The organism is Sphingopyxis flava, from assembly GCF_900168005.1.
GTDB lineage: Bacteria > Pseudomonadota > Alphaproteobacteria > Sphingomonadales > Sphingomonadaceae > Sphingopyxis > Sphingopyxis flava.
Genome location: NZ_FUYP01000017.1, coordinates 1 through 56,258, shown reverse-complemented (window position 1 = coordinate 56,258; position 56,258 = coordinate 1). Strand labels below are relative to the sequence as shown.

54 protein-coding genes and 2 tRNA genes (1 of these 56 running past the window's edge) are annotated in these 56,258 nt (G+C 63.2%); 26 read left to right on the top strand and 30 right to left on the bottom strand.

What is annotated here, in order from left to right; all coding sequences use genetic code 11:
- The 7 genes from B5X69_RS13990 to B5X69_RS13955 all read right to left on the bottom strand — a co-directional run.
- Positions 1–477, bottom strand: the 5' end (the start) of a protein-coding gene (locus B5X69_RS13990; protein WP_079639330.1) for a CHAT domain-containing protein. Its footprint begins 2,958 nt before the window's first position; the window shows 477 of its 3,435 coding nt (coding positions 1–477); it begins with the start codon at positions 475–477; the stop codon falls past the left edge of the window.
- A gap of 470 nt (positions 478–947) precedes the next feature.
- Entirely contained in the window at positions 948–2,333 is a 1,386-nt protein-coding gene (locus B5X69_RS13980) for a PepSY-associated TM helix domain-containing protein (protein WP_079639328.1), read from the bottom strand.
- Complete coding sequence (locus B5X69_RS13975) at positions 2,330–4,597, bottom strand: TonB-dependent receptor (RefSeq protein WP_079639327.1); 2,268 nt, start codon at positions 4,595–4,597, stop codon at positions 2,330–2,332. The genes B5X69_RS13980 and B5X69_RS13975 overlap by 4 nt, the downstream gene beginning before the upstream one ends.
- Before the next feature lie 174 nt (positions 4,598–4,771).
- A complete protein-coding gene (locus tag B5X69_RS13970; RefSeq protein WP_245798748.1) occupies positions 4,772–5,617 on the bottom strand; it encodes a multicopper oxidase domain-containing protein in 846 nt (281 codons plus the stop codon).
- A gap of 104 nt (positions 5,618–5,721) precedes the next feature.
- Positions 5,722–6,111, bottom strand: a complete 390-nt coding sequence (locus B5X69_RS13965) for a c-type cytochrome (protein ID WP_079639325.1) — start codon at positions 6,109–6,111, stop codon at positions 5,722–5,724.
- Positions 6,111–6,812 carry a c-type cytochrome gene (locus B5X69_RS13960; protein WP_079639324.1) on the bottom strand — a complete coding sequence of 234 codons (702 nt, stop codon included), beginning with the start codon at positions 6,810–6,812 and terminating at the stop codon, positions 6,111–6,113. Before B5X69_RS13960 ends, B5X69_RS13965 begins: the two co-directional genes overlap by 1 nt.
- A gap of 11 nt (positions 6,813–6,823) precedes the next feature.
- Entirely contained in the window at positions 6,824–7,921 is a 1,098-nt protein-coding gene (locus B5X69_RS13955; protein ID WP_245798747.1) for a multicopper oxidase domain-containing protein, read from the bottom strand.
- Positions 7,922–8,237: 316 nt separating this feature from the next.
- On the opposite strand from B5X69_RS13955, the gene B5X69_RS13950 reads away from it, so the two are divergent.
- On the top strand, positions 8,238–8,690 hold the full coding sequence (locus B5X69_RS13950; RefSeq protein ID WP_079639322.1) for an RrF2 family transcriptional regulator: 453 nt from the start codon (positions 8,238–8,240) through the stop codon (positions 8,688–8,690).
- 168 nt (positions 8,691–8,858) lie between these two features.
- Here the strand turns inward: B5X69_RS13950 and B5X69_RS13945 are convergent, their stop codons facing one another.
- The gene (locus B5X69_RS13945; protein ID WP_079639321.1) at positions 8,859–10,451 is read right to left on the bottom strand and encodes a peptide chain release factor 3; all 1,593 of its coding nucleotides are present in this window, start codon (positions 10,449–10,451) and stop codon (positions 8,859–8,861) included.
- A gap of 77 nt (positions 10,452–10,528) precedes the next feature.
- Between B5X69_RS13945 and B5X69_RS13940 the strand changes: the two genes are divergently transcribed.
- Positions 10,529–11,170, top strand: a complete 642-nt coding sequence (locus B5X69_RS13940) for a hypothetical protein (RefSeq protein WP_139375798.1) — start codon at positions 10,529–10,531, stop codon at positions 11,168–11,170.
- 121 nt (positions 11,171–11,291) lie between these two features.
- Positions 11,292–12,095 carry an enoyl-CoA hydratase-related protein gene (locus B5X69_RS13935; RefSeq protein ID WP_079639319.1) on the top strand — a complete coding sequence of 268 codons (804 nt, stop codon included), beginning with the start codon at positions 11,292–11,294 and terminating at the stop codon, positions 12,093–12,095.
- An 89-nt stretch (positions 12,096–12,184) separates the two neighbouring features.
- Here B5X69_RS13935 and B5X69_RS13930 read toward each other — a convergent pair whose 3' ends face one another.
- From B5X69_RS13930 to B5X69_RS13920, 3 genes are all read right to left on the bottom strand, one after another.
- The gene (locus B5X69_RS13930) at positions 12,185–12,787 is read right to left on the bottom strand and encodes an HD domain-containing protein (protein ID WP_079639318.1); all 603 of its coding nucleotides are present in this window, start codon (positions 12,785–12,787) and stop codon (positions 12,185–12,187) included.
- Between the two features lie 70 nt (positions 12,788–12,857).
- The gene (locus B5X69_RS13925) at positions 12,858–13,571 is read right to left on the bottom strand and encodes a COG3904 family protein (RefSeq protein ID WP_079639317.1); all 714 of its coding nucleotides are present in this window, start codon (positions 13,569–13,571) and stop codon (positions 12,858–12,860) included.
- Positions 13,568–14,131, bottom strand: a complete 564-nt coding sequence (locus B5X69_RS13920; protein ID WP_079639316.1) for a hypothetical protein — start codon at positions 14,129–14,131, stop codon at positions 13,568–13,570. The genes B5X69_RS13925 and B5X69_RS13920 overlap by 4 nt, the downstream gene beginning before the upstream one ends.
- Before the next feature lie 133 nt (positions 14,132–14,264).
- Here B5X69_RS13920 and B5X69_RS13915 point away from each other — a divergent pair, with 133 nt between their 5' ends.
- On the top strand, positions 14,265–14,711 hold the full coding sequence (locus B5X69_RS13915; protein ID WP_053553768.1) for an RrF2 family transcriptional regulator: 447 nt from the start codon (positions 14,265–14,267) through the stop codon (positions 14,709–14,711).
- 34 nt (positions 14,712–14,745) lie between these two features.
- Here B5X69_RS13915 and B5X69_RS13910 read toward each other — a convergent pair whose 3' ends face one another.
- The 3 genes from B5X69_RS13910 to B5X69_RS13900 form a co-directional block, all read right to left on the bottom strand.
- A complete protein-coding gene (locus B5X69_RS13910) occupies positions 14,746–15,363 on the bottom strand; it encodes an SDR family NAD(P)-dependent oxidoreductase (RefSeq protein ID WP_079639315.1) in 618 nt (205 codons plus the stop codon).
- Between the two features lie 161 nt (positions 15,364–15,524).
- Positions 15,525–15,600 (bottom strand) — tRNA-Ala (locus B5X69_RS13905).
- A 120-nt stretch (positions 15,601–15,720) separates the two neighbouring features.
- Positions 15,721–16,044, bottom strand: a complete 324-nt coding sequence (locus tag B5X69_RS13900) for a TIGR02300 family protein (protein ID WP_053553765.1) — start codon at positions 16,042–16,044, stop codon at positions 15,721–15,723.
- 125 nt (positions 16,045–16,169) lie between these two features.
- Between B5X69_RS13900 and aroA the strand changes: the two genes are divergently transcribed.
- Entirely contained in the window at positions 16,170–17,498 is a 1,329-nt protein-coding gene (aroA, locus tag B5X69_RS13895; RefSeq protein WP_079639314.1) for a 3-phosphoshikimate 1-carboxyvinyltransferase, read from the top strand.
- A complete protein-coding gene (locus tag B5X69_RS13890) occupies positions 17,495–18,124 on the top strand; it encodes a (d)CMP kinase (protein WP_079639313.1) in 630 nt (209 codons plus the stop codon). Before aroA ends, B5X69_RS13890 begins: the two co-directional genes overlap by 4 nt.
- Here the strand turns inward: B5X69_RS13890 and B5X69_RS13885 are convergent.
- A complete protein-coding gene (locus tag B5X69_RS13885) occupies positions 18,108–19,394 on the bottom strand; it encodes an adenylate/guanylate cyclase domain-containing protein (RefSeq protein ID WP_079639312.1) in 1,287 nt (428 codons plus the stop codon). The genes B5X69_RS13890 and B5X69_RS13885 overlap by 17 nt on opposite strands.
- 326 nt (positions 19,395–19,720) lie before the next feature.
- Between B5X69_RS13885 and rpsA the strand changes: the two genes are divergently transcribed.
- Together rpsA and B5X69_RS13875 are read left to right on the top strand one after the other, a co-directional pair.
- Positions 19,721–21,430, top strand: coding sequence for a 30S ribosomal protein S1 (rpsA, locus tag B5X69_RS13880; RefSeq protein WP_079639311.1), 1,710 nt, complete (start codon positions 19,721–19,723; stop codon positions 21,428–21,430).
- Between the two features lie 199 nt (positions 21,431–21,629).
- Positions 21,630–21,908, top strand: coding sequence for an integration host factor subunit beta (locus B5X69_RS13875; protein WP_053553759.1), 279 nt, complete (start codon positions 21,630–21,632; stop codon positions 21,906–21,908).
- A gap of 115 nt (positions 21,909–22,023) precedes the next feature.
- Here the strand turns inward: B5X69_RS13875 and B5X69_RS13870 are convergent, their stop codons facing one another.
- Together B5X69_RS13870 and B5X69_RS13865 are read right to left on the bottom strand one after the other, a co-directional pair.
- The gene (locus B5X69_RS13870) at positions 22,024–22,791 is read right to left on the bottom strand and encodes an ABC transporter permease (RefSeq protein WP_079639310.1); all 768 of its coding nucleotides are present in this window, start codon (positions 22,789–22,791) and stop codon (positions 22,024–22,026) included.
- Positions 22,788–23,729, bottom strand: coding sequence for an ABC transporter ATP-binding protein (locus B5X69_RS13865; protein ID WP_079639309.1), 942 nt, complete (start codon positions 23,727–23,729; stop codon positions 22,788–22,790). The genes B5X69_RS13870 and B5X69_RS13865 overlap by 4 nt, the downstream gene beginning before the upstream one ends.
- A gap of 91 nt (positions 23,730–23,820) precedes the next feature.
- Between B5X69_RS13865 and B5X69_RS13860 the strand changes: the two genes are divergently transcribed.
- From B5X69_RS13860 to B5X69_RS13850, 3 genes are all read left to right on the top strand, one after another.
- Positions 23,821–23,907: transfer RNA gene (locus tag B5X69_RS13860), tRNA-Leu, on the top strand.
- Between the two features lie 32 nt (positions 23,908–23,939).
- Positions 23,940–25,433 carry an ABC transporter substrate-binding protein gene (locus B5X69_RS13855; RefSeq protein WP_079639308.1) on the top strand — a complete coding sequence of 498 codons (1,494 nt, stop codon included), beginning with the start codon at positions 23,940–23,942 and terminating at the stop codon, positions 25,431–25,433.
- A 42-nt stretch (positions 25,434–25,475) separates the two neighbouring features.
- Positions 25,476–25,898, top strand: coding sequence for a DUF4112 domain-containing protein (locus B5X69_RS13850; RefSeq protein ID WP_079639307.1), 423 nt, complete (start codon positions 25,476–25,478; stop codon positions 25,896–25,898).
- A gap of 81 nt (positions 25,899–25,979) precedes the next feature.
- On the opposite strand, the gene B5X69_RS13845 is transcribed toward B5X69_RS13850, so the two are convergent.
- The gene (locus tag B5X69_RS13845; protein ID WP_139375797.1) at positions 25,980–27,350 is read right to left on the bottom strand and encodes a sensor histidine kinase; all 1,371 of its coding nucleotides are present in this window, start codon (positions 27,348–27,350) and stop codon (positions 25,980–25,982) included.
- On the bottom strand, positions 27,347–28,024 hold the full coding sequence (locus B5X69_RS13840) for a response regulator transcription factor (RefSeq protein ID WP_079639341.1): 678 nt from the start codon (positions 28,022–28,024) through the stop codon (positions 27,347–27,349). Before B5X69_RS13840 ends, B5X69_RS13845 begins: the two co-directional genes overlap by 4 nt.
- Before the next feature lie 125 nt (positions 28,025–28,149).
- On the opposite strand from B5X69_RS13840, the gene B5X69_RS13835 reads away from it, so the two are divergent.
- From B5X69_RS13835 to B5X69_RS13825, 3 genes are all read left to right on the top strand, one after another.
- Positions 28,150–28,881: an HAD family hydrolase gene (locus B5X69_RS13835; protein ID WP_079639305.1), complete on the top strand. Its 732-nt coding sequence runs from the start codon at positions 28,150–28,152 to the stop codon at positions 28,879–28,881.
- A 6-nt stretch (positions 28,882–28,887) separates the two neighbouring features.
- Positions 28,888–30,042 carry a hypothetical protein gene (locus tag B5X69_RS13830; protein ID WP_079639304.1) on the top strand — a complete coding sequence of 385 codons (1,155 nt, stop codon included), beginning with the start codon at positions 28,888–28,890 and terminating at the stop codon, positions 30,040–30,042.
- Between the two features lie 98 nt (positions 30,043–30,140).
- Positions 30,141–30,836, top strand: a complete 696-nt coding sequence (locus tag B5X69_RS13825) for an FkbM family methyltransferase (protein WP_217699125.1) — start codon at positions 30,141–30,143, stop codon at positions 30,834–30,836.
- On the opposite strand, the gene B5X69_RS13820 is transcribed toward B5X69_RS13825, so the two are convergent.
- From B5X69_RS13820 to B5X69_RS13805, 4 genes are all read right to left on the bottom strand, one after another.
- A complete protein-coding gene (locus B5X69_RS13820; RefSeq protein ID WP_079639302.1) occupies positions 30,833–31,786 on the bottom strand; it encodes a cation diffusion facilitator family transporter in 954 nt (317 codons plus the stop codon). The two genes, B5X69_RS13825 and B5X69_RS13820, sit on opposite strands and share 4 nt — an antisense overlap.
- Positions 31,783–32,439 carry a DUF6766 family protein gene (locus B5X69_RS13815; RefSeq protein ID WP_079639301.1) on the bottom strand — a complete coding sequence of 219 codons (657 nt, stop codon included), beginning with the start codon at positions 32,437–32,439 and terminating at the stop codon, positions 31,783–31,785. Before B5X69_RS13815 ends, B5X69_RS13820 begins: the two co-directional genes overlap by 4 nt.
- Positions 32,440–32,454: 15 nt before the next feature.
- Positions 32,455–32,733, bottom strand: coding sequence for a hypothetical protein (locus B5X69_RS13810; protein ID WP_079639300.1), 279 nt, complete (start codon positions 32,731–32,733; stop codon positions 32,455–32,457).
- Positions 32,734–32,798: 65 nt separating this feature from the next.
- Positions 32,799–33,050 (bottom strand): KTSC domain-containing protein, encoded by a 252-nt coding sequence (locus B5X69_RS13805; protein ID WP_139375796.1) that lies wholly within the window; start codon positions 33,048–33,050, stop codon positions 32,799–32,801.
- Positions 33,051–33,504: 454 nt separating this feature from the next.
- Here B5X69_RS13805 and B5X69_RS13800 point away from each other — a divergent pair, with 454 nt between their 5' ends.
- The 3 genes from B5X69_RS13800 (at position 33,505) to fahA (ending at position 38,150) form a co-directional block, all read left to right on the top strand.
- Entirely contained in the window at positions 33,505–35,736 is a 2,232-nt protein-coding gene (locus tag B5X69_RS13800) for a TonB-dependent receptor (RefSeq protein ID WP_079639299.1), read from the top strand.
- Between the two features lie 105 nt (positions 35,737–35,841).
- A complete protein-coding gene (locus tag B5X69_RS13795) occupies positions 35,842–36,858 on the top strand; it encodes an alpha/beta hydrolase (protein WP_245798746.1) in 1,017 nt (338 codons plus the stop codon).
- On the top strand, positions 36,858–38,150 hold the full coding sequence (fahA, locus tag B5X69_RS13790; protein ID WP_079639297.1) for a fumarylacetoacetase: 1,293 nt from the start codon (positions 36,858–36,860) through the stop codon (positions 38,148–38,150). Before B5X69_RS13795 ends, fahA begins: the two co-directional genes overlap by 1 nt.
- Before the next feature lie 32 nt (positions 38,151–38,182).
- Here fahA and B5X69_RS13785 read toward each other — a convergent pair whose 3' ends face one another.
- Positions 38,183–38,968 carry a helix-turn-helix domain-containing protein gene (locus B5X69_RS13785; RefSeq protein ID WP_079639296.1) on the bottom strand — a complete coding sequence of 262 codons (786 nt, stop codon included), beginning with the start codon at positions 38,966–38,968 and terminating at the stop codon, positions 38,183–38,185.
- Between the two features lie 145 nt (positions 38,969–39,113).
- Between B5X69_RS13785 and B5X69_RS13780 the strand changes: the two genes are divergently transcribed.
- The 7 genes from B5X69_RS13780 (at position 39,114) to B5X69_RS13750 (ending at position 45,816) form a co-directional block, all read left to right on the top strand.
- Positions 39,114–40,034, top strand: a complete 921-nt coding sequence (locus B5X69_RS13780; protein WP_079639295.1) for a beta-keto acid cleavage family enzyme — start codon at positions 39,114–39,116, stop codon at positions 40,032–40,034.
- Positions 40,035–40,056: 22 nt separating this feature from the next.
- Positions 40,057–41,427 carry an MFS transporter gene (locus B5X69_RS13775; RefSeq protein ID WP_176141617.1) on the top strand — a complete coding sequence of 457 codons (1,371 nt, stop codon included), beginning with the start codon at positions 40,057–40,059 and terminating at the stop codon, positions 41,425–41,427.
- Between the two features lie 109 nt (positions 41,428–41,536).
- The gene (locus B5X69_RS13770; RefSeq protein WP_079639293.1) at positions 41,537–43,465 is read left to right on the top strand and encodes a thiamine pyrophosphate-binding protein; all 1,929 of its coding nucleotides are present in this window, start codon (positions 41,537–41,539) and stop codon (positions 43,463–43,465) included.
- A 2-nt stretch (positions 43,466–43,467) separates the two neighbouring features.
- Positions 43,468–43,851 carry a c-type cytochrome gene (locus B5X69_RS13765; RefSeq protein ID WP_079639292.1) on the top strand — a complete coding sequence of 128 codons (384 nt, stop codon included), beginning with the start codon at positions 43,468–43,470 and terminating at the stop codon, positions 43,849–43,851.
- Positions 43,851–44,231: a c-type cytochrome gene (locus B5X69_RS13760; RefSeq protein WP_176141616.1), complete on the top strand. Its 381-nt coding sequence runs from the start codon at positions 43,851–43,853 to the stop codon at positions 44,229–44,231. Before B5X69_RS13765 ends, B5X69_RS13760 begins: the two co-directional genes overlap by 1 nt.
- A 26-nt stretch (positions 44,232–44,257) precedes the next feature.
- Entirely contained in the window at positions 44,258–44,806 is a 549-nt protein-coding gene (locus B5X69_RS13755) for a carboxymuconolactone decarboxylase family protein (protein WP_079639290.1), read from the top strand.
- Between the two features lie 23 nt (positions 44,807–44,829).
- Positions 44,830–45,816 (top strand): amidohydrolase family protein, encoded by a 987-nt coding sequence (locus tag B5X69_RS13750; protein ID WP_139375795.1) that lies wholly within the window; start codon positions 44,830–44,832, stop codon positions 45,814–45,816.
- Between the two features lies 1 nt (position 45,817).
- Here the strand turns inward: B5X69_RS13750 and B5X69_RS13745 are convergent, their stop codons facing one another.
- The 6 genes from B5X69_RS13745 to B5X69_RS13720 form a co-directional block, all read right to left on the bottom strand.
- Entirely contained in the window at positions 45,818–46,798 is a 981-nt protein-coding gene (locus B5X69_RS13745; protein ID WP_079639288.1) for an ABC transporter substrate-binding protein, read from the bottom strand.
- A 91-nt stretch (positions 46,799–46,889) separates the two neighbouring features.
- On the bottom strand, positions 46,890–49,904 hold the full coding sequence (locus B5X69_RS13740; RefSeq protein WP_245798745.1) for a TonB-dependent receptor plug domain-containing protein: 3,015 nt from the start codon (positions 49,902–49,904) through the stop codon (positions 46,890–46,892).
- A 187-nt stretch (positions 49,905–50,091) separates the two neighbouring features.
- Positions 50,092–50,973 (bottom strand): amidohydrolase family protein, encoded by an 882-nt coding sequence (locus B5X69_RS13735; RefSeq protein ID WP_079639286.1) that lies wholly within the window; start codon positions 50,971–50,973, stop codon positions 50,092–50,094.
- Between the two features lie 11 nt (positions 50,974–50,984).
- Positions 50,985–52,010, bottom strand: coding sequence for an amidohydrolase family protein (locus B5X69_RS13730; RefSeq protein ID WP_079639285.1), 1,026 nt, complete (start codon positions 52,008–52,010; stop codon positions 50,985–50,987).
- A 17-nt stretch (positions 52,011–52,027) separates the two neighbouring features.
- Complete coding sequence (locus tag B5X69_RS13725) at positions 52,028–52,891, bottom strand: NAD(P)-dependent oxidoreductase (protein WP_079639284.1); 864 nt, start codon at positions 52,889–52,891, stop codon at positions 52,028–52,030.
- Between the two features lie 62 nt (positions 52,892–52,953).
- A complete protein-coding gene (locus B5X69_RS13720; protein WP_079639283.1) occupies positions 52,954–54,150 on the bottom strand; it encodes a LysR family transcriptional regulator in 1,197 nt (398 codons plus the stop codon).
- Positions 54,151–54,244: 94 nt separating this feature from the next.
- Here B5X69_RS13720 and B5X69_RS13715 point away from each other — a divergent pair, with 94 nt between their 5' ends.
- Both B5X69_RS13715 and B5X69_RS13710 read left to right on the top strand, forming a co-directional pair.
- The gene (locus B5X69_RS13715; protein WP_079639339.1) at positions 54,245–54,919 is read left to right on the top strand and encodes a 4-carboxy-4-hydroxy-2-oxoadipate aldolase/oxaloacetate decarboxylase; all 675 of its coding nucleotides are present in this window, start codon (positions 54,245–54,247) and stop codon (positions 54,917–54,919) included.
- A complete protein-coding gene (locus tag B5X69_RS13710; RefSeq protein WP_079639282.1) occupies positions 54,912–55,967 on the top strand; it encodes a 4-oxalomesaconate tautomerase in 1,056 nt (351 codons plus the stop codon). The genes B5X69_RS13715 and B5X69_RS13710 overlap by 8 nt, the downstream gene beginning before the upstream one ends.
- The last annotated feature ends 291 nt before the right edge of the window (positions 55,968–56,258 follow it).

The window sequence follows — 56,258 nt, the reverse complement described above, 5'->3', positions numbered from 1 at the left end:
GACCTCGCCGCCGGGCCGCCGCTCGATGCGGCCGCAGCGCGCCGCCTCTTCGGTCATCGCGGCAACATAGTCGCGGTACCAGGGCAGCGCCTCTTCGCGAAACCCGTCGGCGATCAGCGACGTCGCAAAGCCATGCTTCGCATCGGCGGCGACGAGGCTGTCGGCGCCGTGGAGCCGGGTGAGAATGGCGATCGCCCGCTCGGCGGTGCGGTGCGCGTCGGGTCGGCGCTCTGCAAGGCGAAGATGGCCCGACTGTTCGATGAGTCCTTGCGCATATTCGTCGCTTTCGGTGCCATAATATTTGGCTATGAGCGCGAGCAATTGTTCGCCGGGCCGCGCGCGCTGGTCGACCGGGGCGGCCGCGACGGCCTGCTTCTTTGCGGCGATGTCCGGCGGCTCCTGCGCGATCAGCGTGCCGGGCAGCGAACAGAGGGTGAGCAGGAGCAGCACCAGCCGTCGCTTCCATGATCGGATCATCGCGCATTCCCCCTGACGCACCTGTTAGCGCCCTGGCGGGCAAGCGGCAATTGACCATGATCACGAGGGAAGACGTCAGGCGGGCGCGGTGCCTTGCATCGGCCGCCGCGTGGCAACGCGTCGTCAAGGCGCGGCGGGAAGAGCCCGCGTTTGGGCCTTACATCAAAAACTGGCCACGATGGGGAATGAACGCAGCGAAGGGGGTAAGCGGACTTGCCCCGACCGCCGACTGAGGGCTCGCGCTTCCGGCGACGATACCAATGCCAAGCGAAACGAAAGCCGCGAGCGCCGTTAGCCGGCGCGCCGCCACATCTTCATGCCTGCGGATCGAGAGTGCGCCCATGATGCGATCATCGCGCATCAAGCGCTGCGGGCAAATCGATCCGGTTCACTATGTGAAGCTCGTCGTCGATCGGCCGTTTCGTCAAACCTCTCGAATATTGCCCATATGGGCTGCAGCTCTTCAGAGCCTACCCTGCGGCGGCGTTGCGCGATGCCACTCCCAGCCATCGCGCGGCCCGCGGCAAATGCGGGAGTACCAGCCACTCGAACAAACAGAGCGCCATCAGCGAAATCGCCAGTAGCGGCAGCATGGCGGCAAGCACCAGCAAGACCGCGACGACCCCGCCGATGCGCGCGGGAACTTGCGCGGGCGGGGGCGCCCCCAGCACCCCCGCGGGCTTGCGCCGACGCCAGATGACGAAGCCGCTGACCGCGATCACGATGAGGCCGATCGCGGTCAGCACGCCGATGAGCTGGTTCATCCACCCAAACAGCTGCCCCTCGTGCCACGCGATGCCGTATCCCACGACGCGGTCGATCACATGATCGTCGGCAAAGCCGTCGCGGCTGGTTTCGCGGCCCGTCGCCAGATCATAGGTGATGCTCGTTCGCCGCGGCCTGTCCTGCGCGTCCGAGCGGACCGTCCACGCCATGACGCCCGCCGCTCCGGGCGGGCTCGGTGCGCCGGGCGGCGTGACGATCACGGGAAAGGCGAGATGCTCGGCCTCGGCTTTCGCGACGATCATATCCAGACCGGCCTGCGGGGCACCGGTCGCGGCCATCGACATGCTGCGCGCCATCGCGGCACCACCATGCGCGGCGTGCGCATCGCCGCTCGGCGCCGGGGCTTCGCCGCCCAGCGTCCAGTCCTGCGGTCCCTTGACCCAGCCCATTTCGGTGCGCGCCGCCTTGAAGGCGCTGCCCCAGACTCCTGTCCAGGGCAGCGCCGTGACGAGCAGCAGCAGCGCCAGGCCCGACACCCAGAATCCCGTGACCGCGTGCAGGTCGCGCCAGAGCAGCCGCCGTCCGCCGCCGAAGCGCGGCCACACCACTCCGGCAAGCCGGCGGCCGCGCGGCCACCAGAGGTAAAGCCCCGACAATAGGAGCACCAGCGCCCAGCTCGCTGCCAGTTCGACGATCCAGCTTCCGGGCTTGCCGAGCAATAATTGTCCGTGGATGCGCTTGACCCATTCCATCAGGCGCGCCTCGGGCGCGATGCTGCCGAGCACCGCGCCCTGGGGAGATACGAACACGTCGCGCTGCGCGCGGCCGTCGCGCGGGACGAGATGGATCATTGCCGCATCGCCATGGCGTTCGGGCAGGCGATAGCTGGCGAACCGGGCGCCCGGGAACGCCGTCAGCGCGGCCGCCACCTGCTCCTGAGCCGTGACAGCGCGCGCAGTCGGCAGGCCCTGGAAGGCGCGTTCCTCCCATCGTTCTACCTGCGGCTTGAACAGATAGGCTGTGCCGGTCATGGCCAGCAGCAGGACGAAGGGGATGACGATCAGCCCGGCATAAAAATGCCAGCGCCAGATCGCGGCGTAGAGCGGCTGCCGCGGATCGCGCGCGCTCATAGCGCGGTGTTCCACCTGAGACCGAGCACGATGGTCCGTCCCGGATAGGGGTGATAGACGAACGCCTTTTCATCGAGCAGGTTGTCAACACCAGCCGAGAGCTCGAAACTCCCGAACCGCTTGATCGCCTTGAGGTCGACGAAGGCGAAGGTCGAGACGCAATAGAAAGTGTCGCACCGAGATGTGCCGTTATTCTCGATATTGCGATCGGGCGTGCTTTGGTAGCGGAAATTCGCGGCAAACGTCCAGTCGGCGCGGGAGCTGTAACGGATGCTGGCGTTCGCCCGCCATTTGGGCACGCGCGGGAATTTGTTGCCGACCAGCGCGGGGTTGAGCGTGTTGCGTGTCACCTCCGCATCGATCCACGAAGCGTTCGCATCGAACGATAGCCCGTCGATCAGGATGTTGTCGGCCGACAGGATCGCTTCCGCCCCCCAGGTGCGGACCTTGCCGATGTTGGTCATCAGCGTGGCTTGCGTCAGATCGCTCGTCACCGCATCGGGAATCGCGATGATCTGCGAGAAGATCGTGTCCCTGACGTCCTGCCGGTAGCCAGAGAGCGTGACCTTGACCTTACCGATCCGGCGCGTCGCCGTCAGTTGCAGGTCGATCGCGCGTTCAGGTTCAAGGTCGGGGTTGAAACCGTTGAGGTCGAGATCCCCGACATTGGGGCCATAGGCGACCAACCCGGCCTGATAGAGTTCGCGCACTGTGGGAAAGCGCGTGGCGAGCGCGGCCGAGGCGACGAATTCGCTATTATCGTCGGGCTTGAAGCTCAGCGCCGCTTTGGGCGACCAGCCCTCGCGGCTCCGTTTGGCATAGCGAAGGGTCGCGCCGCCGTTCGTCAGAAAGCCGCCTGACGCGCGCCAGGCCTCATAACGCAGGCCGAGCGTCGCCGTCAGCTTAGGCGTCAGGGCGATGGCGTCCTCGACGAACGCGCCGAGCAGCCGGGTCTCGCCGCCCGACGCATCGCGCAGGCCGGTCACGCTGGCGCGCCGCCAGTCGGACGTGGCATGCGTACGGTTGTCGTCGGCATAGCCCGCATAGGACAGGCCCAGCGCCAGCGCATGCGCGCCGAAGCGGCGTTCCGCCGTGCCGTCAAAGCTGTTCCACCCGGCGTCATTGGTCGTCAGCCGCCCGCTATTCGGGCGTTCGCCCGTCACGATGTCGAAATTGCCGGAGCGGCGTTCCCGATTGCTCAACACGTCGAACCGGCTGAATGACAGGTCGAGACTCCAGCCCGCCGCCTCGCCCGACAGGCCGATGCCCGCCAGCAATTCGGTCGATCCGGCGATTCCCCTATTGACGCCGCCGATGCCGACGAAGGTTTCCGCGCCACTGGCGCCCCGCAGGAAGCTCCGGGGGTTCAGCATATCTTCCCGATTGACGAGCAGAGCCGCGAGGCCGCGCAATTCCCAGCCGCCGCCAAGATCATATTGCGCGCGCAGGCGGAATTGATCCTCGGTGGAATCGACCGTCGAATCCTGTGCGCCGATCCGCAGGAAGGAGAGCTCGCTGTCGACGATGGACTGATCGTCATAAAGCGAAGAGGCGCTGACCGTCCGCCATTCCTGCGGCTGCCCTTCATTCTCGAAATGGCGGTAGCCGATCGAAACGCCGCCGCGATCGCCCAGAACGAAATCGAACCCGGCGTCGACCGACCAGCCGAACAGGTCTTCGTCGGTACTGTAGTATTTGTAATTCTGGCCGAATATCTGCGCGCTCAGCTGTGCTGCCGTTTCGGTGATTTCGCGTGTCTTGACGAGCATGGTCCCGCCCATCGAATGGCCCGAATAGCGCGCCGACGTCGGCCCATAAATGATTTCCGCGCGCGCGATGTCGTCGGGGGCCAGCACCGCCCATTTTGGCGCGGTAAGGAAATCGGCGCCGAGAAAGTTGGAGATGGTGAAGCCGTCCACCGTCACCAGCGCGCGCGGCGTCTGGGTCGTGTGCATGTTGCGGAACGACAGCGTCGCGTTGGCATCGCCGATATAGCGTTTGCGGACGATCAGCGCGGGCGCGTAGCGCACCACGTCCTCGGCATTGATCGCGTTGATCGCCGCGATCTGCTTACCGCCGACGGCGACGCCGAGCGCAGCCGTCCTGAGGTCCTGTAACTCGCAATTTTCAAGTTGCGCCGTGACGATGATGACGGACGGTGAAGCGCGAAGGGCGTCATCGTCGGCGGTTTCGGCAGCGGCGGCTGGAAGCGACATGCAGAAGGCGCTGGCGACGAGGCCGACCGGAATCGGAAGTCGGGGCATGAACCTTGGTGGTCCTTCTACTCGCGTTCGTTGCTCAGCGCGCACCGCGAGCAGCCGCCGACTGAAATCGGCGCACGCGGCGATGTCGACTGGGGTGCTCCGGCTCTCCGGCGAGGATCAAGGATCGCCCGGAGAGCCGGAACGGGGGAAAGGACATCTCCTTCCGGAGCGAGGTCAGGGAACCAGGATAAGATCGCCTCGCCCCATGGCCGGGTCGGCATCGTTCGAGAACATGAGGACGGCCATCGCGCCCGTATGCGCATGGGACATCGAGTGATCGACGATCACGTTCGCCCCCTCAACCGGCGAAATCAGATCGAAGGTTGCGCCGTCGCCGGGGCCGACCACCATGCTCTGCATCCCGACCTTTTTATTCGCGGGATTACCGCTCGGATAGACCGCGTCCCAAATGCCCGCGATCGGATGGAGCGAGGAAAATTCATTGGGTCCGGCGTTGATGAAATAGACGCGAACCCGTTCACCTGGCTTTGCGACCAGCATCTTGGTCGCCGCCGGGTCGTGCACAGGGTCATATTTGAACGCGACGCCATTGAAGACCACGTTCGACCAGTCGGATTTCATGATCGAGTGCAGATTGTCCGGGTTGGCGTATACTTCGGACTGGACCAGAACATATTCGCGGTCGGCCTTGGGAAGCGCATTGGGGTCCTTGGGATCGACCAGAATAACCCCGAACATGCCGCGGGCGATATGTTGGTACATCGGGTCCGAGCCGCAATGATAATAGAAGGCGCCAGGATGCGTTGCGACGAACTGGAACGTCTTGGTCTCACCCGGCTTGATCGCCTCGAAATCCTGAACCACGTCGACGCGCGCGGCGTGCAGGTCAATCGAATGCGAATTCTTGCTTGTAGCATCGTTGGTCAGGACAATGGTGACGGTGTCGCCTTCCGTCACACGGAGCAGCGGGCCGGGCACCTGACCCTCGAATGTCCACGACGCCTGCATCGTTCCCTTGTTGTCGATGGGAAGCGACACTTCCTTGGCAGTCAGCGTCAACGTTACCTCTTTGGCGAAACTGGGCTGACTGGCCATGGCAATGAACGCTGAAGCGGCCAGCAATATCGATCTACGCATACATATAACCCCTGCTCTGAATGAACTTATTGTGCCGTGCCGCACTTGCAGACATAGATGAGATAGTCCGCCATATCTTCGATCTGTTCCTTGGAAAGAACGGCCGACCAAGCCGGCATCAGTGCGGATTTGTTCACCGATCCTCCGCCTTCCGATATTGCCTTGATCATCTGGTCACGTGGCAGCGAGGACATGCCAGCGGTATCGCTATGATCCCGCGGCTGAACCGAAAGGCCGACGGTATTCACCCCCTTGCCATTGCGCTGGACGCCGTGGCACTGGGCGCAATAGATATCGTAAAGGTGCGCCGACGCCGCGATCTTGGGGCTTTCGCTTCCCGCTGTCGCAGGCTGGTGAGTGGCGATGGCGCCGGTCAATGCAACCAGACCCAACGCGGCAATCCCGAAGCGGATCATCACTCTTTCTCCTTCCCAAGCGACATGAGATATCCGGTGATGCGCTGAAGATCGGGCTCGGACAGGGTCAGCGTCGGCATCCAGACATGGGGATCGAACTGCTGCGGGTCCTTCATATAGGTGATGACATAATCGGCCCGCAGACGCTGGCCCGCGTCATAAAGCTCCGGCCCGGAAAGCCCGCCTGTGCCCGCCGCGCTCTGATGGCAGGCGATGCATCCGCGCAGCTTCGAAAAGGCCAGCTTGCCCATCGCCGCATTGGCGGATTCAGGCTTGAACGCACCTTCTTTAACGAGTCCGCCGCTCTTCAACTGCATCAGCTCGTCAGCCAGTTTCGTCGCGGCTTCCGCATCCACAGCGGGATGCTTCTCGACAGCGGCCGTGTCGATCGTGTCCCGGGGCTCGCCGGGTTTGGCGTGTTTGAACCACAGCACGCCGCCCGGGCGGATGACGGTCGGCTTTTGCAGCCAGGTGACGAGCCATTCCTTGTTGAACTTGTCGCCCGCATACCAGAGGTCGGGGCCTTTCCGCGTCCACAAGCGGTCCACCGTAGCCTCGGCCGGCTTCGTCAAAGCGTGGCACGATGCGCATTGGCGGGTCAGTTCGGACCCGGCTGCCTGGGCATCCACAGCGGTCGGGCGGAAGGCAAGCGCCACGAGGACGGCCCCCGCACTCGCCGCAAAGATCAATGAAGCTTTCATCGTGCGACTCCTCAAGCGACCGGGGTGCCCTTGAAATTGGGGTTCGTATGGATGCCGTGGGGTTTGCGAAGGCTCTCCTCGTAATAGAAGTCCGGCACGAACTCCTTGTGCGCCCAGTGGTAATAGGATTGATCGCGCGGGATGCCGTCATATTCGATGAGCGTCATGACCCCGCCATGCGGCGTGTGGCCGTTCATTGTGTGGCTGTCGATATGGTCGTGGATCATCCAGCGGCCCGGATTGTCGCAGCGCAGGATGATGTCGTATCGCTCGCCGGGGCCGACAAGCACGGTATCGGCGTTGATCGGCGCGGGAAGCTGATGGCCGTCCTTGAAGACGATCTGGAACACATGTCCATGGATGTGGATCGAATGGAAGCCGCCCCCGGCGCCGAACATGCGCAGACGAATAACGTCGCCCTCCTTGACGCGGATGGGCTGCGTTTCGGGGAAGGATTTGCCGTTGATCGTGAAATAGTCGAACACGTCGCCCGGCATGCCGCCTTGGCCGAGCTTGTCGGCCCATGACGACGCCCACTCCGAAAACATCAGGATATAGTCGCCCGTGACTTCGCGCTCGATCGGTGCGGGTTTGATGGGATCGATAATGAACGGCCCCCACATGCCGCGCGTCGCAACATGCTCGTTCACATTGACGTGGCAATGATACCACATCGTCCCCGCTGGCTCGGCAACAAACTTGTAGGTGAAGCTATCGCCGGGCTGGATGCCAAGCTGGGTCATGTCGGGAACACCGTCCATTTCCCAGCTTCCTCGCTGCAAGAGGCCGTGCCAGTGGATCGTATGGGGAAGGGTCGTCAGATTGTTGAGAACGACCTCGACATGATCCCCCTCGCGGACGTGAAACAGCGGTGCGGGAACCTGGCCGGCATAGGCAAAAGTCTGGAACGTCTGCTGCCCGACCAGCGTGATTCGGGTTTCCTCGATGTTCATCTCGAACTTGTGCTGCGCCGCCTGTCCGCGCGGCTTTCCAGCAGCGGCAGTCCTCTCTTTTCCAGCGGCATCGGATGACACGGCAGTCAATGCCGGAACCGCAACGGCTGCCCCCAGCCCTTTGAAAACGGCATCGCGTCGCGTGATTTGTGTCATCATTCATCCTTATAAGATGTATTTAAGATACATATTTTATATGAACGCAAAACCGGCCTGTCCAGCATTAAGATCAGCTGCTCCAATTTTAATCGAATCTGGCGCTATTGCGCGGGCGGGCGTGGATCGGACCCCGTTCAAAATCGCCCCGGCCCCAATCGATCCCCACAGGGCTTTCGGGCAGATCCTTCGGCGAAGGACCGAGTCGGCGGACAGGATTTTCGTGCACGAGCTCCAGGGTCAGGCGCGTGGGCTGGACCGGTCGGGCGCGTTCCTCTATTGAGGTTGCCAGGATAATCGCGGTCAGGAGAACTATGTGCGGTTCACCCGCTATACGGATTATTCGCTTCGGGTTTTGATCCATCTCGCGCTTCACGATGAACGCTTGTGCAAGATCGGTGAAATTTCGCGCATCTACGGCGTGTCACATAATCACCTTATGAAGGTCGCAAACGCGCTGGCTCATGACGGCTTCATCGAGACGGTGCGGGGTCGTTCAGGCGGTATGCGTCTGGCGCGCCCGGCCGATCAAATCAGTGTCGGCGAAGTCGTGCGACGAACCGAAGAAGGTTTCGAATTAGCCGAATGCTCTGGTTGCTCCCTGTCGCCTGCCTGCGGTCTCACGGGCGTTCTGGCAAAGGGTATGCAGGCCATGATGAATGTCTTCGATACCTACAGCGTTGCGGATCTGCTGACCGACCGTGATGCGATGCGGCGCCTGATGGCCCGGCAACCCCTGTTGGGAATCGGTCTCGGTGAAGAAGGTTAATGAGAAATGCCGAGTGCCGAGCGTCTTTCTATCCCTAATGCATCCATTTGCTGATGGAAATGAGGGGCAAGTTTGCAACCTGGCCTGGGAATGGACAAGCCGGATGCATCAGATCGCTTCCATTATAAGATTATAACAAGTGTGTGCCCTGGAATGCGGGAAAGACGTTCATCCCGCATAGGCGAACCGACGCTCCTTGGTCGCCGTGAAGCGGATCGCGGGGTGCCGCTGGGTGACATAGCCGACCTCCCACGCATCCTTCGCCATGAACACGGGGGCGCCATCCCGATCGGCCGCGCTCGCGCCGCGGTGATCGGCCTGGAAGGCCTTGAGGGCTGCCGGATCGTCACTCGCGATCCAGCGTGCGGTGTCCCATGGCGATGCCTCGAGCCGCGCTTCGACCTTATATTCCGCCTCGAGGCGGCTGATCAGCACGTCGAGCTGCAGCTGGCCGACGACGCCGACGATCATGTTCGATCCGATTTCCGGGTAAAAGACCTGGATGATCCCCTCCTCGGCCATATCGTCAAGCGCCTTCCTGAGTTGCTTTGTCTTGGTGGGATCGACCAGCGCGACGCGGCGCAGGATTTCGGGGGCGAAATTGGGAAGGCCGGTAATGGTGATGTCGGTGCGCTCCGACAGTGTATCGCCGACGCGCAATGTGCCGTGGTTCGGAATGCCGATAATGTCGCCCGGGAAAGCCTCCTCTGCCATCTCGCGGTCCTGCGCGAGGAACAGCATCGGCCTGCTGATGGCGATCGCCTTGCCGGTCCCTCCCTGCATGAGGCGCATCCCGCGCTCGAACCTGCCCGAACACAGCCGCATGAAGGCGATGCGGTCGCGGTGCGCAGGGTTCATGTTCGCCTGCACCTTGAAGACGAAACCGGTGACCGTGTCGTCATCGGGACGCACAGGCGCAGGCTCCGCAGGCTGCGGCTGGGGGCCAGGTGCATGTTTCGCAAGCGCGGTGAGAAGGTCGACGACGCCAAACTCCTTGAGCGCCGACCCGAAATAGACTGGCGTCAAGTCGCCGTTCCGGTAGGCGTCGACGTCGAAGGGCGCATAGCAGGCCGAGGCAAGTTCGGTTTCTTCCTTAAGGTGCGCGAGCGCATCCCAACTGAGCTCGGCCGCAAGCGCGGGGTCTTCGAGCCCTGAGACACCGATGCGATCGCCTTCAAACATGCGCGAGGCATCGCCGCCTGGCTTCATGATCGCGGGATCGACAAGATCGTAGAGCCCTTCAAACTGACCGCCCATGCCCGCGGGCCAGTTCATCGGGCAGACATCAAGCGCCAGGCGATCGGCGACCTCGTCGAGCAGCTCGAATGGCGGCAGACCTTCGCGATCCACCTTGTTGACGAAGGTGATGATCGGGACCGAGCGCAGACGGCAGACCTCGAACAGTTTCAATGTCTGAGGTTCAATGCCTTTCGCTGCGTCGATGACCATCACCGCGCTGTCGACAGCGGTCAGCGTGCGATAGGTGTCTTCACTGAAGTCCTCGTGTCCCGGCGTATCGAGCAGGTTGAAGACCAGACCATCATGCTCGAAGGTCATCACCGACGAGGTGACCGAGATTCCGCGCTGCTGCTCGATCTTCATCCAATCCGACCGAGCCCGCCGCGCCGCGCCCCGCGCCTTCACCTCGCCCGCCATGTGGATCGCGCCGCCCGCGACGAGGAGCTTTTCGGTGAGCGTCGTCTTGCCCGCATCAGGGTGCGAGATGATGGCAAAGGTTCGGCGGTCGGGATGCTTGGACATGGCGCGGGCGCCTAGCAGGTGGGACGGCAGGTGGAAAGGGGCTGGCGCCGCTGCGCGAGCGGGCGCATGCTGCGGCCATGCGAATGCTTCTTCTCGCCTCCGCTCTCCTCGCCCTACCCGCCGCTGCGCAAGAGGCGCAGCTGATCGGCGCGTATCGGCTATCCGAGGGTCCCGATGCGGCGGGCGGGCTGCTCATTCAGGCGGACGGCCGATTTCAATATGGCCTCGCGGTCGGGGCTCTCGACGAACGGGCCGAGGGACGATGGGAGAGGCGCGGCGATCAGCTTTGCCTATTCACCGAGCCCAAACCCGTCCCGCCAGCGTTCGAGAAAGGCCCGCTCATTGAGGTGGATGAACAGGTGCCGACCTTGCTCGTGACCGGCCCCGATGACGACGGCGTGCCGGGAGTTGATTTCGTCATCGGTTTCGACGGCGGGGAGCCGGCGACTGGCTATACGCAATATTACGGTTGGACGATGCCGGGGGACGACAAGCGCCTTCCCCGCTGGGTCGAGGTGGGCGCGCCAATCTATGGTCTCGCCGTGCAGCGGTTCGACTTCTCCGAAAGCGACGGAGGCCGGCTGCGCATCGCCATCATCCCCAACGACATGGGCATCGTCGATTTCAAGGGCGCCTGCGTCGAACGGACCGAACAAGGCGCGGTCCTCCACCGCGCCGAGGGTGACATGCATTTCGTGCGTCTGGGCGATCCGGAATAGCGCGCGAGGCCATGGCCTGAAACGCCGTCTTGGCCGCCTTCCCCTCTTGCACTCCCTTTTCAAATGCGCCACACCTTTACGTGAACGTAAAGGTAAAGCACCCGCGAGAGGATTCTTCCCCATGACCGATGTCCCGAGTTTCGAAACGATCAAGTTCGAGGTCGCCGACCATGTCGCGACGATCACGCTCAACCGTCCGGAGCGCCTGAACTCCATGCCGCCCGCGATGGCCGACGATATTCGCGGCGCGCTTGATTATCTCCCGTTGCTCGGGGCACGCGCGCTCCTGATCACGGGCGAAGGCCGCGGCTTCTGCTCGGGGGCGGACCTCGCGGGGGACCGGAACTCGTCGGCCGTTGGCGGCGGCGCCAACAGCCGCAAGGCGCTGCGCAATCACTATAACCCCATGCTCCTCGCCCTCTCGAATCTCGACATTCCGGTGGTCGTCGCGGTCAATGGTCCTGCCGCGGGCGTCGGATGCAGCTTTGGCCTGTCAGGCGATTTCACGATCGCGGGCAAGAGCGCCTATTTCCTTCAGGCCTTCGTCAATATCGGCCTCGTCCCCGACGGAGGCTCCTCGTGGCTCCTGCCCCGTCTTGTTGGCCTCCCACGCGCCGCCCAGATGATGATGCTCGGCGAGAAGATCGGCGCCGAGCAGGCGGCCGAATGGGGCCTCATCTACAAATGCGTCGAGGACGCCGCCTTGATGGAGGAAGCAAGGGCGCTGGCGACGCGCCTTGCGAACGGGCCGACCGTTTCGCTCGGCGCGATGCGCCGCATATTGCGCGAAGGGCTCTCGCAAAGTTATGCCGCGACGCTCGATGCCGAGGCGATGGGCCAATATATCGCAGGCAACAGCGCCGACGCGGCCGAGGGCATTCTGGCATTCCAGGAAAAGCGCAAGACCGCCTTCCAAGGAAAGTAGGGGCGTTCGCCCCCGGCCAAAGCCGGGGGGCCCCGGGGTGCTGAGAAAAGGCCGCAGTTCCTGCTGGCGACCATGGGCCTGGAAGGAAGCTATTCGGCCGCACCCTCGACCATCACCTTTTTGTAGATGCTGTTCTTGGGATAGGAACAAAGGCGCATCACCATGGGCTCGAAAAATTCGAGCGGTAGCGTGTCATAGTCGGGGTCGAACGCCGGCTGATCATATTTCTCGCAGAATTCGGCGCAGGCAGCCGCATAGGGATGGTCGCGGAACCGGTCGCGCATGTCGCGGTCGAGGCCGATATAGTGGAAGAAATAATGGCCCTGGAAGATGCCGTGATGCTGGACGATCCAGTGGTTCTCTTCCGACAGAAAGGGCTTGAGGATCGCCGCTGCGACGTCGGGGTGATTGAAGGCGCCGAGCGTGTCGCCGATGTCGTGAAGAAGCGCCATCACGACATATTCCTCGTCGCGTCCGTCGCGGTGTGCGCGCGTCGCGGTTTGAAGGCAGTGCGCGAGCCGGTCGACCGGAAAACCGCCATAGTCGCCGGCAAGAAGTTTCAGGTGCTCGAGGATGCGCGCGCCGTTACGGGGCGCAAATTCCTTCTGCTCGGCCGCGATGATGTCCCAGTCTTCCTGCGTACCCTCGGTCATCGCGCGGAATGTCGCGCGCGGATGCGTCACGTCGTTCATTGGCGGCTCTCCCAATTCCAGTCGGGCAGTCTACGCCAAGCGTTGCACTTTGCAACCTTGCGCCGATCGATCAGCCGCCGGCCGGGTCGCTGCTGTCGACGCCGTATTTCAATGCCTCTTCGCGCGTCAGGCAACGCCGGGTCGACTGGTCGGGGCCGCTGCCCTTCACCGCCTTTTGCTGGTACATGACGTCGGTCAGAAGCTTGCGCGACACCCCCATCTTGATGAGGAAATCATTGTCCTCGCTTGCGAGCAACGCTGCATCCTGCTCGACATCGCCGATGAGCTCGGTGGTTGCATCGGTGCCCATTGCAACGCTCATGTCGATCGTGCTCCGGTCGCCCGTACGCGTGAACATATGGACGATAAACAATCCGCCCGGATCCACATAGCGCGGGATTCCACCCATGAAGACGAAATTGCACGCGCTGAAACAGGCCCAGCCCGAGGGAATGCGGGTCGTGATACCCATGTTCGAGCGGATAACCCGTCCCGCTGCGTTGCCCGCGCGCGCGTCGCCGCCCGGTGAGCTCAGCCAGATTTCGGTCACGTCGGGATTGGCCGCAAGAGCGGCTTTCAGCCGCTCGGGCAAACCAGGATCGACGCGCCCTTCGGCGAGCAGAATCTTGACGCCGCCGCGCTCCACAGGGGTGAGCACCATCGTCGGATTGGCGGACCAGTTGGGGTGCAGCGGACAGGTCGGATTGGCCGGATCCTTCGCCGGTGTCGCGCCGAGCGTCAACAGAGCCGCCAGGCCCAAGACAAGGCGCGCTGTCTGCTTCATGCCTGCGCCAGCGTATAGCGCGGCTGGCCAGGTTCGCGGCACATGCGCTTTGTCGCGCGCGTTTCCTCGCCATCGACGATGATGAAATCGGTGACATTGATGCACTGGCGTCCGCCCGCCTCGTCGTTGCGCGCGATGATCGTCGATGTTCCGCTCACATTCTCGCGCGTTTCGCTCGTCCAGCTAGCCGTCGATCCGACTTCCTCGCCGCGCACCGCTTCTTCGGTCGCCTTGGCCGCCTGGACCTGCTCGGCGGGGTCGAGCTTGCAGGCGATAGCGTTGGTGAGCGTGTCGCTGACTTCGGATATCGGGACATAGCTGTAGACGCCGGCCTTGCTCGCCGCGCTTCCGATCGCTTCGTTCAGGACGCCGCCGAGGATATTCCGCCCCGCCCGGCTGCCCTTCTTGCCCTTGGGACAGCCGCCATTGTCCTCGCTGCTGTCGGGGCTGGGTGTCGGCGTCGCGACCTTGCGCAGAATGCTGCCGAATTGCGCCTGCGCAGGCGTGACCGCCATCGCTGCGATCGCCGCCCAGGCGGGAATGAAATAATATCGTCTCATGCGCTGCTCCCGGACCTGTTGAGGCCTTGCTTATAGCGCGGAATCTAGTCGCCGCTGTGATTTCGATCAATGGCACAAAGATTGTCATGCCAGCCGGTTGAAATTATCGCCAAACTGGCTCAGACAACGGGCCATGCTCTCGCAGAAGACCCGCTACACCATCCGCGCCTTCCAGCACCTCGCCGACCATTGGGGCAAGGGTCAGGTGCAACTGGCCGACATTGCGGAAGCGCAGAATATCCCCCCCAAATTCCTGACCGTGATCCTGTCGGAAATGGCACGCGAGGGGCTATTGATATCGCAGCGGGGCCGCGACGGAGGCTATCAGCTCGCGCTGCCCCCGATCGATATCAGCTATGGCGACCTCGTTCGGCTGACGCGCGGATCGCTTGCGCTTGTGCCGTGCGCGAGCCGTAACGCGCACGAACATTGCAAGAATTGCCTGCCTGAAAAGGAATGCCGGATGCGCAGCCTGATGCTCAAGGTGCGCGACGATACGGCCGCGATCCTCGACAGGATCACGCTTGCCGACCCGATCCGTATGGAGCCCTTGTTCGAAACGGAAGACGCCGCGCAGTAGCGCGGCGTCCTGAATTGCTCACGATGGCCCTGGCTCAGGGGCTGACAGGCGCGTCATCATCGTTATCGGCGATGATGATGATTGCCGTGATACCGGCCAATAGACCAAGAAGGCCGATCAGCCAGCTCGAATTACCCTCAAGCTTGCTCTGACCGCTGCTCGCCGACACTGCGGAGACACCGCTATAGGCTTGCGCCGCCGAGGCCGTCACGGGCGCAGCGACCATCGATGTGGCGACGAGCGCGAGCGCCGCTTTCTTGAACAGGGTCATATGTTTCTCCGTCTGCTGGACCGTTGCGTCAGCCGAAGTAACGAACATGCGAGACACTCGATCCCCGCCGACAGCTCGCTTCACCGGCAAATCAGCACGGCACATGGCGAAGGCGGCGCGAAGATCCCGCGCGGAAAGACGGCGCGGATCGAGCCAGGCCCGATAGCCGTCGGCATTGTCCGTCATGTCGAACTGTTCACCGAACACCTTGCCCGGCCCCGCCGCGTCGATCGACGCGACCGCGGCCGCCACTTTCTCGGCATCGCGCGAAAAAAAGGCGACGTCGGCGCCCTCGGCAGCGAAAATCTTGAGCGCGGCAAGCCCCAAACCGTGCGCGCCGCCGTTCATGATCACTTTCTTGCCAGCCAGCCCGAGATCCATCGCATCCTCCTCCGTTCATCTTGAGGCGGAGAGCATCTGGCTCATTCGAGAGCGAACATCAGCAAAAATGGGAGCCACCATCTTTCCACATCCCCATGGGGTCGCAAAAGATGGCCGGCTTTCCAAGGAAAGCATTTCAATGTGATGGGAAGGTGGGAAAATGGTGGAGCCTACCGGGATCGAACCGGTGACCTCTACAATGCCATTGTAGCGCTCTCCCAGCTGAGCTAAGGCCCCATGCCATTTTTCAGGATCGCTCTGGGTCGTGCGATCGGGACGCCGCCTTTACCAGCGCGCGTCCTATATGCAAGGGGCCAAATGCATCAAGCGATGCTTTTTTGGCCCCCCGCCTTTCGGTCAGCTTTCGTCGTCCTCGTCGTCGCCGGTCGCAACGCCAAGATCGTCGTCGCCGCCAAGATCGACGTCGTTATCGGGTGAATCGCTGTCTTCGTCGACATCGACGTCCAGATCCAGATCGTCGTCAGACTCGGTTTCCTTGCTCACCTTGCCGGGCTTCTCAGCCTCTTCGAACGGCATCGGCTGCTTCGATTTGAGCACCGATTCCGGGATCCAGGCGTAGCCGCAATTGATGCAGGTAACGGGATCGTCGTTGGTCAGATCATAGAATCGGGTGGCGCATTTCGGGCAGCTGCGTTTCGTGCCCCATTCAGCTTTTATCATACAAGCCTCTTAAACAACTGAAAACAGTCAGATAATTTTGGAAGAAAATCACCACGTCGTGGCCGATCCATCAAATCGGCGTGCGCCTTGCCAGATTGTCGGGCTGCTGTCAAAAGCGCGGCGCCATGACCGATCCCCTCTCCAGCCCGCGCCGCTTTTGCGCGTCCCCGCCGCTCACCGGCCGGATCACCATACCCGGCGACAAGAGCATCTCGCACCGCGCCTTGATGCTGTCCGCGCTCGCCGTGGGCACGAGCCGCGTGACCGGACTGCTCGAAGGTCATGACGTCCTTGCCACCGCAGCGGCGATGCGCGCCATGGGCGCGCGGATCGAGCGGACAGGCGAAGGCGCCTGGGAGATCGCCGGCGTCGGTGTGGGCAGCCTGCTTCAGCCAGCGGGCGCGCTCGACATGGGGAACAGCGGCACCTCGACCCGTCTCCTCATGGGCCTTGTTGCGAGCCATCCGATCACCGTGACCTTTACGGGCGATGCCAGCCTCTCGGGGCGCCCCATGGGACGCGTCATCGACCCGCTTTCGCAAATGGGCGCCGACATAGTCGCCTCGCCCGGAGGCCGCCTGCCGCTGATGGTCCGCGGGCTCGCGCCCGCCATCCCCCTTGCCTATCGCCTGCCGATGGCCTCGGCGCAGGTGAAGAGCGCCGTACTGCTCGCCGCACTTAATACAGCCGGGATCACCGAGGTAATCGAGCCGGTCCCGACACGCGATCATAGCGAGCGCATGCTCCAGGCTTTCGGCGCCGAGCTCAGCGTTGACACGGACAGCGACGGCGCGCGGCATATCCGCATCCTTGGCGAGGCCGAGCTGAAGCCGCAGACGATTGTCGTGCCCGGCGACCCCTCGTCGGCCGCCTTCTTCCTCGTCGCAGCGCTCCTCGTTCCCGGTTCGGACGTCACCATCCTCAATGTGGGCCTCAATCCGACGCGCGCCGGCCTTATCGACATTCTCCGGCAGATGGGCGGTGACATCGCTCTGCTCGGCGCGCGCGAAGTCGGGGGAGAGCCGGTTGCAGACCTCCACGTGCGCCACAGCGCGCTCAGAGGGATCGAGGTCGACCCCGCAGTCGCACCGAGCATGATCGATGAGTTTCCGATCTTTTTTGTTGCCGCCGCGCTCGCGCAAGGACGCACGGTCACGACGGGCCTTGACGAACTGCGCGTCAAGGAAAGCGACCGGCTCGCGGTCATGGCCGCGGGGCTCGAGGCGATAGGCGCCCGCGCCGAAGAAAGCGCGGACGGCCTCGTTATCGACGGCAGCGGCGGCGAGCCCCTGCCCGGCGGCGCACTGATCGCAGGCCACCTCGACCACCGCATCTGCATGAGCTTCGCAATTGCGGGCCTCGTCAGCAAGGCGCCGGTCGAGATCGACGACATGGCACCTGTGGCGACGAGTTTTCCCAATTTCGAAGCTTTGCTCGCGGGTCTGCAGCCGTGATCATCGCTGTCGACGGCCCCACCGCTTCGGGCAAGGGCACGATCGCACGGGCGCTGGCGGCCCATTTCGGGCTGCCGGTGCTGGACACGGGCCTGCTCTATCGCGCGGTCGGCTATCAGACGCAGCTTAACCATGGCGACCCCGACAATGCCGCCGACGCGCTAGAGGCCTGCGATTTTCCCGCCAGCCTTCTCGATGACCCCGCGCTGCGCTACGAAAGCACCGGCAGCCTCGCCAGCCGGGTGTCGGTTCACGCGGAGGTGCGCCGCGCGCTGCTTCAGCGCCAGGTCGATTTTGCAAACCAGCCGGGCGGCGCGGTGCTCGACGGACGTGACATCGGCACGGTTATCGCGCCGCACGCCGACGCGAAGCTGTTCGTCACGGCAACGCCCGAAGAGCGCGCGCGTCGCCGCCACGCCGAAATGCTGGAGCGCGGGGTCGAGGTGAGCTACGAGGCCGTGCTCGCCGATGTCCACGCGCGCGACGCGCGCGATACGGGCCGCGCCGACGCGCCGCTCCTTCGCGCCGAGGACGCTTTGCTCCTCGACAACAGCGACATGGGGGTAGATGAAGCGATCGCAGCGGCAATCGCTTTCGTGAGCGAAAAGGTCAGGCGACCCAGTTGAACTCGGGCAGGCGCGCGCGCTCCGGCGCCGCGGGCGCATGATAGACACAGGTTTCACCCACCCCTTTCAGCATCTCGGTATGCGGCGGACCAAAATCGGCGCGATCCCGCGCGCGCAGCCACGTGCTTTCCGAAATCGCGATGCCATTGACCGGCGCCGTTCCTTCGAGCCGTGCTGCCATGTTTACGGTCTCGCCCCAATAGTCATAAGCCATTCGGGTCGCCCCGATCACCCCGCCGACGACGGGGCCGCTGTGGATGCCAGCGCGCAGACCCAAGTCGGTGCCCGCGACCGCCTGGAGGTCGCATACCCCTGCCAGCACGTCGCGCGCGAAGGCTATGGCGGCGTCTGCACTGTTGCCGCTCGTTACATTGCCGCCTGCGATGGCGAGATAGGCGTCGCCGATCGTCTTGACCTTTTCGACCCCGCGCTTTGCCGCGCAGGCATCGGCATGGTTGAAGAAGGCGTTGAGCACCTCGACGAGATGCCCGGGCGAGACGCGCTTTGCGAGCCTCGTGAAGCCCACCATATCGATGAAAATCACGCTCGCATCGGCATAGGCATCGGCAACCATTCGCCCGTCGCGGATCCGTTCGACGGCCGCGGGTGGCAGCATATTGTAGACCAGCTCCTCATTCTTCCGGCGCTCGGCCTCGAGGGCTTCGGAAAGTGCAAAGGCGCCCCGGCTCGAGCGATCAATCGCGAGGTTGATCGCGATCATGATCATGGCGCCGCTCCCATAGCTGAGCAGCGCGTACCACAGCCCGGCGCTATGGCTTTGCACTGGCAGGACTGTGGCCAGGAAGACCGTGAAGTCGAGCGCGAGCCACAGCAGGAAGAGCCGCGGCCGGCCCGCAAGGGCAACAGCCGCAAAGGCGCTAACCGAAAGGCGGTTGATGACGCCAACGGCATGCATGTCCTCGTGCATGTCGATGAGCTCGTCGAAAAGAACGAGGTTGATATGTCCAACAAGGAACATGATCCCGAGGAGCGCCGCAAAATCAATTGCTGGCTGCTCGATATAGGAGGGCCAGAAGGTCGAGCCGACATAAGCCCCCGCAAGAAGCAAGGTGCATCCCAAAAGCAAGGCGAGCGCCGCGGTATCAGAAAGGTTCAGGAACATCGGGTTCGCGATCGTGTAGGCGAGCGCGACGAGCATGAAGAGCACGCCGTAGATACGCACGAAGGGCAGCCGCAGTGTGCGCGCGGCAACCTGAAACCGTGCCTCGACCGTCTGATCGGCGAACCGGCCGCCTGATTCCCTTTGCATAAGATCCCCCTCGATGAGGCAGATCTATCGCCCAGGTCTTACGATGGCGTTTACCCGTCCTTTCGCCTTGCTTCTCGGGCCGTTCCCTCATATATGCGCCGCGTCCAACGGGCGATTTTGCCGGTTGCGGCGCAGCTTGGCCGCCGCTCCAAAGGAGCGTCGGGCGTGACAGGGCGCACCTGTCGCGCCCCTTTTGCTTTGCCTGCGCCCGCCGCGACGCCGTTCCCGCGGATGTCCCGACTTGCATCCGGCAGACGGGACGGATCGGCCAAAAGACCAGCGGAACCAACCGCTTGGCCGGAACAATGATGTAAGGACAAACCCATATGGCCTCTACGGCTTTTCCGACGCGCGACGATTTCGCCGCGATGCTCGATGAATCGCTGGGCGGCGCCGACGGCGGCTTTGAAGGCCGCGTTGTCAAAGGCACCGTGACCGGAATCGAAAATGACCTGGCAGTGATCGACATTGGCCTGAAGAGCGAAGGCCGCGTGCCGCTTCGCGAGTTCGCCATGCCGGGCCAGAAGGCCGATCTCAAGATCGGTGACGAAGTCGAAGTTTATGTCGACCGCGTCGAAAACGCCAATGGCGAAACCATGCTGTCCCGCGATCGCGCCCGCCGCGAAGCCGCCTGGGACCGCCTCGAAGAAGAATTCAACAAGGAAGCCCGTGTCGAAGGCGTTATCTTCGGCCGCGTCAAGGGCGGCTTCACCGTCGATCTCGGCGGCGCCGTCGCCTTCCTTCCGGGTTCGCAGGTCGATATCCGCCCGGTTCGCGACGTCGGCCCGCTCATGGACCTGCCGCAGCCCTTCCAGATCCTCAAGATGGATCGCCGGCGCGGCAACATCGTCGTGTCGCGCCGCGCCATCCTCGAGGAAACGCGCGCTGAACAGCGCTCGGGCCTCATCCAGAACCTGGAAGAAGGTCAGATCATCGAAGGCGCGGTCAAGAACATCACCGATTATGGTGCGTTCGTCGACCTCGGCGGCATCGATGGCCTGCTCCATGTCACCGACATGAGCTACAAGCGCGTCAACCATCCGAGCGAAGTCATCAACATCGGTGACACCGTCCGCGTCCAGATCATCCGCATCAACCGCGACACGCAGCGCATCAGCCTCGGCATGAAGCAGCTCGAGAGCGATCCCTGGGAAGGCGTTGCCGCCAAATATCCAGTCGGGGCGAAACTCAAGGGAACGGTCACGAACATCACCGATTACGGCGCGTTCGTCGAGCTCGAGCCCGGCATCGAGGGCCTCGTCCACGTCAGCGAAATGTCGTGGGTCAAGAAGAACGTCCATCCCGGCAAGATCGTTTCGACCAGCCAGGAAGTCGAGGTCATCGTCCTCGAAGTTGACAGCGAAAAGCGCCGCATTTCGCTTGGCCTCAAGCAGGCGCAGTCGAACCCCTGGGGCGCCTTTGCAGAAGCGCACCCGGTTGGCAGCGTCGTCGAGGGCGAAGTCAAGAACGCGACCGAGTTCGGCCTGTTCGTCGGCCTGCCCGGCGACGTCGACGGCATGGTCCACATGTCGGACATCGCCTGGGGCATCTCGGGCGAAGAAGCGCTGCACCTCCACCGCAAGGGCGAGCAGGTTCAGGTTGTCGTGCTCGACGTCGACGTCGAGAAGGAACGCATCAGCCTTGGCATCAAGCAGCTTGAAAAGGGTGCTCCCGCGATCGGCGCCGGTGCCGCAGCGGGCTCGCTGAAGAAGAACGACGTCGTCACCGTCACCGTCCTTGAAGTCCGTGACAACGGTCTCGAAGTGCAGGCAGGCGACGATGGCGCGACCGGTTTCATCAAGCGCGCCGACCTCGGCCGCGACCGCGACGAACAGCGCCCCGATCGCTATCAGGTCGGCCAGAAGTTCGATGCAATGGTTGCTGGCTTCGATCGTTCGAAAAAGCCGAACTTCTCGGTCAAGGCGATGCAGATCGCAGAAGAGAAGCAGGCCGTTGCGCAATATGGTTCCTCGGACTCGGGTGCCTCGCTCGGCGACATCCTTGGCGAGGCGCTGAAGGCGGGCAAGAAGGGCTAAACCTTCCCCCCTTTCGACAGACGGAAGACAAGGCCCGTCGAGTGTCCCTCGACGGGCCTTTTTCCTTGCCGGATATATTTTGAACGCGCCCCGTTTCATGGTAGGTTCTGCGCGCGTTGGGAGGGGTCTCACGCATCCGAACCGGCACCGACCGGACATCCCCGCCATGGCGGGACAGGCGTGATAATAGGGGAAGCACATGATCCGGTCTGAACTGGTTCAAAAGATCGCAAACGAAAACAGCGATTTGCGCCTCGAAGAGGTGGAAAAGATCGTCGATGTTTTCTTTGATTCCATCGTCGACCAGCTGGCCGCCGGCGGCCGGGTGGAACTGCGTGGTTTCGGGGCTTTTTCAACGCGAAGCCGCGACTCGCGCACCGGCCGAAATCCCCGCACGGGCGCGCCCGTCGCGGTCAAGGCCAAGAATGTGCCCTATTTCAAGCCCGGCAAGGAAATGCGCGAGCGGCTTAACGACTAAGCGGCCGGCTTTTCTCTTCCTTCATCGTGGCGCGCGGCGAAGCGCTCTCCCGCGCTTCGGGCGAGACGGCTTTGCAGCGCGCCGAACGCCCGCCGCGAGGACCGCCCCGCCTCTATCAATTCTTGAGCCGGTACCCCGTTCGGAACATCCAGAAAATCACGCCGAGGCAAAGGACGAGGAATAGCGCCACTGCGCCCATGCTCACCTCGATTGCGACATCGCCCTGTCCGAAGAAGGTCCAGCGAAATCCGCTGATCAGGTAGACGACGGGGTTGAAAAGCGTGACAGTCTGCCATGCTTTCGGCAGCATTTCGAGCGAGTAGAAAGCGCCGCCGAGGAAGGTCAGCGGATAGACAACGAGCATCGGGATCACCTGGAGCTGTTCGAAGCTTTGCGCCCAGATACCGATGATGAAACCGAAGAGGCAGAAGGTCACCGCCATCAGGATCATGAACGCCACCATCAGCAGGGGATGAGCGACTTCCACGTCGACGAACAGATGCGCGGTCGCAAAGATGATCGAGCCGACGATCACCGATTTGCTCGCAGCTGCGCCGACATAGGCAATCAGCAGTTCAAGCGGTGACATCGGCGCCGACAGCATCTCGTAGATCGTGCCCGTCCATTTGGGCATGTAAATGCCGAAGGACGCGTTGTTGATGCTCTCGGTAAACATCGTCAGCATCATCAGGCCCGGCACGATGAATGCGCCATAGGGAACCGTACTTACATCGCTCATCCGGCTGCCGATCGCAGAGCCGAAAACAACGAAGTAGAGAGCAGTGGTAATGACCGGCAGGATCAGGCTGGTCCAGAAAGTGCGGCCAAAGCGCGCCATCTCGAACTGATAGATTGCCTGGATCCCGCGATAATTCGAAATCATGCCGGCGGCTCCGCTTGGCTATTGTGCACCAGCCCGACGAAAATATCTTCAAGCGAGCTCTGCTTCGTGTTGAGATCCTTAAATCCGATACCCAGATCGCTCATCCGGCGCAGGAGCGAGGGCACCCCCGTCGCCTCGGCCTGGCTGTCAAATTCATAGACGAGCTCGTGCCCCTCGCCGGCAAGCTCGAGCCGCCATTCGCCAAGCTCAGCGGGGACGGCCTCCATTGGTTCGGCAAGATTAAGAGTCAGCGTCTTGCGCCCGAGCTTCTTGATCAGCGCGTGCTTCTCCTCGACGAGGATCAGCCTGCCTTTGCTGATCACCCCGACGCGGTCGGCCATCTCCTCGGCTTCTTCGATATAATGGGTCGTCAGGATAATCGTGACGCCGCGCTCGCGAAGGCTGCGTACCATCGTCCACATGTCGCGCCGTAGCTCGACGTCGACCCCGGCGGTCGGCTCGTCGAGGAAGAGGATTTCGGGCTCGTGGCTCAGCGCCTTTGCAATCATCACCCGGCGCTTCATCCCGCCCGACAACTCCATGATTTTCGCATCGCGCTTGTCCCACAGCGAGAGGTCGCGAAGCAGCCGCTCGATGAAATCCGGGTCCCGCGGCTTTCCGAACAGGCCGCGTGAGAAGCTGACCGTCGCCAGAACCGTTTCGAAAGCATCGGTGTGGAGTTCCTGCGGCACCAGACCGATCATCGCGCGCGCAGCACGATAGTCGCGAAGATGGTCGTGCCCGGCAACGCTCACCGCGCCCTCGCTCGGCATGACGATGCCGCACACGATACTGATCAGCGTTGTCTTGCCAGCGCCGTTGGGGCCGAGGAGCGCAAAAATCTCGCCCTTTGCGATGTCGAGACTGACGCCGCTCAGTGCCTTGTGACCGCTCTTGTAGGTTTTGCCGAGGTCGAAGATGGAGAGGACGGGTTGCATGCCCCTGCTCTACCCGACCCCTCTGGCGCGGGGAACCCCGCAAACAGCGCTTGACCTCCCCCCGTCCATCCGCTTGACGGACAATGGGTGCGCGGACGTGGCGGAACCGGTAGACGCAGCAGACTTAAAATCTGCTATCCATATGGGTGTGCGGGTTCGAGTCCCGCCGTCCGCACCAGCGGCAACAGTGGGCGCAGGAGTGGCAGACGCATGAAGGTCAGCAGCATAGGGGCGCGAGGTATCGCGGCCGCGCTGATCCTGCTCAGTCTCAGCAGCTGCGACCTGTTCAGCGAGCGCGGACCGGTCCGTATCGCCGCGATTGGTCCGTTAAACCCCGCCGCAAACCCCATGAACGGCGAATTGTCGCCGCCCAATGCCGCCCTCCTCGAGGCGACATCGCAGGGGCTCGTGAGCTATGACGGCGAAGGCCAGATCGACGTCGGCCTTGCCGAACGCTGGACGGTCACCGCCGACGGGCTGAGCTATATCTTCCGCATCCGCGAGGCCAAATGGTCAAACGGCGACAAGGTGACCGCCGAGGACGTTGCGTCGATCCTGCGCGGTTATCTGGGCCCGCGCAGCAAGCATGTCCTGCGCGACGATTTCCCCGAGATCGAGACAATCAAGGCGATGACCGACAGCGTGATCGAAATTCGCCTCTCGGTTCCCCAGCCCGACATACTCGAACTGCTTGCCCTGCCCTCGATGGCTATCGTGAATCGCGGCATGGGGTGGGGACCGATGCGGCCGAAAAAGCAGGGTAGCGCGATGCTGCTCACCCCTGTGCCCGATCCGCTTGCGGAGGATCCCGACGAGGCGGAGGCCGCGGCGGCCGACCCCGCGGCATCGATCGAACTCGTCGGGGTCACCGCCCCGCGGGCGCTCGCGCGTTTCAAGAACGGCTATGCCGACGGCGTGCTCGGTGGCCGCTTTTCATCGCTTCCCTATTTCGTTGCCTCGAACATCGGGCGGTCGCGCCTCGTTGTCGACCCGGTTCCGGGACTTTTCGGGCTCGTCTTCATGCGCGCCGAGGGTTTTCTTGCAACCGACGCCAATCGCGAAGCGCTGTCGCGCGCTGTCCGGCGCGGTCGGATGATCGATGCTTTCGGACTCGCCGAGTGGCAGCCGCAAGTGACCATTCGTCCCGCGCTCTATTCGCGCGACGGGGGCCCGGCGCCGCTCGTTCCGGCCTGGGCTGACTATGACGATGCCTCGCGCCTCGCGCAGGCCAAGCGTGTGGTTGACGCCTGGAAGGGCGGAGGCCGCACAATCGAGCCGCTCAGGATCGCGATCCCGGAATCGCCCGGCGGGCGTATTCTGTTTGCCTATATCGCGGCCGATTTCCAGCGCATCGGGGTCCCGACCCAGCGCGTCGATATCGATCGCGAAGCCGACCTCAAGCTGATCGACATGACCATGCCCAATGACGACGCGGTCTGGGGCCTGCGCCGCCTGTCGTGCCGGAAGGACACGCTGTGCAATGCCGAAGCGCAGCGCAAGATCGAGGACGCGGTTGCGGCGACGGACCCGGCAGAGCGCGCGCGCCTCATCGGCGAGGCAGAGGCGGTGCTCGCACGCTACACGCCGTTCATCCCGCTCGCGACCCCGCTGCGTTGGTCGGTCGCCTCGCAGCGGCTCACGGGACTTCGCGCAAACGGTCGCGCGCGCCACCCATTGAATCACCTGATCGCCGCTCCCAACTAGGTTTCGCGCACGCCTCTTGTGCGCGTCTGGAAAAGGACGCCAATGGCCCCCTCCACCCCCGACACCGATGCGATCTTCGATGCACTGATCCAGAACAAGCGCGATCCTGAGGCGCTCCGTAAACGGGTCGAAACGCTTGAGTTCCTGCTCGAACGCAGCTTTACCATTCCGGGCATCAACCGCCCGGTCGGGCTCGACGCGATCGTCGGCTTGGTACCCATCGTCGGCGACGTGATCACTGCGCTGATGGGCGCCTATCTGATTTGGGAAGCGCGCAACCTCGGCATGCCGAAATGGAAGATCTGGAGAATGGTGGGGAACCTCGGCGTCGATACGGCGCTCGGCGCTGTACCGCTCGTGGGCGATGCATTTGACTTCCTGTTCCGCTCGAACAGCCGCAACCTCAAGATCATCAAGCGCCACCTCGACAAGCATCATCCAGGAACGATGGTGATCGACCAGTAGTGCGAGCGGCCCCGCCCCCTGGGCTCGGACCGCAGGCGAACCGTCGGGCCTGGCGCAGGCCAGGCCAGGGAAGAAGGGGCGCTAGGCACCGCCAAGGACAAGCGTCACCACCGTGCCGGGCGCGGCGTCGCCGATTTCCAATTGCCCGTGGTGGAGCGCGACGATCGCGTTGACAAGTGCGAGACCAAGGCCGGTCCCCGGTGCTTCCGCCGTTTCGGGTACGCGAAAGAAGCGCTCGGTCACGCGGGCGCGATGTTCAGGCGCGATCCCCGGCCCGCGATCAGCGATCGCGATGCGCACTCCCTTTCTATCCCGGAGCGCCGAGACACGCACGACGCCGCCCTCACCCCCATATTTTATCGCATTGTCGAGCAGATTCGAGACCGCCTGAAAAATGAGGTTCCGATCGCCCTCGATCACGAGACCCGGTTCAACTTCGCTCTCGATGCGCTGCCCGCGCGCCTCCGCCTCGGGCATGTGGAATTCGATCGCGTCGGCGAGGAGTAGCGTGAGGTCGATCGACTTCATCCCGGCAAGATGCCGACCGCTTTCGATCCGCGCGATGCGTAGCAGCGCGTCGAAGATCGACTGCAGCCGCTCCGCCTCGGCGAGCGCCTGGTCGGTCAGGCGCTCGCGCTCCGCAGCGCTCCCGGCGCCGCGCAGCTCATCAAGATCCGCGTGAAGGCGCGCGAGCGGTGTGCGCAGCTCGTGCGCGACATTGTCGGACACTCGCCGCACCGATTCGACCGACTCTTCGATTCGCCCGAGCATCATGTTGAGCGCCGCCGCTAGCTCGTCGAAGTCGTCGCCAGTGCCGCGCAGCGGAATACGTTCGGTCAGGCTTCCGGACATGACCCGGCGCGCTGTGCGTGTCACCGCGTCGATCCGCTGGCCCACCGCCCCGCTCATCGCGAGGCTACCAGCGATCGCGAGACACGCTGCAACCAGGATCAGCCAAGCCGATCCAATGGTGAAGAGTTCATCGCGGTCGTCGATGCTTTCGACGTCGCGGCCGACGACAAGCCGCGCCCCGTCGTCGAGCCGGTTCTCAACGACCAGCGCCTCATAATCATGCTCCTGGCCCGCCTGGTAAATGTCGGCCTCGAGAAGCGTCCAGCCGGAAATGGGATCGTGCGGCCAACTCGGCAGATTGGCGAGGATTGGTTCCCCATCGGGCGCGATGAGCGCATGAAACGGCTTCTTCGGGCCCGTCGACTGGCGCTCCACCAGCGCCCGGATCAGCGCATCGCGTCCGCCCGCGCGATCGATCGCGGCAAGGCTCCCCATTTCGCGACGCACGGCCTGCGCTTCCCGTTGCAAGGGCCGATAGACCGCCATCCAGTAAGCGGCTGCGAACATGAGCGCGGTCGACGTCAGGAATAGGGCGACATATATGACGCCAAGTCGAAGCGTGAGGCTGCGCCGCAGCCGCCCCAAACCGCGCGCACTCACCTGCCAGCCTGCATGACATAGCCAGTACCGCGCACCGTATGGATGAGCGGCGCGCCAAAGCCGCGGTCAACCTTCTGCCGCAGGCGGCTCACATGCTGGTCGATGATGTTGGTCTGGGGATCGAAATGATAATCCCACACATGCTCCAGCAGCATCGAGCGCGTCACCACTCGACCCTCATTTTGCGCGAGATAGGCAAGGATGCGAAACTCACGCGCGGTGAGGTCGACGGGCCTGCCGCCGCGCCGCACGACCTGACCCAAAAGGTCGATTTCGAGATCACCGACACCGAGCCTTGTCTCGGCAATGATCGCAGGCCCGCGGCGGCTGAGTACGTCGATGCGCGCGAGAAGCTCGGACATGGCAAAGGGCTTTGTCAGATAATCGTCGCCGCCCGCCCGCAACCCCGCGACGCGCTCGTCGACTTCAGCGAGAGCACTGAGGAAGAGCACCGGCGTCGTATCGCCCGTCGCGCGGATTGTCTGGACAATCGTCAACCCGTCGACATTGGGGAGCATCCGGTCGACCACGATAAGATCATAGCTCTCGGTCGCCGCACGCAGCAAGCCCGCGCGCCCGTCGCTCTCGACATCGACCAGATGGCCGGCCGACCTCAGCCCCTTGCCGATATGCTCCGCGACGCGCGCATCGTCCTCGATCACCAGGATGTGCATGGTCCCACGATAATCGTAGAACGCGCGCCGGGCCATCCATTCGGCGAAGATGTCGAAAAACAAATGAAGGCGTCATCGCCGCGTCACGTCGCGCTGTCATCATAGCAGTCTCGAAGGAGCATGCGATGGCACGGCCACAGCGAAAAGTCGAAGCCGCCCCCCAGCCGGCCGCACGCCCCATGGGCCTGTCGATCTTCGACCTCGACCGCACACTTACGATCCAGCCGACCTACAGCCGCTTCCTCTTGTTCGCCGCGCGCCACCGCGCGCCATGGCGCCTCCTTCTCGTGCCGCTCTTGGTTCCCGTCGCGCTACTCTATGCGGTGAAGCTCATCTCCCGTCGGACGATGAAGGAAGCAATGCACGGGGTCGCGCTCGGGCGGAGGCTGCCGCAGCGCGACGCCGTGCGCCTTGCCGACCGCTTCGCGCGCGATCTGATCGCGCGCGGCCTTTACCCCGAGGGCATCGCGCGGATCGAGCGCGAACGCGCTTCAGGGCGCCGCATCGTCATCGCGAGCGCAGCGCCGCACCTCTATGTCGCCGCGCTCGCGCGCCGGCTTGGCGTTGCCGACGTGATCGCCACAGCCTCGACATGGCGCGGTGGCTGCCTGACGCCCGCCATTGATGGCACGAATTGCTATGGCGCCGACAAGAAGGGGCGCATCGAGGCGTTTCTCGCCGCCGCAGGTATCGCGCGCGAAATGGCGCATATACGCTTCTTTTCGGATCATATTTCCGACCTCCCCGTCTTCGAACTTGCGGACGAGGCAATTGCGGTGAACCCATCGCGCGCGCTCCGCGCGACCGCGACCGAGCGCCGCTGGTCAATTCTTGACTGGAGGGGTGCCGCGCGCTGACCTCCCATGCACATCGGGTTCCTCTTCAACCACAGCGGCGGACACCAGGTCGCGCACGCTCTTCCCGTCGCACTCGCGCTGCTCGCCCGCGGAAGCAATACGCGCGTTAGCATCCTCGTCTCCGAAGGCTGTGAAGACGAGGTGCGCCGCCTTGCGGCCGAGAGCAACGGACCGGTCCCCGAAATAATACGCCTTCGCCCGCCGTCTGCAATATCGCGTGCAGCGAACCTGGCAACGGGCCGCGCCCTTCCTGCCGACATCGTCTCGACCCTCAACCGAAACCTCGACCGCTTCCGCGCGCTCGACGCGCTGGTGGTTCCCGAAAAGACATCGCTGCTTCTTAAAACTCTTTTCGGGCTGAAATCGCTCAAACTCGTCCACACCCGTCACGGCGCAGGCGACCGCGCGATCGGCTTCGACAAGGCGAGCGGCCGGTTCGACCTCGTTCTTCTATCGGGGGAGAAAATCCGCGACCGGCTCGCGCAGGCGGAACTGCTCAAGGACGACGGCTATGCAATCGTGGGTTATCCGAAATTCGACCTGCCACCGCGCACTGGCGGGCCGCGGCTCTTCCCGAAGGATCGGCCGACGGTCCTCTATAACCCGCACCCATCGCCGGCGCTCTCCTCCTGGTATGCGATAGGACCGCAGCTTCTCGACTGGTTCGCGGCGCAGGACCGCTACAATCTCATCTTCGCGCCGCATATCATGCTGTTCAAGAAGCGCCTGACAGCCTCGCTTTCGCCTTTTGCGCTCGGCTGGAACTACGGCCCGCGCCCCGACCATTATGAACATGACCATATTTTGATCGACACGGGTAGCCCGGCCTGTCTCGACATGACCTATACCAACGCCGCCGACATTTATATCGGCGATGCAAGTAGCCAGGTCTACGAGTTCATCCGGCGACCGCGCCCCTGTTTCTTCCTCAATCCCCGGCGCCTGCGATGGGAGGGCGACCCCGATTTTGCACATTGGCGCGCGGGGTCCGTTCTCGAGACGGTCAAAGACCTCGACACTGCGCTCGCTGAAACACCGCGGCTCACGGCAGCCATGTACGACCGGCAGAGCGAGATGTTTCGTTACAGTTTCGACCTTGATGAGCGGCCTTCATCCGAGCGTGCGGCCGAGGCGATCCTTTCCTACATGGCGCGCGCCTAATCATGGGCGGGGCGCCTCAGCAACCCTCGGCGGTCGCCGCATTCCTCAACTACGCTGTGCGAAAGACGCTGCACAAGACGTGGGTTCGGGCGCGCTCCATGCTTCCTCGAGCGGACACCGACGGCGTCGTGACGTCACGCTATGGCGTGAAAATGCGGGCGAATTGGGACGACCGCACGTTCCAATATTGCCAGGCCGCAACCTATGGCCGCAACCTTTCGGATTTTCTCGCGGCACAGGAAGGGCGCTTCGTCTTCGTCGACATCGGCGCCAATCAAGGTCTCTACAGCCTGCTCGCTGCACAAAACCCGGCGTGCGTGGCTGCTATCGCCTTCGAGCCCGTGGCCGCGACCTTCGCGCTGCTCTGCGACAATATCGCCCTCAACAGGCGCAACGGTCGGATCAGGCCCGTCCACGCAGCGGTCTCACTCCACTCGGGAATGGCCTCGATTGCAACCGACAGGGCGCATAGCGGCACTGCAAGCCTGCGAGGCACCGCGCCGCGTTCCGCGGCGGGGGAAGAAATCAGTATCCTCGGCATCGCCGGGGTCGATGCGCTTCTCGAAGGCGAGGAGCCGCTCATCGTCAAGATCGACGTGGAGGGCCATGAAGAAATCGTTGTTGAGGCGCTCTCGGCGTCGCGGCACCGTGACCGACTGGCCGCCATCTTCTACGAAGTCGACAGCCGCTGGACCGACGCTGGCGCGATCGAAGCGCGCCTTCGCGCCGCAGGCTTTGCCCGTTTCGACCGCTTCGGCTTCGGCCGGCATTATGACGTGCTTGCGCGCCGTTAATAGCTCCAGCCTGGCTGGATCACCGCATCGGCCGCCTTTTCGGGCCGGACATAGACCGAGCTGATCTGCGGCACCGCCTCGCGCAGCTTGCTCTCGATGTCCTCGATCAGCGTTTCGCCCGCTCCCATGCTGATTGTGTCGTCGAAGTCCGCGCTGATCGCGACGAAGATCTCGTCGGGCGCGCTGTGGAGGGTGCGGACATGATTGACGGTGACAATGCCCGGACAGTGCGCGACAATCTCCCTTATGGTCGCGATCAGCTCGGGGTCGGCGCTTTCGCCGATCAAGAGACCCTTGGCTTCGCGCGCGAGGAGCGCTGCGACGACCGCGAGGATGACGCCGATGATGATCGACGCCGCGCCATCGATTCGCGCATCACCCGTCGCATGGCTCAGATAAACGCCGGCCGCGGCCACGATCAGCCCGGCAAGCGCAGCACTGTCCTCGAAGAGCACGATGAACCCCGAGGGGTCTTTTGATCGCCGCACGGCCTGCCACCAGCTCGCCCTGCCCCGCGCCGCCCGGAATGCGCGTACCGCGATCGTCCATGATGCGCCTTCAAGGAGGAATGCGATGGCGAGCACGATATAATTGATCGTCGGATCGCGGAGCGGCTCCGGGTGGGCGATATGCGTCCATCCCTCGTAAAGCGAGACGCCGGAGCCGATTGCGAAGATCAGGATCGCGACCACGAACGCCCAGAAATAAAGCTCGCGGCCATAACCGAAGGGATGGCTCGCGTCGGGCGGCTGCGTGGCCTTGGCCTGGCCATAGAGGAGCAATATCTGGTTGCCGCTGTCGACAAGCGAGTGCACGCCTTCGGAAATCATCGACGAGGATCCGCTGATTGCCGCCGCCACGAATTTTGCGGCCGCGATGCCAAGATTTGCAAGCAGCGCGCCGTAGAGGACGATGTTTGCCTTGATGTGGGGGATCAGCCGCGCGCTCATTCGCCGGTTTGCGTGTGGGGGGCTGCGACCGGCTTCGATTCAGGCGACTCGCGCTGGCGAAGGAATATGGAGAGCAGGACGAGCACGGCGGTCGAGAGAAATTCGCTTTGCCAGTTCTGGAAGGACTCAAACCAGAGCTGCGGACTGCCAAGGTGGGCGATCAACGTCGGAGCCACTTCGCCATGCTCGATGGCCTCTTCGACGGCCGCTTTTGCGCTTTGCGTCCAGTGAAGAACAAAAGACATGAGGAACAAGAGCGCCAACGCGATCCCGAGCGAGCGCGCGTAGAGGGCGCGCGCGAGACGCCCAGCACGAAGAGCAGCCGGCGCCGCGGGTTTAAGCCCCTGCGCTGCAAGGTCGCGGTCTCGCGGCGGCGCGTCGGGGTCCTTCGATTCCGAGGAGCCGCGCTGAACGAGAATTGCAGTGAGGACGACATAGGCCGACATCTGGAGGAACTCGCTCTCCCAATTCTCGAATACACTCGAGAGGAATTCGGGACTTATTGTGTAGGCACCAAGCGACAGCGCTGCCTGCCCATGCCGGACGGCATCTTCTGTCGCGACATGCCAGCCGGCTATCCAGTGTCCAGCGATGCTCCCCGCGAACAGCAGCATCAGGGCGATCGTCAGGCTATTGTCGCGAATGAGGCGCATGCGAGAAGCTCCGTGTCAGGCTTCGGAAATGGTTTCATCCTCGATTGCCGCGTGGATCATGCGGTCCCAGACCTCGGCATCGCCAACCGCGAGCATCCTTCCGCTCGGCTCGCGAAGGGTCTTGAGCACGGCGAGTGCGACATCGCTATATTCAGGCCAAAGGGCGTCAACGCTCGGTCCCGCGGATGCGAGATCGCCTTCAGCATTCCGGCTGAGCGCGTGGCCCGCGAGCGCCCGCGCGATCCGTTCAACCGGCGCCGTGGCGGCGCGATTGAAATCCCCGTTATCGGTCATATCGGTCTCCCATCTTGCCCGCTGTCAGGGGAAACTCGCCGATCCCCCAGCCGGTTGCACCCCGTTCAACCCCGCCGCGCTTTTGGACCGAACCGGCGCCGCCTGGGATCCCGCTCGAAGCGGAAACGGTCCTTGATGTGCGCGTTGAAATAAGTGCCGGGGGATGGAGCAGCGCAAAGCGCATCGAACAAGGCGCGTGGGACACCAAAATAGAAATAGCAGCCCGCTTCGCGGAATTGGAGACACAGCAGCCGCGCCTCCTCATCATAGGCTGCGCCGCTGATCAGCGAGGAATCGGCAAGGTCGCATGTTCGCATGTCTGGCAAGCGCGTTTTAAAGCTCCCGGTTCCGTTCCTTCCTTGCCAATGGGCAGAAATTCAAAAGGGCCGCCCTCGCGGGCGACCCTTCCATTGTCGTGGCCGATGCGGAGCGATCAGGCGAACCCGACCCCGCGGACGGAGGCCATGCTCATCCTGTCGGCCGTATGCGGCATTGGACAATGAGACATTGGACCACCTCCTTTCGTTTGTTGACGATGACGCGAATATGGGAGGGCTCGCCGCTGTGTTCAAGGCCGCCCTATTTGCAACGCGCGAACCAGGCTCCGCGCAGCCGGGCGCCCGCTGCGCATCCGAGCGATCTGGTGGACACCGCCCCGCTGCGGCGATTGTCGATCTTGTATCTCGCCAGAGGGACAGACTTGTCTGTTGATGTGCGCTTAGGGGACGGCCTCCCGATTGAGGTGCTTGCCACCGCGCTAAAGGAAATCAGATGTCGACCCCAGGCCTTGTGCATTTTTCGTTAGGCGCGCTCGCTATAGCTCTTGCCAGCCCGGCGGCTGCGCAATCAGCCGACACGCCCGCAACAGCTGAGGATGAAGCGCTGGGAGACATCGTTGTTACGGCGCAGCGAAAATCCGAGGATCTGCAGAAGGCCGCCCTCGCCGTCACGGTCGCGACCGGCGACGACCTGATCGACAAGGGCGTCACCAGCGTCCAGCAATTATCCGACGTCACACCCTCGCTCGAGATATCGGCGGCCACCGGCACCTACACCTGGTTCAGCGTCCGCGGCGTGTCCAACACTGGGGCCAACGCGTTCGCCGATCCCGCGCTCGCGGTGAACATCGACGGCGTCTACCTTGCCGCGCCGGCTGCCATCCGCGGGATGATGTTCGACATTGAGCGCGTCGAGGTCCTGAAAGGCCCGCAAGGCACGCTCTACGGCCGCAATGCCACCGCGGGCGCAATCAACATCATTTCGCGCAAGCCGACATTCGAGACGAGCGGGAACCTGACCGCCGAAGTCGGCAACCATGATTCCATTTTTGCGCAAGCGGCTGTCAATATTCCTCTTTCCGACAAGGTAGCGGTGCGCGCGGCGGGCATGAGCAGCAACCGCAACGGTTGGTTCTCCGACGGCTCGGGCGACGATGAAATGGTCGCAGGGCGCGTCTCGCTCCTGTTCGAACCCGCCCAGAATCTCTCGCTTCTGCTTGTCGGCGATTTTGCAAACCAGGGAGGACGCGGTGGAGGCTCGACCATCTACAAGCTTTGCGGCGGCAAACCCTGCTATCCCGGGGGCGCCTGGGCGGGCCTTGCGGATCTGTCCGAGGAGTTTTCCCCTTACGCGGCCCAGACGCGCAACACCTATCTCGACAATGCGTATCGGGGGCTTACAGGTCAGCTCGACTTCGACGCAGACTTCGCCACCTTTACCGTAATTGCCTCGCACCGCTCGGCCGATGTCGACTATGCAAGCACCACGGTTGGCTTCCTCATCAACGAGCAGCAGCAATCCGAGCAGACGTCGATCGAGGCGCGCCTCGCGTCGAGCGGCGAGGGTCCGCTGAGCTGGGTGCTGGGCGGCTACTATCTCAAGACGAAAATGGATGCGCGTTCCCGGACAGAAAACGCAACCGGTCGATCCTTCGGAGACCAGCTTACGAACACGGGTACCACCACCTGGGCAGCGTTCGGACAGGCCACCTTCGCGGTCACCGACCGGCTTCGCGTCGTGGGGGGGCTGCGATACACGACCGAGAAGAAATTTTCGGACACCGAGCGCTACAATATTCCCAATCTGGTGGGCCCCGACCCCATATTCCCCGACATACCGCCAGGTGCACCCATATACGACGTCGATGAAAGCGCCCGGTGGAATGCGGTGAATTGGAAGGCGGGGATTGAATATGATATTTTCGACCGCTCGCTCTTCTATGCAAATGTATCGACAGGCTTCAAAGCCGGCGGCTTCTTCTCGGGCCCCCCGGGGGGCGACACCTATGATCCTGAGCATCTGACGGCCTATGTCGCGGGTCTCAAGAACCGATTTTTCGACAATCGCCTCCAGCTGAATGCCGAACTATTTTACATGGACTATCGCGACCAGCAGATTTCCTACACCAAGCAAGTCGGCACCGCGTCGATCTTCGTGACGGAAAATGCTGGAAAACTCGTCTCGAAGGGCGTCGAAATCGAGGCAGACTGGCTCGCAGCAAGGCACACCCGGCTGAGCGCGCAAATCCAGTATCTCGACGCGGAGTATAGGGACCTCGTTTACTTCACCCCCTTTCCACCGCCGGCGTCGACCGCCTGTGCGCTGACGCGCGGGCTCCCGCAGGGTACTGAGGTCGACTGCAGCGGTCTTGCCGCCCTTCAGTCGCCCAAATGGGCGATTGGCGGCGAAATCGAACAGGGGATTGAGCTGCGCGACGGCGCGATGCTGATCGGGCGGGTCGGAGCCCAATATGAGAGCAATCGCGAAACCCACGTCAATTATCTACCCGATACGATCGCCCGGGCGAACACCCGCTGGGATGCATCGCTGACTTGGGAAGCGCCCGACGCAAATCTGCGGGTGAGCGCCTTTGTTAAGAATCTGACAAATACGGCGACGCCGACCTATTTGCGGCCTTCCTCGACATTCAACGCCAACGGCGCGGTCATCGCCGTTCTCCAGGCGCCGCGAACCTATGGCATAAGGCTCAACGCCAATTTCTAGGCAAATGATGATACGACCTTGCGAGCACATGCGGACGGGAAGGAGTTGAGGTTCTTGAGAGGCTGGGCTGCATTGATCGCTGCGACATGCCTTCAGGGGTGCTCGGTGGCGCCGGAGCCGCCAGCGGCAGGCAATCCGCCATCGGACGATGTCATCACGCTTGTCAGGCAGGGTTCCTTCGAAGCCGGCGGCAGCGTTATCGGGACTGCGGGCGCGACCACGCACTGTGATCATGGCCATGTCGAATATCAAATTCCGCTCGGCCGCCGCGAGACGTCGCTCTTCCTATGGCATAGCTCCAGCGCGGCCGCCTGGCAGCGCCGGTGGGACGGGGGACCAGGCTTTGAATCGATCTTCCTTCGCCGCAAGTTTCCGGTGTACATCTGGGATGGACCACGCGTCGGGCGAGCCAATTTCGGCTGCGTGGCCTATAGCTATACGCCGCCGCAAGGCGCGGACGAAAGCAGCTTCAGGGCTTGGCGCTTCGGGCCGAGCCCCGGGGTCTGGTTCGACGGCGTCCAGTTTCCCACCCGCGATGCGGACGCCTGGGATCAGGCCATGCGCGCGCGCTATGACGAATTCGACACGGTGGAAAATGCCCGGCTTGAAGCGAAGGCAGCCGCTGCCGCGATCGACAGGATCGGTCCCTCGGTGCTGGTCACCAATTCGGCCGGGGGCCTGCGGGCCATGCTCGCCGCGCTCGAAAGCGACAAGGTCGTCGGCATCGTCGCGTATGAAACGCCCGGCCTCGTCTGGCCGGACGATGTCGGCGAGAACCGCCGTGCCGGAAAATATGGGCCAGCCTTTGTCTCTTCTGCCGAGTTCGCAAAGCTCACCCGGATCCCGATCCAGTTCGTATGGGGTGACAATGTTCGCGCATCGGCGACCTGGGGGCCACTTGCGAGAGAGACCGAGCGGCTCGCCGAGCTCATCAACGCGCGCGGCGGCTCCGCTGAAGTGCTGCACCTGCCCGACGCCGGCCTTCATGGAAACACGCATCTGCCCTTTGCCGATCTCAACAACGGCGCCGTCGCCGATCTCCTCTCGCAATTCCTGGCCCTCCATGGGCTCGACCGGCACCCGCGCGAGACCAGCGTCCCCCAAGCGAAAGAGGATAGATAATGCCCGGCCCGCGTATCGATCGCACCCATGACCAGCGCCTGCGCTGCTGGGTTCCAGGTGCCATGGGCCACCAGGATTTTCCCGTGCAGAATTTGCCGATGTGCAGCTTCATTGCGGCCGGAAGATCTCGCGCCGGGGTGCTGATCGGCGATTTTGTGCTAGGCCTTGAATGCCTCGGCGCGACGCTCGGCGATGACGACGCGGATCTTCGGCCGGTTTTCGCTGCGCGCAACCTTGATCGCTTCGTGGCGCTCCCTTCACATCGGCGCGCACGCGTGCGCGCGCTGATTTCAGACTATCTCACCAGCGATCCCGGCCCGACCGCGAAACAGGCGCTGTTTGCCTCGGACGAGGTCAAGTTCACTGTCCCCGCGACGGTTACGGATTTCTCCGATTTTTTTGCCGGCATTCATCATGCGCTGACCGCGGGACGGTTTTTCCGGCCCGAGGAACCGCTGCTTCCCAATTACAAACATGTGCCGATTGCCTATCATGGGCGCAGCTCATCGGTCGTCGCATCGGGCCATCCCGTTCGCCGTCCGAGCGGCCAGGTTGCAGCCCATGGGGCGACCGCTCCCGAGTGGCGCGCGTCCCGCAGGCTCGATTTCGAACTCGAGCTCGCATTCTGGATCAGCGGGGGGAATCCCCTGGGCGAGCCCATCCCTATTGCCGAAGCAGGCGACAAGCTGGTCGGGGTCGGCCTGCTCAACGACTGGTCGGCCCGCGATATCCAGAGCTGGGAAACCAAGCCGCTTGGCCCCTTTCTCGGCAAGAGCTTCCTCACCACCGTTTCCCCTGCAATCGTCACCGCGGAGGCCTTGGCTCCTTTCCGCGCGCCGCAGCCCGCCCGCGATGCGGGCGACCCTGCGCCCCTGCCCTATCTTTTCGATCCCGCTGACCAGGACGCTGGGGCCTTTGACATCCAGCTCGAGGTTGCCCTTGCATCGCAGGCGATGCGCGAGCGGGGCGAGGAGCCCGCGGTCCTCACGCGATCCTCGGGCCTCGACCTTTATTGGACGGTTGCCCAGATGATCGCACACCACAGCTCCAACGGGTGCAACCTGCGCGCGGGGGACGTTTTCGGATCGGGCACAGTGTCAGGCGCGGCCCCCGATGGCCACGGCAGCCTCCTTGAACATACGGGTGGGGGTCGCAGCCCGATTGAGCTTCCCAACGGCGAAAGCCGCCTTTTCCTCGAAGATGGGGACGAGGTGATCTTGCGCGGCTGGTGTAAGCGCGACGGGTTTGCGCGGATCGGCCTCGGCGAAGCCCGGGGAATCATCTTCGCATAAGCCGTCTCGCTCTCGCAGCCAATTGCCGCCGATCAATGAAGGATCAGGTGGGCAAGCTGAAAGGCGCTGCAGATCTCGAGCCTATGGAATGCTCGCTTGCGGTAAGTCTGGACCGAACCGATCCCGACGCCAAGATCAAGCGCCGTTGCTTCGGACGTCATGCCAACGACGGTGCGCGCGCACACCTGGCGTTCTCGCGGACTGAGCGCCGGAAACTCGTGCGCGAACCTCTCTTCCAGCTGCTGGACCGTCAGATGCCCCTTGCGATAGTTCAGCTGCTCCGACGCATTTTTCTGCGCTGCGAGCGGGAACAGAAGACGGCTGAAGGTCGCCAGTGACTGGATTTCCTCCTCGGTAAAGCGCGGCGAGGGCGCGCGCCGGGCCACGTTGAGGATGAACCATTTGTCCTTGAGACGCTCAACAAAGGATATCCGTTCGATGATCGCGGATCTCTCGAAGAAGTCCTTGCGATATTCGGGTTGCTCGATGTCCTCGGGGGCGATGCGCAAGACGACCGTCGTGCCCCCTTCGGTTGCGTTCTCGAGCGCGCGAACGACGGGGTCCCTGGCAAAAAACTGATCGAAATAATCGCCCATTCGATTGGCGATCTGCGCTTCGGTGCGGTGCGCGATCAGCGTCGGGCGCGCAAGCGCCGCCGCGCGCTCCGAGACGTAGAAGCGGTCGATAGGGGCAAGCGAGCTCAGCGCGTCGTCCATCCCTGATTTGCGGTCGCGGCCATCCATCCCGTCGACGACATGCCGATAGGCATTCATCACAGGGCTCGTCAGCTGGGCCTGCGACAGGCTGATCATCTCCATCGGCAATCCTCTCCGATAACCGTTTTGCGAGGCATCGTCGCCCAGTTTGCCGCCACAATCAATAGGCGTCCCCTGTTTAGTAGACAGACGGGGATCAGCCGTTGGGCGTACCGCAGGAGCGAGTTGAACGAAGGACTAAAATTCAATGCAGAACAAAGACAAGCTGATCGTCGTCGCGGCTCTCAACGGTGGCATGCAGCGCGATCGCGAGGGCGCCAAGGTTCCCATCACACCCGCCGAGATCGCCGAGGAAAGCTATCGCGTCTGGCAGGCCGGCGCATCAGTCGTGCACATTCACGCGCGCGATGAAGAGGGGCGCAATTCGAGCGACAAGAAGATTTTCGCCGAGATCATCGCGCGGATCCGCGACAAATGCGACATCCTGGTCCAGACCACCAATGGGATCGGCGTGCGCTATGACAAGGCAACCGGTCAGTTGATCTGGCCGCGCGACGAGGAACGGCTCGGCCTTCTCGATCTCGAGCCGCGGCAGGACCTGTTTGGGATTGCGTGCGGATCAGGCGATTTCTACAATCCCGAAGGCGGCTATACGACCGAAACGCCATTTGTGAACTCGCTCGAGCTGGTGAGCGAAACCGTCCGCCGGGTTCATGAAATGGGTTCCGTCGTCGAGTTCGAGGTGCCGCACGCCGCGGTCCTCCACCGGATGCTGAGGGTAGCCGCGACTGGGGCCTTTGATCCCGAGCAATCCAATCTCTGGATCCTGCACGGTTCAGGGTTCGGCAACAGCCCGCCGCTCGCCTCGCATTTCACCTTCGCCGTCCAAGAAAGCCGGCGCCTCTACCCCAATTCCTTGTGGGGAGCGACCGCGACGGGCAAGGACATGTTCCGCATGTGCACGCTCGGCATTTCGATGGGCGGCGATTCGGTCCGCGTCGGTTTCGAGGACAATATTTATATGCCCGACGGCACCCCAGCCCGAACCAACGCCGACCAGGTCGATGCGATTGTCGAGATTGCGAAGATCTGGGGCCGCGAGCCGGCAAGCGTTCCAGAAGCACGGCGAATCTTCGGACTGGGCGGTGAAGACGCTGGCTCCGCATGATCGCGGCAGGCATCTTCAGGCGATGACAGCAGAATCAGAACCGACCGGCGGCGAAACGATCGACGTCTCCCGATTGATCGACGGCCAGCCGGTCGGGCGGTACCAACTGCTCATCCTTCTTCTGGTTGGCCTTGCAATCATAATGGACGGCCTTGAAAACCGGCTGCTTCCGCTCGCGATCCCGCCGCTCTTGAAGGAGTGGGCAACCACCCGCGAGGCATTTGCCCTCACGACCTCGGTGGGTCTTGCGGGAATGGTACTCGGTACGACCCTCGGCGGGATGATGGGAGACAGGTGGGGCCGGCGCCGGACGATTGTTGGCAGCGTGCTCATATTTGGCGCGGTCACGGCCCTCCATGCGCTCGCGAGCGACGTTCCGGTACTGACCGTGATGCGCTTTCTGGCCGGGCTCGGGCTCGGAGGATTGATGCCTTCGGCCGCCTCGATGTTCGCTGAACTCAGCCCCGGCCGGTCGCGAACCCTGGCGGTCACGATCGGGATGGTCTGCGTGCCCGTGGGCGGGGTGCTTTCAGGCCTACTCGGAGCGGCGGTGCTTCCGACGATGGGCTGGCGCGCGCTCTTCGTGATCGGCGGCTTCATCGCGCTCGCGATCGGCACGATCCTCTTTCTAATCCTTCCTGAATCTCCTCGCTATCTCGCCCGCTCGAGCCGCGATGAGGATCAGCAGGCATTAAGGCTGATTCTCTCCCGGATGGGTCTCCAGCCCGGACCGGGGCGGATCGTCGACGCGAGCGAAGTCTCCGCGGCGCGAACGGCCGCCTTCAGCGAATTGTTCGCGCAGCGCTTCAGGCTCGACACGCTCGGCTTGTGGGGCGCCTTCTTCTTCGCGCTGATGGTCCTTTACATGGAGTCCCAGTGGATGCCGACGATCCTCACCGATCGAGGTTATGGCATCGAGATCGCCAGCATCGCCTCCTCGTGCCTTGCCTTTGGCGGGATGTTCGCGAGCGTGTTCGGGGTCTATGCCCTGTCGCGGCTCGGGTCGCGCGTCGCGCTTATGGGCATGGCCTCCGGCGCAGTCATTCTGACGCTTGGCCTCACCCAATTACCGATGAACCCCGCCTCCTCCCCCTTGCCGCTTCTCATTCTGCTCACGCTCGTCGGCTTTCTGGTCGGCGGAACGCAGATCATGATCTATCCGGTCGCGACACACGTCTATCCCACCTCGCTCCGCTCGACCGGCATCGGCTGGGCCGTCGGGATGGGACGTATCGGCTCGGTCATCAGCCCCTTTGTGGCAACCTCTGCGCTGGCGGCAGGGGGATACCGGCTGTTCTTCATCGCGATGGCTTTCGGGATGGTCTGCGTCGTGCTTTCGCTGTGGACGATCCGCCGTCACGTTCCGGTTCGCGGCACGCCAAACGCGAGCTGAAAGCCGCTCGCTCCCATCCTGTCCCCTGGGCACGAGACAGACCGATGCGTCGTGCTCCTGCTAGAAGCAGGCCATCAACCGGCGCGCGGCCGGCAGGAATGGACGGACGATGACGGGCGGTAGACGGAATTTTCTGAAAACCATGTCCGCAGGCGGGCTGGCCGCCGTCGCGGCATCGGGCAAGGCACGGGCTGCAGCGTCCGGCGGCGGCACCAGCAAGGTCGCCTCGAGCGTGCCGCCCATTCCGGCGGCCGCGCTCGAGACGGCCCCCCTTGAGCCCAGCGAGAGCGTCCAGACCGCGCCCTCCGATGCCGCCCTCAGCGCCTCCGCGAGGGCCCAACCGCTTTACGGCAGCGACTATATGGCCGACTGCCTGCAACACCTTGGCCTCACGGTGATTCCGCAGGTTCCCGGGAGCACCTTTACCGGGCTCCATGAGTCGATCGTCAACCGCGGCATGCTGCGCGAGAAGCCGCTCGATCTCCTGACGGTCACGCACGAGGAAATCGGCGTCGCGTTTGCCCATGGCTATGCGAAGGTCGCAGGCGACGCGACCGCCACGATCGTCCACTCGACGGTCGGGCTCCAGCACGCGTCGATGGCACTCTACAATGCGTGGTGCGACCGCGCCCCGGTGGTCTGCCTTACCGGATCGCTGACCGATCCCGAGTCGCGCAAGAACTGGGTCGACTGGATGCACGCGGTCAGCGATGGACCGGCCCTGACGCGCGATTTCACCAAATTCGATGAAACACCCCGATCGCTGCCTCACTTCACCGAGAGCCTTGTGCGCGGGTACCAGATGGCGATGACCCCGCCGCAAGGTCCGGTGGTGCTTGCGATCGACTTGAACCTGCAGGAGCGCAGGATCGCAAAGGATGAAGCGCTCCCTTCTTTGCGCAAACCCAGAATTTCGGCTCCGCAAGGCGATAGCGGGGGCGTCGCCGAAGCAGCGAAGATGCTCGCACAGGCGGAGAATCCCGTCCTCATCGCTGACCGTACCGCGCGGACAGCCGAGGGATTTGGCGCGCTCATCGAGCTTGCCGAAACGCTGCAGGCGCCCGTTATCGACATGGGCGGCCGGCTCAACTTTCCCTGGCTGCATCCGCTCAATCAGAGTTTCAACCGAGGCGCGGTCCTTCGCGAGGCTGACGTTATCCTCGCAATGGAGGTTCAGGACCTCAGCAATGCGGTGCGGCCGGCGCCGAACGCGAGGCTGATCAGCCTCAGCTCGTACGACTATTATCTCAAGAGCAATTATCAGAGCTTTCAGGCGATGCCCAAAGTCGACCTCGCGATCGCGGGCGACGCCGAGGCGACCTTGCCGGCCCTCCTCGCAGCTCTTCGGGCAGCGATTCCGCGGCGCAGTCGGAGCGCGATCGCCGATCGGGGGGCAAGGTGGGCCGAGGATCGCAAAGGACAGATGGCCAGGGCGCGCCGCGAAGCCGCGCTCGGCTGGAGCATCAAGCCGATCACCACGGGACGCGTCTGGGCGGAAGTCCATGACCAGGTAAAAGACATGGACTGGGCGATCGTGGGGGGATGCCATTTTGAGGGCAAGTGGCCGCAGCAGCTCTGGGATGCACGCCAGCATCACCAATATATCGGCGATTCAGGCGGCTATGGTCTCGGCTATTTGCCGGGCGCCGCTGTGGGCGCGGCCTACGCGCACCGGAGCGAAGGACGATTGCCCATCGTGTTCGGCGGCGACGGCGATTTGCTGATGGCGCCCGGAGCGCTGTTTACCGCGGCCTATCACACCATCCCCCTCCTCTACCTCGTCCATAATAATGGCGGCTATCACCAGGAGATCATGAAAGTGCAGGAGCAGGCCAACGCGCGCGCGCGCGGAATAGCGCGGACGCATGTTGGCAATGTGCTCCCCGGAGCCGACTATGCAAAGCTGGGCGCAAGCATGGGGGTGGCCTCGCAGCGGGTCGTCGAGCCGGGCGATCTGCGCGCCGCGATAGCGCGCGCGCTGGAGGTGGTCGCATCGGGCGAGCCGGCGCTCATCGACATCGTCTCGCAGGGTCGCTGAAGATGCGGTCGTTATTTGTCGCAGGCGCACTCCTCGCACTCGCCGCTGCAACAGGCCCCGTCATCGCGCAGCCGTCAGGCGAGGCTGAACGCCCAATGGAGCAGGCGAACGCCGCGAGGGGGCGCTATCTCTATTTTCAAACCGGCTGTTATGCGTGCCACGGAACCATTGGTCACGGCGCCTTTCTGGCAGGCCCCAAACTGACGCCGCCCCTGATGGCTTTCGAGCCCTTTTCCGCTCAATTGCGCGAACCCGTTGGCCGGATGCCGCGCTACGGCGCCGAGACGATGAGCGACGAGGACGTGGCTGACATCTATGCCTTTCTCAAGGCAATTCCTCCGCAGCCCACGCCCGATTCCATCGACATGTTGAAGGATCCCTCATGATGCGCGGGACACTCGTCGTGGCCGCAGTGATCATGGCTGCGGCTCTCTGGCGTTCGGACGCCCTTCATGCAGCGGGCGGGAGCGCAACGCGCGGAAAACTGGCTTATCAAGATTGCGCAGCGTGCCATGGCGCACGGGGGCAAGGAAGCGATCTCGCCCCGGGGCTGCGCAACATCGTCGGGCGCAAGGTCGCGGACGAGAACGGCTTTGCCTATTCCCCCGCGCTCCGGCGCCATGGGGGAGTGTGGAGCGAGGAGCGCCTCGCCGCCTTTCTCCTGCGGCCCCAGGCGGAAGTGAAGGGCAACCGGATGGCGTATGCGGGCGCGGCTTCGGCAGCCGAGGCCGCGGACCTCGTCGCCTATCTCAAGACGATCAAATAGCCTTCGCCTCAAGGAGAGAAGTCGAGATGGAGAAGCCGAAACCCAGCGCGGCGCGCGATATCGATACTGCGAATGATCGCCGCAGCCTACTGCGCGGCCTGGCGGCAGGGGGAGCAGCTCTCGCCGGAGCGGGGATCGCGGCCAATGCGCAGCCAGCGGTCAAGGGGGCGGCCGCTCCGGGGGTGGGCGAAGGCCCTGCGGCGGTCGATTTCAGCGATGGCCGGATGGAGACCGGCCTCAAGGTCATGCAGCAGATGGGATGGGGCACGAACGAAGGTATTCGCGCGCTCGACGAGGATCTTTGGAGGATCACGACCGAAATCAATTTCGGGACCATCTGGTCGCGCCCGGGACTATCCCTTCGGGATCGCGAAATCATCTGCATGACCACGCTGATCACGATCGGGGCGCCCGGCGTCGCCATGCATTTCAAAAATGCCCACGCGCTTGGGATTACCGACGAGGAGATCGAGGAGATCATCATTCAGACGATCCCCTATGCGGGCTTTCCCCGCGCGCTGAGCGCCATGGCGCTCTTCCGCAAGGTTCAACAAACCGGCGAAGCAAAGCTCTAGTCGCCAAGCACAGCGCCACGCCCGTGTCCGCCGCGACATCACAGCCTGGACTGACGGCGCTTCGCGCAATTCTTGCCGCTGCTTCGCTGTCGATGGCAGGGTGCGCAGGACGGGCGGCGAGCCCTGCCTTCTACGACACGCATGCGCATTTTTTTACTGCGGACACGCAGCATTACCCGCTCGACGCCAAGGGCGCGCGCGAGGGCGAAGGGACGTTGATCGAGCGGGTGCGCGCGCACCCCAATGATGCCGCTCGGGTCTTGCACGAATGGCGCGCGCATCACGTCAAGGGCGGCGTCGGCGTCCAATATGCGAGTGCGTATAAAAGGGATAATCGCTATCTCCTCGAGGTCCACGCGCAGCATCCGCGCGATATCGCCGCGGTGGTGATCCTCGATCCCTTGGCCGATGATACACCCGCAACGCTTGCCCGCATGACCGCGCACGCCGGGATCGCGGGTATTCGCCTGACTGGCACTGCCAGTGCGGAGGGCGACTTCCCCTGGATCAATTCCAGCAAAGCCGACCGGTGCTGGGACGCAGCGCGCGATCTCGGGCTCGTCGTCGTGATCATGGCACTTCCGGCGGCCATGTCGGATAAACAGCTATCCGCTGTCGCCGCGGTTGCGGACCGCTATCCCGACGTTCCGATCGTTCTCGATCATATCGGCTGGGCGCTTGGTCCCGCTCCCGACTACGGCCTGGACATTATCGCGCGGGTCCTCGCGGGCCGGCGCAATGTCTTTTTCAAATTCACGACGATCAATATCGACATGCTCGAAAAGCAAGGAGGAGACAGCGCGGCCTATCTGCGCCGGGCCGTGGATCTTCTAGGGGCCGGCAGAATGATGTGGGGATCCGATTTCGGCAACACCGCAGGACCCTATGCCGAAATGATCGCTGCCATTCAGCGCGCCGGCGTCCAGCTGACGCCGGCAGAACGGCGCATGGTGTTCCGACACACCGGACTGCGTCTCTTTCGAGGCCGCCACCGCCGCGGGCGACGCTAACTCAGCGGGGTCTGTCCCGCGCTTCGTCATAAATGCTGCGGTCGATCAGCGAGGCAAGCTCCCCCCGCGGGCGCGGCGCGCGCCGCTGAAGTCCCGCGAGCCAAACCTCTTCTCGCTCAAGGATATCGAGCATGGCATCGGGAAAGGTGAAGTCGAAGCGGTGGTGCGGCCACGCGGCAGCGACCTCTTCGCGTGCGTAACCGCCCGCCCTTGCGACCATCTCCTGCGCGGCCGCCGGTGCACCGTTCATGGTCTCGGTATCGATGATCAGGCTGCGCACGAAAGTCACTAAGGCGGCTCGCTTGTCCGGGTTCGCGAGCACTTCGGCGGTCGTATTCAGGTTGAACTGCTCGCGATAGAGATCGCTTTCAATGATCACGGCATCCTCCTTGAGCGCACGAATGGCGTTCTCGCTGTGCGGCTCCCAGATCGAGATCGCATCGACCTTGCCCTCGATGAGAGCGTCCGTGATTGCCGAGAAAGGGCGCAGGTCCACAAGCTCGACGTCATCGAAAGACAAGCCCTCGCTCTCCAGCAATCGGTGGAGAAAATAGCCCGACGAGCTGTCAGTCATCGTCGCGATGCGCTTGCCCTTGAGGCTCGCGGCGCCCGAGATGCCGTGGGATTTGCGCCCGACGATCCGGTAAAGCCCTTCGGCGATCCGCCCGATGATCCGCAGATCGGGCCGATCCAGAGAATAGATGAGGAGCTGGGTTTCCGCGTTGGTCGCAAGGTCCCCGGGATCCTCTTCCGTCACCAGGCTGCGCACCCCGCCATGGCGCACGCCGCCGGCCCCCGGATATAGCTTCTCATGGGTGAGACGCACCGGCGCCACTTCGATTACGCCTTCGGCGCCATATACGGCCAAGGGCACGGCTCCCTCGCTGAGGGGCCGCGTCGACGTGCAGGCCGCAAGCGACAGCGCGAAGAGCGCCAGCGCTGCCAGGCCGACCCCGCGAAAGGGCGAAAAGGACAATTTCATGGGCCGGCTCCCGTTGGGATGTAAGGCAGAAGACGCCCTCCCCCCCTTATCAAGCCGCAATAGGAGGGATGGGCGCCGGCAGCGGTCGGTGTCAGAACTTAAGCCGCGCGCCCACCTTCCACCGCATCCCCAGCGTGTCAAAGTGAATGGGGTTGGTGGGGTAAGCCGATCCCAATGCTGCGCGCCCCCCGCCGGGTGCGACCGGCGGGTCCTTGTCGAAAAGATTGTCAACGACGCCGAACAGTTCGAGCGCCTCTGCGCGCCCGAATGCGGGCAAGGCATAGCTCATGCCAATCGAGACGTACGTCGCAGACTTGACCCGATTGGTCGAGATGCTGTCGGGAAGGGAGGGATCATAGCCAGAATCTTCGGGGCCCGTCTTGGTTACGTCGAGCTTCCCGCTGCCGACATGCCGGACCGCGGTCGTCGCGGTGAAAGGGCCGTTCTTGTATGACAGGAATCCGGTCCAGCGCCACTTGGGGGCGGGATTGAAGTCGTTATTGTCGCGCTGCTGCGCGGATTGGCCGGCGAAGTCGATCGCGGGCGCGTCGGTGGAGGGCTGAATCAGGAAATCATATTGATAGGTCCCAAGTACGCGCAGGTTGAGCTGCCCCGCGGCCCGCGCGAAAACCTTGTCGAGGGGAATCCGGTACTCCATCTCGATATCGACCCCTCGCGCGGTGAACCGGCCGAGGTTGACAAGGCGCGCATCGATGAAGGTGATATCAGTCGGGCTCGCGTAGGTGATGCGGTCGCAAAAGACATTATAGTCTTCGCAGTAATCGACGATCTGCTGCCGGGCGACCGCAGTGACCGCATTGGCGATCTTGATCTGGTACCAATCGACGCCGAGCCTCAACCCCGGGATGAACGAAGGTTCGAATACGGCGCCCACGGTCGTCGTATCCGCCTTTTCCGCGCCGAGCGCGAAGCTTCCGCCGTTGATGACCTCGGTATCGTCGTCGCCGAGGCCCGGCGAGCCGGGAATATTGCCATTGTCTACGATGCCCTGGGGAGAACCCGCTTCCGCAACCGCCTGGATTTCGAACAGTTCGCGAAAGCCCGCTACACGAATGTCGCGCGATCGCGTTGCCCTGAAGCGCAGCATGTCAAAGGGCTGGTATATACCTCCGATCTTCCAGCTGAAGGCGTTGATCGTCTTTTTCTCGTCGGTGACAAGATTGTGGCTCGTGTTGCGCGTCCAGCGCCCGGCAAGGTCGATCTCGAGCGATCGTCCGATCGGACTGTCGCGGAACACCGGAACATTGATCTCGCCGAAGGTCTCGATGACCTTGATCGAACCCGCATAGTCAAGGCCGAACGTCAGGCCATAGTCTTCATAATTGGGAATGTCGTGGTGATAAACGTCGCCATTCTCGCTGCGAAAATCGACGCCGGCAGCGAGACCAACTGGGCCAGCATCCCGCCCCTCGAACAGCGCCCCGCGGATCGACACCGAGGCGGCGTGCTGACGGAACTTGAAATCCTCATAGATGGGCCGGTAGACGTAATCGATGGCTTCCTGCGAAAGATTGGATGTGCCAAAGAGGTTCATCGGCACGCAGCCCTGCGAGACCGGGTCGGGATCGGCTTCGAGCGTCTCGGCGCAGACGATATTCCCGGTATTGGGATCAACAACTGCATCGAGGGCGTAGATGAAGGGTGTATTGACGCGCGCCCGGTCGGCCACCTGCTTGCGCGTATTGGTCCCATATTGGTAATAGGCATCCACAACCCAGCTGCCGCCGAGATCGCCCTTGACGGCAAGAAGGCCGCGGAAAATATCCGCTTCGATCGAATTGGTCGTCTTCACCTGCTGGTCGAAATCCTTGCCCAGGCTAAACGAAGCGCCGTTGAGCAGGGTTCGCAGTTCCTCGGGCAGGAACGCGTTGTCGGCATTCACAAAATAGGTCGAGCGGATGCCGGTCGTCCCGATACGCGCACTGGACTCCCGGTGGGCGTAGGTGAGCTCGGTCGACAGCGTCCAGTCGGGCGTCACCTCGAAGCTGCCATAGCCATATCCGACCACGCGTTTGACTTCGGCGCGCAGCGCGGAGTCTGCATAGATGGATTCGCCTTCGCCGCCCTGGCGCGAATTGAGCCCATTCGCGGCGACAAAACGCCCCTGGTCGAACGGGCGGATCGACAGCCCATCTTCGGAAAAGATCATGTTGCGCGCGCCGATGGGCGCCGGGCCACGATTTCGGGTCACGCCGCGGCTGTCGTTTGCTGCCAGTTTGGAGTTGGGTCCGACGACAAAGTTCGGAAGCCCGTAGCCAGGTGAACCCGGCACATTGTAGCCCGATGGCGATCCGTCGATCAGAACATTCTCTTCGTTGGTGAAGATGTCCCAGCTTTCAGCGCACCAGTCGCGCACCTCGGAACAGGCGCCGATCCCCCCCTGCTTCTGATATTCGAGTGCGACCGCAAAATGCCCGCGATCCTGGGCAAAGGATGAACCATAGGCGGCCGAGCCGAACCAGCTCTTCCCCTCGCCGCGCGAGGTCTGGCCATAGTTTACCTCGCTTTTGAAGCCCGTGAATTTCTGATCGAGGATAATATTCACCACCCCCGCCACCGCGTCCGAGCCATAAGCAGCCGAGGCACCGCCGGTGACCGTCTCGACCCGTTCGATCAGCACCGAGGGTATGACGTTGAGATCGACAGCGCCGCCATCAGAGCTTGGCACAAAACGCCGTGTGTTCACGAGCGTCAGCGTGCGGGTTCCCGAAGCTGGGTTGAGGCCGCGCAGGTTGACGAAGGACGAGCCTGCGTTCGCGCTATTGAGATATCCCACATTTGTGTCGGACTGCGCAGGAAGGTTCTGCGGAATAAGGCGGATCATTTCGCCAATGTTATTCTGCCCGAGATCTTCGGTGAGGTCAGAGCCTATGACAGTCATCGGCGTGGGGGCATTGAGCCCCGATCGGGCGACGCGCGACCCGGTTACGATGATCGCTTCGCCCGGGACCCCGTCAGCGGCGCTATCCTGCGTCTCGCCGGCAGCCGGGGCCGCAGCATCCTGCGCGATCGCAGGGGCCGGCAACGAGGCGAGGCTGACGATTGCTACCGACGACAGCCAATGGCTCGCATTGATTCTTCTCACATATCCCTCCCTGGAGCGGTTATTTTGCCTAGGGGTATCATGGGAAAAATCACGCGTCTGTCCCCGCACCGGGATACATGGGCGGCTCGCACCATAGGCCCGCCTCGGTCTGCTTTCGCGCGCAGCTTCGTGCGCCGGGGCCTTGGCCTGGGGGTGAATGAAGCGAGGCCCCGTGCGCCGCTGCGCTTCAAATGTCCGGCCAGTAGAGCCGCATCGGATTGTCGACGAGCAGCTTGTGCTGCAGCGCGGCGGTGGGTGCGATACGCGGGATCATGTCGACGAGCCAGGCGTCATCGGGCATATGGCCCACTAGGTTGAGATTGGGGTGCGGCCAGTCGCTGCCCCAAAGAACGCGGTCGGGAAAGCGTTCGACAACCGCTCGCCCGAAGGGCACGAAATCATCGTAGGCAGGGGGTCCGTTCAAGGAGAGGCGTTCCGGGCAGCTCACCTTGGACCAGATATTGCCGCGCTCCATGAAGCGCAGGAACTGCCCAAACTCGGGCCCGTCGGCCGGCTTTGAAAGATCTGGGCGGCCCATATGGTCGACAACGACTATTGTCGGGAGCGACACAAAAAAATCCCACTTCTCTGCAAGATCTGCCGCCTCAAAATAAATCACGACGTGCCAGCCGAAGGGAGCAATCTTGTCGATCAGGCGGCGGTAAAATGCATCAGGCCTGGGATCGACGAGACGCCTCACATAGTTGAACCGCACGCCGCGCACGCCCGCGGCGTGCATCGCGGAAAGCTCATCTTCGCTTACGTCCGGCCCGATGGACGCAACCCCGCGGGCACGCCCTCCCGAATGCGCGATCGCATCGAGCATCGCCCGATTATCCTCGCCATGGCACGTCGCCTGCACAAGGACGCTGCGCGTAAACCCCATGCGGTCCCGAAGTGCAAAAAGCTCATCGCGCCCCGCGTCACAAGGCGTGTATTTGCGCGTGGGCGCGTAAGGAAAAAGCGCGCCCGGGCCAAACACGTGGCAATGCGCATCGACCGCCCCCGGCGGCGGAACATAGGCGGGGAGTCCGGGTTCAGGATGAAAGGGAAGCCAGTCCGCATCCATTACGAAGCCGCTCAAAGCCCCCGCCCCCTCAACATCGCATCGAGCCGCGGAAAGACGCGGCGCGCATTGCCTTCATAAATGGCATGGCGCTCGCTATCCGAGATGGGGAGCGCGTCGACATAGCGTTTGGTATCATCGAAATATTGGCCCGTCGCCGGATCAATGCCCCGGACAGCGCCGACCATCTCGCTCCCGAAGAGGATGTTCTTCTTGTCGATCACGTCCGCCAGAAGATTGATCCCGGCCTGATGATAGACGCAGGTGTCGAAATAGATATTGTTCATCAAATGGCCTTCGAGCGCCGGTTTCTTCAACATGTCGGCAAGCCCGCGATAGCGCCCCCAATGATAAGGAACCGCGCCGCCCCCGTGCGGGATGATGAAGCGCAGGGTTGGGAAGTCAGCGAACAGATCGCCCTCCAAGAGCTGCATGAAGGCGATCGTATCGGCGGCGAGATAATAGCCGCCCGTTGCATGAAGGCCCGGATTGCAGCTCCCCGACACATGGATCATTGCCGGAACATCAAGCTCGACCATCGCTTCATAGAAGGGATACCAGAAGCGATCGGTCAGCGGCGGGTGACTGAAATGCCCGCCGCCTGGATCGGGGTTGAGATTGCAGCCGACGAAGCCGAGCTCCTCGACGCAGCGGCGGAGCTCGGCGATGGATCCCGTCATGTCGGCGGCGGGATTCTGCGGCAGCATGCATACCCCGACGAAAATGTCGGGATAGAGCGCAGCACAGCGCGCAATAAGATCATTGTTCGCGCGTGCCCAGGCGGTCGATACCGCCTCGTCCCCAACGTGGGGCGCCATCGCCGATGCGCGCGGAGAAAAAAGCGTCATGTCGGCGCCGCGTTCGTGCAAGAGACGCAGCTGATTGGCTTCGAGCGATTCGCCGATTTCGTCGTCCGAGATCTGCGGATAGGCGGGGGGCGCCTTCCCCGCCCGCCAGGCCGAAACTTGCGCCTCGCGCCAAAGAGCATGCGGTCCAGGGGCGGTTGTATAGTGCCCGTGGCAATCGATCACGAGGGACATGGCAGGTACGCCTCCAGTCATTGTCGAAGATGGGCCGATAAAAGAGAAAGTTTCGCCGGCAAGCCTGCGGGCGCGTCCCCGCCAGCCGCGCCGGCGGCGCGCTGGCAGGCGGTTGTGGCGCGGCTCATTTTGCCATCCACGCCAAGCGCTTCGAGCGACGCTACCACCTCGTCCATTTCAGCAGCACGGCGCGTTCCGTGGAGGATCATTCGGTCAAGATTATAGTCGAAGCGGGCACCCCAATCGGCACCAGGCCAGCTTGCATCAAGCGAGGCGATGACGGTTTCGAGCACCCCTGCCGCATGCGCGGCGAGCGCGCATTCTGCGCTCAGCGCCTCAATGCCCTTGATCATTACCGAGCGTATCATCTTCACCGATGAGGCCGCACCGACTGGCCCGGGTAGGAGCGTGATGTCCCCAAAGCCTGCCGCGCACAGCATATCCGCGCCTTCCCTGGCCCAGGGACCGCTGACGAGAAGTGGAACTTCGGCGCCCTTGCCGGCTACCGGTGCCATGATCGCGACATCGACATAGCGCCCGCCGCGTGCTTCGATCACGGCGGCAGCTTCCCGCTTGGTGTGAGGAGCGGCGCTGTTCATGTCGAACCAATAGGAGCCTGCCGGAAGGGCCGCTGCGGCTCTTGCCGCAGCAACGCATTGATCGGCGGTGACCAATGAGAGCGCCGCCGTGCAGCCCCCGAGCGCCGCGGTCGGGGACGACAGTCCCACAACGCCCGCTGCACGATATTCGCGGAATTTCGCCGCGTGGGTGGCCTCGTCGTCCGTCTTGCGATCATAGGCTGCGATCTCGCACGCACGCAGCGCGGGCCGGAACTGCTGGGCAGCTTCACCAAAGCCAATGAAGGACAATCTTGCGATCATTCCCCCTGATGCGCAGCGCGGTGCGCACCGGCCAATTCAAAGCGACGGCGCGCCATAAGATTTTAGGAATGATGGTTTGCCGCGACGCTATGCAATATTTCGAGAAATCGTTTTTGGAGATCCGTCGGCCGCCACGCCGGCCGGCTCGCAATGCCGATCGGGCGGGTCAGACGCTCACCAATTGCATCGCGATGCTCGAGTAGCCCCGCTTCGATTTCGGTTGCGACCTGATCGGGCGAAAGGAGGGTCAGGCAATCGCTGGCCAGCAGGATACCGCGGATCGTCATCACCGACCCGCAGGCAATCGGCGCTCTTATCTCGGGAAACCCGCTGAACATCATCTGCCAGTGGGCACGCAGCGGAGTGCGATCGCGGCCGATGATCCAGGGATATTGGGCGAGTTCCGCTAGCCCCGTTCCGGCTTTCAGCGCCGGGTGGCCCGCGCGCCCGACAATCGAAAGCCGGTCGACGAAAAGCGTTTGCTGAAGGAGTCCGTAAGGAACCGGGTCCTCGCGCAGCGCGCCAATCATGAGGTGGATTTGCCCGTCGCGCAGCGGATCGATGAGTTCTCGCCACGAGCCTTCGACAATGTCGATCTGCGCACGGGGGACCTCAGAAATGAGAGTCGCGAGCGCTGCCGGGAGTAACCAGCTGCGGCAAAGCGGCATCGCGCCGATCACGAGGCGCCCGCGCTCTCCCGCGCCGGGCGAAACGCCCTCGATAGCCGCCTCGAGCTCAGCGCGCGCGAGCCGGATCCCTCGCGCCAGTCGCTTGCCCGCGCTTGTCAGGCCGAGACCGCGGCCTCGTCGCTCGACGAGCCGGGCACCGACAATCTGTTCAAGATCGTGAACCGCGCGATGGATTGCCGACGGCGCGCCCTCGTTCTGACGCGCGGCCTCGACATAACTGCCCGCGTCGGCGAGCTTGACGAAGGATCGCAGCTGCGCCGAGGTCAACAGCCGATCGGGACGGGAAAAGCCTCGAGCGCTGCGCGGCGCGGGAGGCACGCCCTCGCCGAGATAATGGAACATTGTCGTGAGCCGTTCGGAGAAGGCTGCCCCTTCGCGCGTCGCGATCATCCCGTCGTTCCGGCGGTCGAAGAGGACAACACCCAGCTGCCTTTCGAGCTTGGCGAGGCCCTGTGTGAGCGCCGACTGCGACAGGTTCGCGGTCTCGGCCGCCGCGACCAGGCTTCCGCGCGCGACGATTTGCGGGATGGCGCGAAGGTGGCGGAGATTGAGGTCGAAGGGATCAGGCATGAGCGCCCTCTATCACAAAAACTTATATCGATATTCGAAATCGACGTTGCCCGCTTTCGCTTCCCGCCGCCATGATCATCCCAGGGAGACGAAGATGTCCGGTATCGTTGTTCAAAATATTCCGCGCGCCGATCCGGCAGTTATCGCCGGTCTCGAGAAGCTTGGCGTCGCGACCGTGCACGAGGCGCAGCGGCAGACCGGACTCCTCTCGAGCCGGCTTCGCCCCATCTATTCGGGTGCACGAATAGCGGGATCCGCCGTGACGATCCTTGCGCGCCCCGGGGACAATTGGATGGTCCATGTTGCAATCGAGCAGTTGCAGCCGGGCGATATTCTCGTGCTGTCTCCGATGAGCCCGTGCGAAGACGGCTATTTTGGGGATCTTCTCGCGACCTCGGCGATGGCGCGCAGCTGCAAGGGCCTCGTCATCGATGCCGGTGTGCGCGATGTCAGCGATCTTGCCCGGCTGAATTTTCCGGTCTGGTCTAAAAGCATCTCGGCGCAAGGAACCGTCAAGATGACACTGGGCAGCGTCAATGTCCCGATCGTGTGCGGCAACGCCTCGGTAAAGCCGGGGGACGTGATTGTCGCGGACGACGACGGCGTTTGCGTCGTCGAGCGCGCGAGCGCGCCAGAGATACTCGAGGCCGGGCGTCAACGTGAAGCGAATGAAGTGAAAAAGCGCGAGCGCCTCGCGGCCGGCGAGCTCGGGCTCGACATCTACGACATGCGCGAGACTCTCAAGGCGCACGGATTGCGCTATGTCTGAGGGCGTGCGCGCCATGTGGATGCGCGGCGGCACTTCGAAAGGCGGATACTTCCTGAAGGAGGATCTTCCCTCAGATCCCGCCGCGCGCGACGCCTTTCTCCTCCGCGTCATGGGGTCTCCCGACCTTCGACAGATCGACGGGATGGGGGGCGCCGACCCCCTCACGTCCAAGGTTGCCGTGATTTCACGCTCGTCCCGTCCCGGAATCGACGTCGATTATCTCTTTTTCCAGGTCTTCGTCGACATGGCAATCGTGAGCGATAGTCAGAACTGCGGTAACATCCTTGCGGGCGTTGCTCCCTTCGCAATCGAGCGGGGTCTGGTGACACCGCAGGGCGAAGCCACGCGCGTTTCGATCTTCATGGAGAATAGCGGGCAATCTGCGATCGCGACCGTGCAAACCCCTGGCGGGATGGCCTCATATGAAGGCGATGCGCGGATTGACGGCGTACCGGGGACGGCTGCGCCGATTCTGCTCGAGTTTCGCAATACCGCTGGATCGACCTGTGGCGCGCTCCTTCCGACCGGGAACATCGTCGATGTGATTGAAGGCGTCGCCTGCACGCTCATCGACAATGGGATGCCGTGCATCGTGATGCGGGCCGATGCCCTCGGCGCCACGGGCTACGAAGATCGCGATACCCTCGACGGCTCTGCCGCACTCAAGACGCGGATCGAGACTATCCGCCGTCTGGCCGGGCCCCTCATGAATCTCGGCGATGTCACGGACAAGCCTGTCCCCAAGATCATGCTGGTCGCTCCGCCCCGCAGCGGCGGCGCGGTCACGGTGCGGAGTTTCATCCCCCACCGCGCGCACGCCTCGGTTGGTGTGCTTGGCGCGGTAAGCGTGTCGACAGCATGCCTCTTGCCTGGCAGCCCGGCTGCAGAGGTTGCGACCGTTGAAGGGGGAGCAAGCAAGACATTGGCCGTCGAGCATCCGACCGGGCAGCTGACCTGTGTCATGGCAACAGGCCGCGACGGGGTCATCGAGAGCGCCGCGCTCTTGCGAACTGCCCGAAAACTGATGGACGGCCACGTCTTCGGCTGACGTGCTCACCGCGGATATCGCGAGCGCCTTATTCTGAGCGCGCCGGATGGGCCACGACACCATAATAGCTCGGAATATTCTCGATGCGGGTGTGCGCTCGGCGTTACCGACGAAAAGGGTCGCGTCCGTCAAGGTGGTGTATTTCGGCTGTGGCCGTGGACCATCGTCAGGCGGCTTTGGCGGTGATGTGTAGGGACTGATTTTCCTCCTCGATCATGGGTTGGTTGAGCTCGGCCATGCCTTCGATCTGCATGTAGCGATGCTGGAGTTGCCACTCGTCGTTCTGCTCCA

Coding starts and splice junctions, on each gene's coding strand:
- B5X69_RS13875 (WP_053553759.1), top strand. CDS start 21,630: ATGATCCGGTCTGAACTGGTTCAAAAGATCGCAAACGAAAACAGCGAT.
- B5X69_RS13830 (WP_079639304.1), top strand. CDS start 28,888: ATGCACATCGGGTTCCTCTTCAACCACAGCGGCGGACACCAGGTCGCG.
- B5X69_RS13755 (WP_079639290.1), top strand. CDS start 44,258: ATGGAGAAGCCGAAACCCAGCGCGGCGCGCGATATCGATACTGCGAAT.
- B5X69_RS13820 (WP_079639302.1), bottom strand. CDS start 31,786: ATGAGCGCGCGGCTGATCCCCCACATCAAGGCAAACATCGTCCTCTAC.
- B5X69_RS13720 (WP_079639283.1), bottom strand. CDS start 54,150: ATGCCTGATCCCTTCGACCTCAATCTCCGCCACCTTCGCGCCATCCCG.
- B5X69_RS13870 (WP_079639310.1), bottom strand. CDS start 22,791: ATGATTTCGAATTATCGCGGGATCCAGGCAATCTATCAGTTCGAGATG.
- B5X69_RS13835 (WP_079639305.1), top strand. CDS start 28,150: ATGGCACGGCCACAGCGAAAAGTCGAAGCCGCCCCCCAGCCGGCCGCA.
- B5X69_RS13745 (WP_079639288.1), bottom strand. CDS start 46,798: ATGAAATTGTCCTTTTCGCCCTTTCGCGGGGTCGGCCTGGCAGCGCTG.
- B5X69_RS13975 (WP_079639327.1), bottom strand. CDS start 4,597: ATGCCCCGACTTCCGATTCCGGTCGGCCTCGTCGCCAGCGCCTTCTGC.
- B5X69_RS13825 (WP_217699125.1), top strand. CDS start 30,141: ATGCTTCCTCGAGCGGACACCGACGGCGTCGTGACGTCACGCTATGGC.
- B5X69_RS13955 (WP_245798747.1), bottom strand. CDS start 7,921: ATGACACAAATCACGCGACGCGATGCCGTTTTCAAAGGGCTGGGGGCA.
- B5X69_RS13725 (WP_079639284.1), bottom strand. CDS start 52,891: ATGATCGCAAGATTGTCCTTCATTGGCTTTGGTGAAGCTGCCCAGCAG.
- B5X69_RS13805 (WP_139375796.1), bottom strand. CDS start 33,050: ATGCGAACATGCGACCTTGCCGATTCCTCGCTGATCAGCGGCGCAGCC.
- B5X69_RS13980 (WP_079639328.1), bottom strand. CDS start 2,333: ATGAGCGCGCGCGATCCGCGGCAGCCGCTCTACGCCGCGATCTGGCGC.
- B5X69_RS13735 (WP_079639286.1), bottom strand. CDS start 50,973: ATGGATGCGGACTGGCTTCCCTTTCATCCTGAACCCGGACTCCCCGCC.
- B5X69_RS13800 (WP_079639299.1), top strand. CDS start 33,505: ATGTCGACCCCAGGCCTTGTGCATTTTTCGTTAGGCGCGCTCGCTATA.
- B5X69_RS13910 (WP_079639315.1), bottom strand. CDS start 15,363: ATGGATCTCGGGCTGGCTGGCAAGAAAGTGATCATGAACGGCGGCGCG.
- B5X69_RS13925 (WP_079639317.1), bottom strand. CDS start 13,571: ATGAAGCAGACAGCGCGCCTTGTCTTGGGCCTGGCGGCTCTGTTGACG.
- B5X69_RS13855 (WP_079639308.1), top strand. CDS start 23,940: ATGAAGGTCAGCAGCATAGGGGCGCGAGGTATCGCGGCCGCGCTGATC.
- B5X69_RS13815 (WP_079639301.1), bottom strand. CDS start 32,439: ATGCGCCTCATTCGCGACAATAGCCTGACGATCGCCCTGATGCTGCTG.
- B5X69_RS13900 (WP_053553765.1), bottom strand. CDS start 16,044: ATGATAAAAGCTGAATGGGGCACGAAACGCAGCTGCCCGAAATGCGCC.
- B5X69_RS13810 (WP_079639300.1), bottom strand. CDS start 32,733: ATGACCGATAACGGGGATTTCAATCGCGCCGCCACGGCGCCGGTTGAA.
- B5X69_RS13715 (WP_079639339.1), top strand. CDS start 54,245: ATGTCCGGTATCGTTGTTCAAAATATTCCGCGCGCCGATCCGGCAGTT.
- aroA (WP_079639314.1), top strand. CDS start 16,170: ATGACCGATCCCCTCTCCAGCCCGCGCCGCTTTTGCGCGTCCCCGCCG.
- B5X69_RS13965 (WP_079639325.1), bottom strand. CDS start 6,111: ATGATCCGCTTCGGGATTGCCGCGTTGGGTCTGGTTGCATTGACCGGC.
- B5X69_RS13940 (WP_139375798.1), top strand. CDS start 10,529: ATGCGAATGCTTCTTCTCGCCTCCGCTCTCCTCGCCCTACCCGCCGCT.
- B5X69_RS13960 (WP_079639324.1), bottom strand. CDS start 6,812: ATGAAAGCTTCATTGATCTTTGCGGCGAGTGCGGGGGCCGTCCTCGTG.
- B5X69_RS13840 (WP_079639341.1), bottom strand. CDS start 28,024: ATGCACATCCTGGTGATCGAGGACGATGCGCGCGTCGCGGAGCATATC.
- B5X69_RS13915 (WP_053553768.1), top strand. CDS start 14,265: ATGCTCTCGCAGAAGACCCGCTACACCATCCGCGCCTTCCAGCACCTC.
- fahA (WP_079639297.1), top strand. CDS start 36,858: ATGCCCGGCCCGCGTATCGATCGCACCCATGACCAGCGCCTGCGCTGC.
- B5X69_RS13935 (WP_079639319.1), top strand. CDS start 11,292: ATGACCGATGTCCCGAGTTTCGAAACGATCAAGTTCGAGGTCGCCGAC.
- B5X69_RS13780 (WP_079639295.1), top strand. CDS start 39,114: ATGCAGAACAAAGACAAGCTGATCGTCGTCGCGGCTCTCAACGGTGGC.
- B5X69_RS13930 (WP_079639318.1), bottom strand. CDS start 12,787: ATGAACGACGTGACGCATCCGCGCGCGACATTCCGCGCGATGACCGAG.
- B5X69_RS13765 (WP_079639292.1), top strand. CDS start 43,468: ATGCGGTCGTTATTTGTCGCAGGCGCACTCCTCGCACTCGCCGCTGCA.
- B5X69_RS13945 (WP_079639321.1), bottom strand. CDS start 10,451: ATGTCCAAGCATCCCGACCGCCGAACCTTTGCCATCATCTCGCACCCT.
- B5X69_RS13865 (WP_079639309.1), bottom strand. CDS start 23,729: ATGCAACCCGTCCTCTCCATCTTCGACCTCGGCAAAACCTACAAGAGC.
- B5X69_RS13850 (WP_079639307.1), top strand. CDS start 25,476: ATGGCCCCCTCCACCCCCGACACCGATGCGATCTTCGATGCACTGATC.
- B5X69_RS13760 (WP_176141616.1), top strand. CDS start 43,851: ATGCGCGGGACACTCGTCGTGGCCGCAGTGATCATGGCTGCGGCTCTC.
- B5X69_RS13885 (WP_079639312.1), bottom strand. CDS start 19,394: ATGCAAAGGGAATCAGGCGGCCGGTTCGCCGATCAGACGGTCGAGGCA.
- B5X69_RS13785 (WP_079639296.1), bottom strand. CDS start 38,968: ATGGAGATGATCAGCCTGTCGCAGGCCCAGCTGACGAGCCCTGTGATG.
- B5X69_RS13775 (WP_176141617.1), top strand. CDS start 40,057: ATGACAGCAGAATCAGAACCGACCGGCGGCGAAACGATCGACGTCTCC.
- rpsA (WP_079639311.1), top strand. CDS start 19,721: ATGGCCTCTACGGCTTTTCCGACGCGCGACGATTTCGCCGCGATGCTC.
- B5X69_RS13770 (WP_079639293.1), top strand. CDS start 41,537: ATGACGGGCGGTAGACGGAATTTTCTGAAAACCATGTCCGCAGGCGGG.
- B5X69_RS13710 (WP_079639282.1), top strand. CDS start 54,912: ATGTCTGAGGGCGTGCGCGCCATGTGGATGCGCGGCGGCACTTCGAAA.
- B5X69_RS13920 (WP_079639316.1), bottom strand. CDS start 14,131: ATGAGACGATATTATTTCATTCCCGCCTGGGCGGCGATCGCAGCGATG.
- B5X69_RS13730 (WP_079639285.1), bottom strand. CDS start 52,010: ATGTCCCTCGTGATCGATTGCCACGGGCACTATACAACCGCCCCTGGA.